The organism is Xanthobacter oligotrophicus (assembly GCF_008364685.1).
Classification (GTDB): Bacteria; Pseudomonadota; Alphaproteobacteria; order Rhizobiales; family Xanthobacteraceae; genus Xanthobacter; species Xanthobacter oligotrophicus.
Window position 1 is genome coordinate 286,331 of sequence record NZ_VTTL01000003.1, and the last position, 57,671, is coordinate 344,001.

41 protein-coding genes, 1 tRNA gene and 1 riboswitch (2 of these 43 running past the window's edge) are annotated in these 57,671 nt (G+C 69.7%); of the genes, 26 read left to right on the forward strand and 16 right to left on the reverse strand.

All coding sequences use genetic code 11. From position 1 onward, the window contains the following. The 6 genes from FZ033_RS06235 to FZ033_RS06260 form a co-directional block, all read right to left on the reverse strand. Positions 1 to 516 carry the start of a TonB-dependent receptor gene (locus tag FZ033_RS06235; RefSeq protein ID WP_149575279.1) on the reverse strand. The gene continues 1,713 nt to the left of window position 1, outside the view, so the window shows 516 of its 2,229 coding nt (coding positions 1–516); the start codon lies at positions 514 to 516; the stop codon falls past the left edge of the window. 133 nt (positions 517 to 649) lie between these two features. Next, positions 650 to 1,033, reverse strand: coding sequence for a DUF2946 domain-containing protein (locus FZ033_RS06240; protein ID WP_149575280.1), 384 nt, complete (start codon positions 1,031 to 1,033; stop codon positions 650 to 652). A gap of 352 nt (positions 1,034 to 1,385) precedes the next feature. Further along, a complete protein-coding gene (locus FZ033_RS06245) occupies positions 1,386 to 2,063 on the reverse strand; it encodes an energy-coupling factor ABC transporter permease (RefSeq protein ID WP_149575281.1) in 678 nt (225 codons plus the stop codon). Between the two features lie 36 nt (positions 2,064 to 2,099). Continuing rightward, positions 2,100 to 2,327: riboswitch (cobalamin riboswitch) on the reverse strand. Positions 2,328 to 2,408: 81 nt separating this feature from the next. Further along, entirely contained in the window at positions 2,409 to 4,088 is a 1,680-nt protein-coding gene (locus tag FZ033_RS06250; RefSeq protein WP_232847350.1) for a copper resistance CopC/CopD family protein, read from the reverse strand. A gap of 75 nt (positions 4,089 to 4,163) precedes the next feature. After that, a complete protein-coding gene (locus FZ033_RS06255) occupies positions 4,164 to 4,721 on the reverse strand; it encodes a copper chaperone PCu(A)C (protein WP_149575282.1) in 558 nt (185 codons plus the stop codon). Positions 4,722 to 4,811: 90 nt separating this feature from the next. Continuing rightward, the gene (locus tag FZ033_RS06260) at positions 4,812 to 5,207 is read right to left on the reverse strand and encodes a hypothetical protein (RefSeq protein ID WP_149575283.1); all 396 of its coding nucleotides are present in this window, start codon (positions 5,205 to 5,207) and stop codon (positions 4,812 to 4,814) included. A gap of 486 nt (positions 5,208 to 5,693) precedes the next feature. Here FZ033_RS06260 and FZ033_RS06265 point away from each other — a divergent pair, with 486 nt between their 5' ends. Further along, positions 5,694 to 6,203: a copper chaperone PCu(A)C gene (locus tag FZ033_RS06265; protein WP_149575284.1), complete on the forward strand. Its 510-nt coding sequence runs from the start codon at positions 5,694 to 5,696 to the stop codon at positions 6,201 to 6,203. A 163-nt stretch (positions 6,204 to 6,366) separates the two neighbouring features. Beyond that, positions 6,367 to 6,777, forward strand: a complete 411-nt coding sequence (locus FZ033_RS06270; RefSeq protein WP_188079339.1) for a DUF983 domain-containing protein — start codon at positions 6,367 to 6,369, stop codon at positions 6,775 to 6,777. Positions 6,778 to 6,896: 119 nt separating this feature from the next. Here FZ033_RS06270 and FZ033_RS06275 read toward each other — a convergent pair whose 3' ends face one another. The 4 genes from FZ033_RS06275 to dapF form a co-directional block, all read right to left on the reverse strand. Then, positions 6,897 to 8,279: an aminotransferase-like domain-containing protein gene (locus tag FZ033_RS06275; protein ID WP_149575286.1), complete on the reverse strand. Its 1,383-nt coding sequence runs from the start codon at positions 8,277 to 8,279 to the stop codon at positions 6,897 to 6,899. 111 nt (positions 8,280 to 8,390) lie between these two features. Next, positions 8,391 to 10,331: a signal recognition particle-docking protein FtsY gene (ftsY, locus tag FZ033_RS24255; RefSeq protein ID WP_232847351.1), complete on the reverse strand. Its 1,941-nt coding sequence runs from the start codon at positions 10,329 to 10,331 to the stop codon at positions 8,391 to 8,393. Between the two features lie 26 nt (positions 10,332 to 10,357). Further along, on the reverse strand, positions 10,358 to 11,671 hold the full coding sequence (gene mtaB / locus FZ033_RS06285) for a tRNA (N(6)-L-threonylcarbamoyladenosine(37)-C(2))-methylthiotransferase MtaB (protein WP_188079340.1): 1,314 nt from the start codon (positions 11,669 to 11,671) through the stop codon (positions 10,358 to 10,360). Next, entirely contained in the window at positions 11,671 to 12,528 is an 858-nt protein-coding gene (gene dapF / locus FZ033_RS06290) for a diaminopimelate epimerase (RefSeq protein ID WP_149575287.1), read from the reverse strand. The genes mtaB and dapF overlap by 1 nt, the downstream gene beginning before the upstream one ends. Positions 12,529 to 12,866: 338 nt before the next feature. On the opposite strand from dapF, the gene FZ033_RS06295 reads away from it, so the two are divergent. The 4 genes from FZ033_RS06295 to FZ033_RS06310 all read left to right on the forward strand — a co-directional run bounded on the left by FZ033_RS06295 (position 12,867) and on the right by FZ033_RS06310 (position 16,460). Then, the gene (locus tag FZ033_RS06295) at positions 12,867 to 13,478 is read left to right on the forward strand and encodes a GyrI-like domain-containing protein (RefSeq protein WP_188079341.1); all 612 of its coding nucleotides are present in this window, start codon (positions 12,867 to 12,869) and stop codon (positions 13,476 to 13,478) included. 180 nt (positions 13,479 to 13,658) lie between these two features. Continuing rightward, the gene (locus tag FZ033_RS06300; RefSeq protein ID WP_149575289.1) at positions 13,659 to 15,251 is read left to right on the forward strand and encodes a DUF3300 domain-containing protein; all 1,593 of its coding nucleotides are present in this window, start codon (positions 13,659 to 13,661) and stop codon (positions 15,249 to 15,251) included. 207 nt (positions 15,252 to 15,458) lie between these two features. Further along, positions 15,459 to 15,989, forward strand: a complete 531-nt coding sequence (gene thpR, locus FZ033_RS06305) for an RNA 2',3'-cyclic phosphodiesterase (RefSeq protein ID WP_149575290.1) — start codon at positions 15,459 to 15,461, stop codon at positions 15,987 to 15,989. Between the two features lie 45 nt (positions 15,990 to 16,034). Further along, positions 16,035 to 16,460: a YkvA family protein gene (locus FZ033_RS06310; protein ID WP_149575291.1), complete on the forward strand. Its 426-nt coding sequence runs from the start codon at positions 16,035 to 16,037 to the stop codon at positions 16,458 to 16,460. Positions 16,461 to 16,492: 32 nt separating this feature from the next. Here FZ033_RS06310 and FZ033_RS06315 read toward each other — a convergent pair whose 3' ends face one another. Then, complete coding sequence (locus FZ033_RS06315; protein ID WP_149575292.1) at positions 16,493 to 17,473, reverse strand: NADPH:quinone oxidoreductase family protein; 981 nt, start codon at positions 17,471 to 17,473, stop codon at positions 16,493 to 16,495. A 484-nt stretch (positions 17,474 to 17,957) separates the two neighbouring features. On the opposite strand from FZ033_RS06315, the gene FZ033_RS06320 reads away from it, so the two are divergent. From FZ033_RS06320 to FZ033_RS06335, 4 genes are all read left to right on the forward strand, one after another. Beyond that, complete coding sequence (locus FZ033_RS06320) at positions 17,958 to 18,494, forward strand: invasion associated locus B family protein (RefSeq protein WP_149575293.1); 537 nt, start codon at positions 17,958 to 17,960, stop codon at positions 18,492 to 18,494. 188 nt (positions 18,495 to 18,682) lie between these two features. Continuing rightward, complete coding sequence (gene mnmA, locus FZ033_RS06325) at positions 18,683 to 19,852, forward strand: tRNA 2-thiouridine(34) synthase MnmA (protein WP_149575294.1); 1,170 nt, start codon at positions 18,683 to 18,685, stop codon at positions 19,850 to 19,852. Between the two features lie 45 nt (positions 19,853 to 19,897). After that, positions 19,898 to 20,542 carry a class I SAM-dependent methyltransferase gene (locus FZ033_RS06330; protein WP_149575295.1) on the forward strand — a complete coding sequence of 215 codons (645 nt, stop codon included), beginning with the start codon at positions 19,898 to 19,900 and terminating at the stop codon, positions 20,540 to 20,542. A gap of 115 nt (positions 20,543 to 20,657) precedes the next feature. Continuing rightward, positions 20,658 to 20,734: transfer RNA gene (locus tag FZ033_RS06335), tRNA-Met, on the forward strand. Between the two features lie 185 nt (positions 20,735 to 20,919). On the opposite strand, the gene FZ033_RS06340 is transcribed toward FZ033_RS06335, so the two are convergent. Continuing rightward, positions 20,920 to 23,520, reverse strand: a complete 2,601-nt coding sequence (locus FZ033_RS06340) for a diguanylate cyclase (RefSeq protein WP_149575296.1) — start codon at positions 23,518 to 23,520, stop codon at positions 20,920 to 20,922. A 259-nt stretch (positions 23,521 to 23,779) separates the two neighbouring features. Between FZ033_RS06340 and FZ033_RS06345 the strand changes: the two genes are divergently transcribed. The 12 genes from FZ033_RS06345 (at position 23,780) to FZ033_RS06400 (ending at position 38,105) form a co-directional block, all read left to right on the forward strand. Next, positions 23,780 to 24,967 (forward strand): pyridoxal phosphate-dependent aminotransferase, encoded by a 1,188-nt coding sequence (locus tag FZ033_RS06345; protein ID WP_149575297.1) that lies wholly within the window; start codon positions 23,780 to 23,782, stop codon positions 24,965 to 24,967. 3 nt (positions 24,968 to 24,970) lie between these two features. Next, positions 24,971 to 25,699 carry a lysozyme inhibitor LprI family protein gene (locus FZ033_RS06350; protein WP_149575298.1) on the forward strand — a complete coding sequence of 243 codons (729 nt, stop codon included), beginning with the start codon at positions 24,971 to 24,973 and terminating at the stop codon, positions 25,697 to 25,699. A gap of 356 nt (positions 25,700 to 26,055) precedes the next feature. After that, positions 26,056 to 26,988 (forward strand): sugar kinase, encoded by a 933-nt coding sequence (locus FZ033_RS06355; protein ID WP_149575299.1) that lies wholly within the window; start codon positions 26,056 to 26,058, stop codon positions 26,986 to 26,988. Between the two features lie 118 nt (positions 26,989 to 27,106). Next, positions 27,107 to 28,348 carry a 23S rRNA (adenine(2503)-C(2))-methyltransferase RlmN gene (gene rlmN, locus FZ033_RS06360; RefSeq protein WP_408068468.1) on the forward strand — a complete coding sequence of 414 codons (1,242 nt, stop codon included), beginning with the start codon at positions 27,107 to 27,109 and terminating at the stop codon, positions 28,346 to 28,348. 77 nt (positions 28,349 to 28,425) lie between these two features. Then, positions 28,426 to 28,803 carry a VOC family protein gene (locus FZ033_RS06365; RefSeq protein WP_149575301.1) on the forward strand — a complete coding sequence of 126 codons (378 nt, stop codon included), beginning with the start codon at positions 28,426 to 28,428 and terminating at the stop codon, positions 28,801 to 28,803. Between the two features lie 10 nt (positions 28,804 to 28,813). Continuing rightward, positions 28,814 to 29,359 (forward strand): hypothetical protein, encoded by a 546-nt coding sequence (locus FZ033_RS06370; protein ID WP_149575302.1) that lies wholly within the window; start codon positions 28,814 to 28,816, stop codon positions 29,357 to 29,359. 151 nt (positions 29,360 to 29,510) lie between these two features. Beyond that, positions 29,511 to 30,356, forward strand: a complete 846-nt coding sequence (locus FZ033_RS06375; RefSeq protein ID WP_149575303.1) for a chorismate mutase — start codon at positions 29,511 to 29,513, stop codon at positions 30,354 to 30,356. A gap of 59 nt (positions 30,357 to 30,415) precedes the next feature. Beyond that, entirely contained in the window at positions 30,416 to 31,579 is a 1,164-nt protein-coding gene (gene hisC, locus FZ033_RS06380) for a histidinol-phosphate transaminase (RefSeq protein ID WP_149575304.1), read from the forward strand. Continuing rightward, positions 31,576 to 32,517 carry a prephenate/arogenate dehydrogenase family protein gene (locus FZ033_RS06385; protein WP_149575305.1) on the forward strand — a complete coding sequence of 314 codons (942 nt, stop codon included), beginning with the start codon at positions 31,576 to 31,578 and terminating at the stop codon, positions 32,515 to 32,517. Before hisC ends, FZ033_RS06385 begins: the two co-directional genes overlap by 4 nt. 211 nt (positions 32,518 to 32,728) lie before the next feature. Continuing rightward, a complete protein-coding gene (locus tag FZ033_RS06390) occupies positions 32,729 to 33,379 on the forward strand; it encodes a DUF1007 family protein (protein WP_149575306.1) in 651 nt (216 codons plus the stop codon). Between the two features lie 5 nt (positions 33,380 to 33,384). Next, positions 33,385 to 34,413 (forward strand): nickel/cobalt transporter, encoded by a 1,029-nt coding sequence (locus FZ033_RS06395; RefSeq protein WP_149575435.1) that lies wholly within the window; start codon positions 33,385 to 33,387, stop codon positions 34,411 to 34,413. A gap of 212 nt (positions 34,414 to 34,625) precedes the next feature. After that, positions 34,626 to 38,105 carry an indolepyruvate ferredoxin oxidoreductase family protein gene (locus FZ033_RS06400; RefSeq protein ID WP_149575307.1) on the forward strand — a complete coding sequence of 1,160 codons (3,480 nt, stop codon included), beginning with the start codon at positions 34,626 to 34,628 and terminating at the stop codon, positions 38,103 to 38,105. Between the two features lie 50 nt (positions 38,106 to 38,155). On the opposite strand, the gene FZ033_RS06405 is transcribed toward FZ033_RS06400, so the two are convergent. Next, a complete protein-coding gene (locus FZ033_RS06405; protein ID WP_149575308.1) occupies positions 38,156 to 39,055 on the reverse strand; it encodes a UTP--glucose-1-phosphate uridylyltransferase in 900 nt (299 codons plus the stop codon). Positions 39,056 to 39,570: 515 nt separating this feature from the next. Between FZ033_RS06405 and FZ033_RS06410 the strand changes: the two genes are divergently transcribed. Then, positions 39,571 to 40,914 carry a lytic murein transglycosylase gene (locus tag FZ033_RS06410; RefSeq protein ID WP_149575309.1) on the forward strand — a complete coding sequence of 448 codons (1,344 nt, stop codon included), beginning with the start codon at positions 39,571 to 39,573 and terminating at the stop codon, positions 40,912 to 40,914. Positions 40,915 to 40,996: 82 nt separating this feature from the next. Here FZ033_RS06410 and FZ033_RS06415 read toward each other — a convergent pair whose 3' ends face one another. The 3 genes from FZ033_RS06415 to FZ033_RS06425 form a co-directional block, all read right to left on the reverse strand. Then, on the reverse strand, positions 40,997 to 42,262 hold the full coding sequence (locus FZ033_RS06415) for a cytochrome P450 (RefSeq protein WP_149575310.1): 1,266 nt from the start codon (positions 42,260 to 42,262) through the stop codon (positions 40,997 to 40,999). Further along, entirely contained in the window at positions 42,246 to 43,988 is a 1,743-nt protein-coding gene (locus FZ033_RS06420) for a di-heme-cytochrome C peroxidase (protein ID WP_149575311.1), read from the reverse strand. The genes FZ033_RS06415 and FZ033_RS06420 overlap by 17 nt, the downstream gene beginning before the upstream one ends. Positions 43,989 to 44,244: 256 nt before the next feature. Further along, a complete protein-coding gene (locus FZ033_RS06425) occupies positions 44,245 to 45,435 on the reverse strand; it encodes a helix-turn-helix transcriptional regulator (protein WP_232847352.1) in 1,191 nt (396 codons plus the stop codon). A 362-nt stretch (positions 45,436 to 45,797) separates the two neighbouring features. On the opposite strand from FZ033_RS06425, the gene FZ033_RS06430 reads away from it, so the two are divergent. The 3 genes from FZ033_RS06430 to FZ033_RS06440 form a co-directional block, all read left to right on the forward strand. Beyond that, entirely contained in the window at positions 45,798 to 47,291 is a 1,494-nt protein-coding gene (locus tag FZ033_RS06430) for a peroxidase family protein (protein WP_149575312.1), read from the forward strand. Positions 47,292 to 47,811: 520 nt separating this feature from the next. After that, a complete protein-coding gene (locus FZ033_RS06435) occupies positions 47,812 to 57,054 on the forward strand; it encodes a type I polyketide synthase (protein ID WP_149575313.1) in 9,243 nt (3,080 codons plus the stop codon). 55 nt (positions 57,055 to 57,109) lie between these two features. Continuing rightward, a protein-coding gene (locus FZ033_RS06440; RefSeq protein ID WP_188079342.1) for an efflux RND transporter periplasmic adaptor subunit crosses the window boundary here: on the forward strand, positions 57,110 to 57,671 show its start. It continues 629 nt past the right edge of the window; the window shows 562 of its 1,191 coding nt (coding positions 1–562); the start codon lies at positions 57,110 to 57,112; its stop codon lies beyond the right edge, outside the window.

A 57,671-nucleotide genomic window follows, 5' to 3' on the forward strand; every position in this document is an offset into this window, starting at 1 on the left:
CGCGCCCGTGTAGTCGCCGCCGACGCTCACCGGCGCGGTCCCCATGTAGACCCGCGCGCCGGCGATCATCGCCGGGTTGACGAAGGACAGGGGCGGATTCATCTCGTTCGGGCAGGCGAGGCCGAACAGCATGCCGTTGATGGAGACCTGCACCCGGTCCGCCCCCATGCCGTTGACGGCCGGCAGGCTCGACACGCCGCCGGCGCCCCAGGCCGCGCCACCCGGAATCCGGCTGATGAGCGAACCCGAATCGCTGGTCGAGAGGGTCGCGCCCTGGGCCTGTGCGCCCGATATGGTCGCGGTGTCGGCCGGGGTGAACGGACCGTCGGATGCGCCTCCCGCCGTGGTGGACGGGGTGTCGGAGCGGACCACCACGGTGGGCAGTTCCACCGCGCTCTGCGCACGCGCGCCGGAGGTCAGGAGCGGCGCCATGCACAGGATGGCAAGCGAGGGCCGCACCAGCGCGCTTGTCAGATGCAAGGCGCGACGCAGGGTGTTTCGGGATTGAATCGGCATGGGACGGTCCAGGCTGCCGACGGCAGGACGTGCGCTGCGCCGGCTGCGACGAGCCGCACGCGCGCAAACGTCTTCCGACGTCTCGGCGATAAAGGAGGGTGTTGGTGGTACGCGCGGCGGGCGCGCGGCGGTCCTAGGCCTGGGCCGGCGGCGCGCGGGGCTGGAACGGGAGGGCGACGGACTGGCCCTGAAGCGAACTGCGCAGGATCGCCTGGAAGTGCAGTTCGATGGCAACGCGATCGATCACCGCCGTCATCACCGGCGGCGGCAGAACCGCCACATCGGTGCGGGACAGGCAGAGCGGGCAGTGGACGATGGATTTCGCGGCGCCGCCGTCATCCGATTGCGCGTCCGACGACGCGTCGGAGTGGCAGAACGCCGTGATGGCATCAGCGCCGGCAAGCGAGACCGAGGCCATCAGGGCGCTGGTCAGGACGATCTGGAAGACAAGGGCATAGGCCGCCGCGAACGCAGCGATCCAGCCGATCCCCCATGCCTGTCTGCGCCGCCTGATCATCAGATCCCTTCCCCCACGGGAAGGTCTAACATGCCACCTGCCAAAAGGAAACGCCGCGAACCGCGACCGATGGGCCGCCGGCGGCGAAGATCTCGAGGATGGCACCAGACGTTCGGGAGGCCGGACGGTTCAACAGCGCCCGGCTGTTCTGGCGAAGGTCGGCCGGTCGAGCGCGGCGACGGCTGGAGCATCTTCAATACACGCAAGTTTACGGGAAATGATCTTCCCGCTTCGAGCATGGCGCTTCTCCACGCGATCTGCGCGGCCGAGCAGCATTCGGGCGGCGGTCCGTGCCAAAAAAGGAACGGCGGCACCCTAGGGGATGCCGCCGCCTCATGGGATGGAAAGCCGATCAGGCGGCGTTGAAGAGCCGGCGCTCGAACAGCGGGCTGCCCTTCAGGCCACTAAGCGCCTTGGCCGCCGCGAGCACGGCGAGATCCACCAGCGGCTCGACGATGATGACCAGCAGGTAGGCGCCGCCGAAGGAGCCGATGGAGGCGGCATTCTCGGCAGTGAAGCCCTGGCCGTAGAAGGCCCAGAACGCCACCCAGGCGACGATGCCGGCCTGGTAGGTGGTGGAGAGCGCGAGAGCCTGGCGATACTTCAGGTCCACATAGGGCGTGTTCGGCGCGATGACCTTGGGCGCCAGCGCCGTCAGCGCGAACAGCGGAACCAGCAGGGTGGTCACGTTCATGCCGAACTGCGGCAGGTCGAAGGGCGCGAAGAACAGGCCCTGGACCAGCAGGCCGAGGGCAAGGCCGAAGGCGGCGGGCGCAGCCCCCAGAATGAGGAACAGGGTGGAGCCCAGGATGAGGTGCACTTCGGAGACACCCACCGGATAATGCGGCAGCACCTCGAAGAAGGAGAAGACGAGGGCGGTGGCCACGGCGCTGCGCGTCAGCAGGGACACGGCGCCGCGCTCGCGCACGGCCTCGAAGGCGAGCTTCAGCGTGTAGCCGCCGGCACCGGCGGCCGTCACATAGCTCAGCCAGATCTTTCCGCTGTCCACAAGGCCAGGTTCGATATGCATTGAAAGCTCCATTGCCGTCTCACCCGACGGCGTGAGGGTGAACACATGCCCATGGTCGGTCTCCTGACTTGCGGGTCGTCGCAACCATCCGCCTTCCCAGACCCGCCTCGAAAGGCATGGGTCCAGTGGCATCGTGGAAGGCCACTCGCCGCTCACAGTCGCGGGGGCGGTCGGGGCTTCGGGCGGTCAGGCCCTTCCCCATTCCCAGATCCATCGGAGCGCGTCGCCGTACGCCGATGGAAAACCATGTGCAGGTGCAGCAGCGGATAATCGGCGGTTCCTGTCAAGCCTGATCGCCGAGAAACGCCCACTACGCAGGCGTTCCAAAGGCCTGCCCTTGAGGGTTCAGGGGCGGATCTCGATCTCGCCGCTCAGCGCGCTGGGCGCGCCATCCGGGCCGAGGATCTCGATGCCGACGGACCAGCGGCCGCCTTGGGGAAGGGTGATGTCATCGACGCGCCAGGTGCCGTCTCCCGGCTTCGTCGCCGGGCGCCGGATCGGCCCGATGCCGGCCGCGGGATTGGACAGGATGAGCGTCACCCCCTTGGCGTCGAGCGGGCCGAACTCCCCCGTCAGGACGACGATGGAGGCGCTGACCGGACCGGCACGGCCCGGCGCGATGGACAGGTCCGCCATGGCCGCGCCCGTGTGGATATGCACCGAGGCCGGCTCCGCCGCGATCACCGCCAGCACGCGGGGCGGCGGCGTGAAGCGCCACACCGCCGCCACCGCGAAGATCGCGAAAATGAGGACGATCTCGGCGCGGATGGACCGGCGCAGGCGCGCGATCGCCGTCGCCTCTCCCCGCTCGGCAGGGGCCGTCAGCCTGACCCGGTTGACGACCGCCAGGGCGAACAGCGGAACGAGCAAACCCGCCTTCACCAGCAGCACCGCGCCATAAGCTGTGGTCCAGAGCGCATCGAGGCTGCCCAGTTGGATGACCGCCAGCATCAGGCCCGCCGCGACCAGGGGCAGCACCGCGAACGGCGCAAGGACCGAGAAGCAACGCAGGGCCGCTGCCGCATCGGGCGATCGCGACGCGAACGCGGCGCCCAGGGGAATGAGCGCCCCGGCCCAGACCGCGATCCCCACGGCGTGCAGGAACACGGCCGGCCGGGTCAACCCTTGCGGGTGCGCTGCGCTGGCATGGCCGCTGGCGGCGAGCGCGCATCCCGCCAGGAGCAGCGCGGCGAGAGACAGGAGCTTGCCCGCGATACCCTTCAGCCCGAAGGCGCCCAGCCCCAAGGCGAGAGCCAGCAGCGCCAGTTGCGCGGTCACACCGTAGCTGGTCGAGAAGCCCGCCCGCCATACCACCGGCTCGGGCAGGTTTCGCAGTGTCGCGCCGAGGGCATCGAGCCCCTGGACCCCGACCGAGAGCGGCACGGCCACAAGGCCGGCGACGATCACCCCTGCGCCGAGGCGCGTCGCCAATCGCGACGGGGCGCCGATCCAGTTGGCGAAGAAGGCCCCGCCAACACCCACGAACAGCCCGGCATAGAGGGTGAACCTCGCGAGCCAGATGGCCATGCGCACCGGCCAGTCGATGACATCCACGGCGGCGGCGGAGACGCCGGGGCTGGGCGCTCCGATGGAGAAGACCACCGCGCCGCCCACCGGATGGCCATCGTCCGAGACCACGCGCCACGCCAGCACATGGGTGCCGTTCGGCAGGCCTGCGGGCGCCTCCACATCGAGCGTCGCGCCCCACTGCACGAAGCGGTCGAGGGTGACGGCCGCGCCATCCGGCCCGACGAGACGCAGCACCAGCGGGGATATGGGCTCGCTGAAGGTGAGCACGAAAGCCCGGGGTTCGCGCGCCACCATGGCGCCGTCGGCGGGCTCGGAGTGGACCAGCGAGGCATGGGCCAGCGCGTCGCCGGCGAAAGCCAGTGCGCCGACCATAATCAGCAAGGCTTGCAGGAGGCGCCGCACGCCCGCCGCGACAGCGGCCTTCCCGCCGGCAGCAGGGCGCGCGACGGAATGAACGGTGAACTGCCGCGGCAGGCAGCGGATGGTTGCCACCATGGCGGCAACCACACCCGTCAGCACCGCTCGCTTGCTGCGAGAGGGGCGCATGTGCATCGACTGATGCACCTTTTCTTACTTGGCCGAATGGGAATGATCGTGGCCGCTGCCCTCGGCGGCGATGGCGTCCACATTGTATTTCACCGCGACTTTGCCGGCCTTCTCGAAGGTCAGGGTCCCGTCGATCACCGCCCCCTGCTTCAGCGGCTGCTTCAAGCCGAAGAACATGATGTGGTACGAGCCGGGCTTCAGCGCCACGCTGCCGCCGGCGGGGATGACGAGGCCGTCCGACAGGGGACGCATGGTCATGACACCATCCTTCACGGCCATCTCGTGGATCTCCACGCGCTCGGCCACATCGGAGGCCGCCGACACCAGGCGATCCGGCGCGGAGCCGGTGTTCTTCAAGGTCAGATAGCCGGCACCCACCGTGGCGCCGCCCGGCGTCGCCCGGGACCACGGGTGGTCGATCTCGATGGCTCCGGCCTTGAATTCGTGCGCCAGCAGCGTCTGCACCGACAGCACCAGGACGAAGGCGGCGAAGACCAAGGCCGCAAGGATTTCTTCCGCAAAGGGACGATAGGGCGCGCGGGTATTGGCGCTGCCCTTGAGAAGGCGCGTGAGGCTGGACATGGCAAAGCTCCATTGACGAAGCCGCATCCCGGGACCGGGAGCGGAAACACGGACGGGAAACGGATCGAAGACCCTGCCGGGGCAGGACGTTCAGACCGTGCCGGGAGGAGCCCTGGGAAGACCGGGTGAAGCGCCGTGCGCCGATCGCCGGACCGCGCGGGGCGAGGCGGAGGCCGTGTCGGCCACCACCAGCACCGGGTGCCGGACAAGGTTCCAGGCGGCCGGCGGCGGGGCAGCGCCGGGCCCGAACATGGAGCAGCCGAGCACGCAGCAAGACAGGCTCTGGTGGGGCGGGAGCGCGCCATTGTCCGGTGGCACCATTGCCCCATGGGCGGACGGACCGCACATGGCCGTGGCGATCGGATCGAGGCCGAACGATGCCGCATGGGCGCCGCCGGCGATCCCCGTGACCAGCACCTGCAGGACGAGCAGATAGGCCGCAGCGACTGCGGTCCAGGCTCTCCAGGCGGGATGGGGGATGGTCACGAAGCCATGGCCTTTATCGAGAAACGCGGCACGTCACCCTGCCGCCCATGCTGCACCTTGTAGAGGCCGCGCGTCGCATCTTGCGATGCGTCCCGCGGCCACACAAGGTGTCCACCGACGCGAGGCGATCGGCGCCATTAAACACAAAAATGTACAGTTAATTCAATCAATAACACATGATCACAGTTTTATAAATTGAATCACTATATTATATCGACTAAATCGCAAGAGCGCTGCATGCGCGCCCAAGCGGACCATCCCGTCGCAGCTCTGCTGCGGGGCAGCGGAAACTGCGCGCGTGCTCCGTGCGCGCCATGGGTTGCCGATCTCCGTCAGTTCGGGCTGCTTGGGAAGACGGATCCCGGCGCGTCATGGGGCGATCCGAGGGGTGGCTCCGGCCGCCCACCCAATTCTCGCCCAAACGCGCGTGCCAGCTTGAACCTGCCCCGCCGGGAAGCCTGCGGCGGCCAATCTCAGGAGTTTTCCATGTCCACGAGCTTTCCGTCCCGGCGTGGCGTCCTGGCTGCGGCGGCCTTGGCTGCCGGCGCGCTGATCCTGACCGCCCAGGCGCCCATGGCGCATGAGTTCAAGGCAGGCTCCATCGAGGTCGACCATCCCTGGTCCCGCGCCACGCCCGGCGGCGCATCCGTCGCGGCCGGCTACCTGACGCTCAAGAACACGGGCACGGCGCCGGACCGGCTGGTCTCAGTCACCGCCCCCTTCGCCGGCAAGGTGGAACTCCACGAGATGGCGGTGAAGGATGGGGTGATGACCATGCGGCCCCTGCCGGACGGCGTCGCCATCCCCGCCGGCGGCACCGTGGCCCTGAAGCCCGGCTCGTACCACATCATGTTCCTCAACCTGAAGGAGCCCCTGAAGGAAGGCGCCAAGGTGGACGGCACGCTGACCTTCGAGAAGGCCGGCACCGTCGCGGTCCAGTTCCAGGTGGAGAGTGTCGGCGCGTCCGAAAGCGGGCATTCCCACAAGAGCCATTGAGCTTGAAGGCGAATCCCGGACCACTACGCTGGTCCGGGGCCCGCCGTCGTGAGCGAGCAAGGGCGCAGCCAAACGCATTCCAGATATGCACGCATACAATATTGTTATTGTATGCGTGACGCAGTATCGTCCATCCAACCTCATGGACGAAACGAGCCCTGTCATGTCCGCCGAGCACTGGCCCCCGCTCTCCCCGCTTCAGACCGGCCTTCATGGCCGCTGCCCCCGCTGCGGCCAGGGGCATCTGTTCAACGGCTTCCTCACCCTGCGCCCCTCCTGCGAGGCGTGCGGCCTGGATTATGGCTTTGCCGACCCCGCGGACGGCCCGGCGTTTTTCGTGATGATGTTCGTCTGCATCCCGGCGGTGATCTTCGGCCTGTGGCTGGAAATGGCCTATGAGCCGCCCATGTGGGTGCATTTCGTCACCACCCTGCCGCTCATTCTTTTGAGCTGCATCCCGCCCCTGCGGCCGCTGAAGGGATGGCTCGTGGCCTCCCAGTTCTTCTACAAGGCAGAGGAAGGCCAACGCGTGACGACGCAGGACGAAGCCGCCACGCCCCGGCCGCTGCCCTGAGCCCCTAGAGCAATTTTCGCTCGCCCTGGCTCGCGCTAATCGCTCTAGAGCCTTGTATCAACGCGCTTTCTTCACGCGAACCGGTATCCACTTCGCTCGAAAACGCTCTAGGCAGAGCCTCAGACCACCCCGTCCTGATAGCGTTCGTGCAGGGTGCTCATGATGGCGGCAAGTTTCTCCAGCGCCGCCTTGAGCCTTGCCCGGTCCGGAACGCCACCGATGGAGATGCGCACCGCGTCCGGCGCGCGGGCCTCGACGCTGAAGGCGTCCGATGCCGTGACCCCCAGCCCCTCGCGCCGCGCCGCCTCCACCAGGCGATAGCGGTCCCAATGCGCCGGCAGGGGTTGCCACAGGTGCAATCCGTTGCGGTGCGACCGGGCCGAGGGAAACAGGTGCCGGGCCATCTCCTGCCGGGCGGCGGCCTCCTCGCGCACGCCCTTGAGCAGATGGGCCGCCTCGCCGCTGCGGATCCAGTCCGTCGCCAGAGCCGTCATCAGAGGGGCCGGCATCAGCACATGGGCCCTCAGGGCGCCGACCAATGCATCCGGTGCGGTGCCGTCCGGCACCACCACGAAGGCCGTGCGCAGGCCGGGCGTGAGCACCTTCGACAGGGTGGAGACGTAATAAATGCGCTCCGGCGCCAGCGTGGCGATGGGCGGCGGCGCCTCCGGCGCCAGCAGGGCGTAGGGGTCGTCCTCGATGATCGTGAGATCGAGCGCCGACGCCACGCGGGCGAGCGCGATCCGCCGCGCCGGGGAAAGGGTCACCGCGGTGGGGTTCTGGATGGTGGGGGTGAGGCAGAACACCCGCGCCCCATGGCTCCGCGCCGCCTGTTCGAGACCATCCGGCAGCGGCCCGTCCGCGTCCGCGGGCACGGCAACGGGGCGCACCTGCCAATGTCGCGCCGCCGCCAGCAGGCCGGGATAGGCGAGCGGCTCCGTGAGGATAACGCCCTCGCGGCCGACCAGGCTTCCGATCAGGGCCGACAGCGCCGACTGCGCGCCGGGGGCCACCACCAGCCGCTGCGGATCCACCGGGCCCAGCAGCGGTTCGAGCCACGCGGCGGCGGCCATCCGGTCCGCCAGGGAGCCGGCGCCCACATGATAGCTCATGAGCAGGTTGGAATCGGCGCGCGCCAGCACTGAGCTGATGCCCCGCTGCATGAGGTCCGCCAGCCGTATCCCCTTGGGGGCCGGCGGAATGTTCATGCTGAGGTCGAGCAACGGCCCGCCCGGCTCCCTTCGGACCGCGATGAAAGAGCCGCGCCCCGTCACCGCATCGATCAGGTTGCGCCGCCGTGCCTCGGCATAGGCGCGGGTGACGGTGGTCAGGTCCACGCCCAATTGGTCGGCCAGCTTGCGCTGCGGCGGCAGGCGGTCGCCGGGACGCAGCCGGCCGGCGGCGACGGCCTCGGCGACCAGATCCACGATCTGCAGGTAGCGCAGCCCGCCTGCCGGATCGAGCGGGCGGATCCACGGCGCCGTCCTGTCTCCCCCCGCCATGGCAGCCCCCGCGAGCCATACAATCTCAGATATTGTACGCAAACATTAGCCGCTGCGCCCCAGGTAGGGCAATGCCGTTCCGGGCGAGGTCAACGCCCGGAACGGCCGCCCTCAGTTCAGCCCGGCGATGGCGCGGGCGAAGTCCCGGGCGGCGAAGGGCTGGAGGTCCTCGGCCGCCTCGCCCACGCCGATCAGGTGCACCGGCAGCTTGTGCTTGGCGGCGATGGCCACCAGGATGCCGCCCCGCGCGGTGCCGTCGAGCTTGGTCATGACCAGCCCGGTCACCCCGGCGATGCGGGTGAAGGCCTCCACCTGCGACAGCGCGTTCTGGCCCACCGTGGCGTCGAGCACCAGCAGCACCGCGTGGGGCGCCGAGGGCTCCAGCTTCTTGATGACGCGCACCACCTTCTCCAGTTCCGCCATCAGCTCGGTGCGGTTCTGGAGGCGACCGGCGGTGTCCACCATGAGGATGTCGGCCCCGGTCGCGCGCGCCTCCACCACCGCCTCATGGGCCACGCCGGCGGCATCCGAGCCCTGCTCGCGGGCGATGACGGTGGCCCCGGAGCGGGCACCCCACACCTTGAGCTGCTCGATGGCGGCGGCACGGAAGGTGTCGCCGGCGGCGAGCACCACCTTTTTGCCCTCGGTGCGCCACTGGGCGGCGAGCTTGCCGATGGTGGTGGTCTTGCCGGAACCGTTCACCCCCACCATCAGCACCACGAAGGGCTTGTGCGCCGTGTCCACCACCAGCGGCTGCGCCACGGGAATGAGGATGCGCTCCACCTCCTCCGCGATGAGGCGCTTCACCTCCTCGGGCGAGATCATCTTGTCGTGCCGGCCCTTGCCCACGGTTTCCACGATGCGCATGGAGGTCTCCACGCCGAGGTCCGCGCGGATGAGCACGTCCTCCAACTCTTCCAGCGTATCGGCATCGAGCTTGCGCTTGGAGACAAGGTCGGTGATGCCCTGACCGAGATTGGATGCGGTACGGGCGAGGCCCTCGGCGAGACGGCTCCAAAAGCCCTTCTTCGCCGGCTGCGGCTCGCTCCCCACCGGAGCCGGCGCGACGGCGAAAGACTCGGCGGCCGGGAGGACGGCTTCCGTCGCCTCCACGGGGGGCAGATCGACAGGCAGGGGTCCGGCAACCGGCGGAGTCTCCAGAAGGGCTTGCGCATCCGGCGTGGGCGGCAGCGGCTCGGCTTCGAGTACAACCGCAGGCGCTTCAGACTGAGCCACGAAGGCGGGAGCGCCTGCGATCGCCGCGGCCTCGGCCGGAAGCTGCTGCGGCACATCGGCCGGCGCAGGCTCGACGGTGGCAGGCGGGGCCTCGGGCGTGGACTCGGGCTCGGCCGCAAAAATGGGGGCTTCGAGAACAGGCGCTTGTTCGGGCGGCGCTGCAAAGGCAGGCGTGCCGGTTTCCACGCTCTCGGATGCGATGGCCTGCGAAGCTTCAGCGTCCGGCGCCTTGGGCTCCGGCTCGACCACAGGAACCGGAACCGGTTCGGGCGTCGATTCAGCCACGACTGGAGTGGCAAGCACTTCGACGGGCGGGACCGGGAAGGCGGGCGCACCGCCGGCCTCGATGCCATCCGCCGGAACCGGCGGAGCGACTTCGACGGCAATCCGCGCCTCCACCAGGGGCTCCAAGGTGGGGACCGTCGGCTGTTCGATCGGCGCGCCGAAGGCGGGGCCGGCTGTGGGAGCCACGGCTTCCGCCGGGACCTCCTCCACCAGGACCTTGGGCAGCACCTCGGCCACCGGCGCGGGCACCGCTTCGGGGACGGCTTCGGCCGCAGGGGCAGGCGGCACATCGGCGGGGGCAAACGGGGCGGAGGCGGGCGTCGGGGAAGCAGGCTCGCCGGCCGCTGCGGGAGCATCGCCCGACGGTACGGGAGCGGCCTCGCGTGCCTCTTCAGCCGGCGCGCCAGCCTCCTGCGGGGTGTCGTGGGTGAAGCGCGGGACGGGGTCCTCGAAGCCGGACTTCAGCCAGCCCCACAAGCCGCGCTTCTTCTTCTGCGCGTCGGCGGGGGAATTCCGGTCGTTGTCGCTCATGGCTCAGGCCGTTCCTTGAAGAGGGGTCACGCCGCGATGAGGCGCGCGCCGTCATGTCCGGCGATGCGCAGCGCCGTGAGGCTGCCGCGCTCGGCCGGCCATGTCAGCCGCACCGGGGTAAAATGTTCCGTATGGCCGCGTCCGCCGGCCTCCACCAGCACCTGCCGGCGCCGGCCCACCTCGCCCGAGAGATGGCGGCGCAGCAGCTCGGCGGCGGTCTCGCGCAGCCGGCGCGCGCGCTCCGCCACCACGCCGGCGGGAAGCTGCGGCATGCGGGCGGCGGCGGTGCCGGGCCGCGCCGAGAACGGGAAGACGTGGACGAAGGCAAGGCCAGCCTCGTCGAGGAAGGCGCGGGTGGCGCGGGCCTGTTCCTCGGTCTCGGTGGGAAAACCGGCGATGATGTCGGCGCCCAGCACCACGTCCGGCCGTGCCCGGCGCAAGGCGGCGATGAAATCCAGCGCCTGCGCGCGGGAATGCCGCCGCTTCATGCGCTTCAGGATGAGGTCGTCGCCGGCCTGCAGGGAGAGGTGGAGATGCGGCATCAGCCGCTCTTCCTCAGCCAGCGCCCGCATCAGTTCGTCGTCGGCCTCCACCGCGTCGATGGAGGAGAGGCGCAGGCGGGCAAGATCCGGCACGCCGTGAAGCACCGCGCGCACCAGCCGGCCCAGGGTGGGCGCGCTAGGCAGGTCGGCGCCATAGGCGGTGAGGTCCACGCCGGTGAGCACCACCTCGCGGTGGCCGTTCGCCACCAGCCGCCGCACCTGATCCACCACTGCGCCCATGGCCACGCTGCGCGAAGGGCCACGGCCGAAGGGGATGATGCAGAAGGTGCAGCGGTGGTCGCAGCCGTTCTGCACCTCCACGAAAGCGCGGGTGTGCCCCTCGAACCGGTCGGCGAGGTGGGGGGTGGCCGCGCGCACCGCCGAAATGTCCTGCACCCGCACCTTTTCCTCGGCCGCGATGCCGAAATCGAGGGCGGCGCGGGTCGTGGCCCAGGTGGCGGGATGGGTCTTTTCGCCATTGCCCAGCACGAGGTCCACCTCGTCCATGCGGGCGAAGGCGTGCGGGTCGGTCTGCGCGGCGCAGCCGGTGACGATGACGCGCAGGTCCGGGTCCTCCCGCCGCGCCCGGCGGATGGCCTGCCGCGCCTGCCGCACCGCCTCCGCCGTCACGGCGCAGGTGTTGACCACGAGGGTGCGCTCCAGCCCCTCGGCTGTGGCGGCGCGGGCGATGCCGTCACCTTCCAGCGCATTGAGCCGGCAGCCGAAGGAGAGGACGCGCACGGCCGTGCCCGGCGCTGCAGGTTCCATGGAAGATGCCGCCACCGATGAAGCCGCCATCAGGCGGCCTCCTCCAGCATGGCGGGGGAGAGGGTGCCGGAAAACTCGTGCTCCACCGGGCCGGTCATCAGCACGTGGCCGTCGGTCTCGCGCCAGGAAATCTCAAGGTCTCCGCCAGGCAGCGTCACGGTCACGGCGCGCCCGGTACGGCCGGTACGGGCGGCGGCAACGCCGGTGGCGCAGGCGGCGGTGCCGCAGGCGCGGGTGCGCCCGGCGCCGCGCTCCCACACATGCAGCAGGATGCGGTCGGGCGCGGTGAGGCTGGCAAAGGAGATATTGGCGCGCTCGGGAAACAGCGGATGATGCTCCAGCGCGGCGCCAAGCTTCTCGACATCCACCGCATCCGCGTCGGGCACGAAGAAAACGGCGTGGGGATTGCCCATGCTCACGAGGCTGGCCGGCCCCAGCGCCTCGAAGCCGGGGATGATCACCTGCGCCGTATCCCCTACGTCACGGGACAGCGGGATCTCGCGCCAGTTCAAGCGCGGCGCCCCCATGTCCACCTCCACCTGCCCATCCGGGCGCACAAGGCAGTCCAGAAGGCCGGCTTCGCTCTCGAACAGGGCGTGGGGGGCGCCGGTGCGCTCGGCCTCCAGCGCGGCGATGCAGCGGGTGCCGTTGCCGCAGGCGGCGGAGATTGAGCCGTCGGAATTCAGGATGCGCACGAAGGCCGCCGTGCCCTCCCGCCGGGGCGGATAGAGCACCATCGCCTGGTCGAACGGCAGCACGGAGGGACGTGCCAGCGCGCGCGCCGCAGCGGCGGGCACCTCCACGGGATCGGCGCGCAGGTCCAGCACGAGGATCTCGTTGCCGAGGCCGTTCATCTTGACGAAGGGGCGGTTTGCGAGCGGGTTCACGGCGGGTCGAGCCACAAAGCATGGATCGAGCGGGTCACTCGATACAGAAGGTTAGCCAATCCTATCGGGGGACCCACTCGGGTTGAAACTGCCGTCCTATATGGCCCCGATCCGCCGGCGACACCACCCCTCGCGCGCCACGGCCGCAGGAGGGTCGGCTGCAGGCCCCAGCGTCGCCGCAAAGCCGCCGAAGTGCGGCCTCGCCGCCGCCCGAGAACATGCTAGAAACGGTGCTCCACTGCTTCGGCGGGGCGGGAGAAAGATCAATGGCCGGATTGCGTTGGGTCAGCCTCGACAGGATGAGGAGGGCCGCGGCAGGCGCCCTCCTGAGCGCCGTTTTGAGCGCCCTCCCGGCGCTGGCGACCCTGCCCGCCGCGGCGCAGAGCCCGGCCCCCGCCGCCCAGCCCGGCGCCGGCGGAGCATTGACGCCGCCGCCCGTGGTGGACCCCAAGAAGGTGGAGACCACCCCCGTCGCCCCCGCCGGGCGCACCTTCGCGCCGCAGGAGATCACCCTTTCCCCGGTGCCGGTGCTGACGCTCGCGGGCTCGGCCACGTGGGAAGAGGCGTTCGAGAAGCTGGTGGCAAGCGTGAAGCAGGCGGATGCCGAGCTTAAGCGCCTCGGGCTTTCGCGCGCGGGCGACACCTTCATCGTCTACACCTCGAGCGACGACCTGAGCTTTGAATATGAGATCCAGGTGCCCTTCTCCGGCACCACCACGCAAAAGCCGGGCGACGGCATGAAGCTCGGCGGCTCCCATGCGGGCAAGGTACTGAAATTCACCCATACCGGCTCCTTCGCCGACATGGACAACACCTACGAGCAGATCGCCAACTATCTCGACGAGAAGAACGTCGAGCAGAACGACATGTATATCGAGCAGTACCGGACCGACATCGTCACCGGCTCCCCCGAAGCCCTGGAAATCGACATCCTGGTACCGGTTCCGTAACGTTTCTTTGATTGGGGCAATCGCAATTTCGCGCGCCACATCCCCTATGACCGCATAGGTAGCGAAGTGTGCGGCGGTATTCGTCGCAGGCGCTCCGGAACGCATCAAGGGCAAGAACGCCGGGGGCGAGAACCCCCATGGCAGGAGAATTGAATGCCAGCATTATCCGTCAGAACGTGTGTGAAAGGCCGTGCCGGCAACTGGTCCCGTGTCGCCGTGGCGGCGGTGTTCGGCTGGTCGACGGCGGTCTATCCCGTCCTGGCCCAGACCCCGCCAGCTGACCCGCAGGTCCAGCCCGTGCCGCAGGCCCAGCCGGTGCCCCCGGTTCCGCCGGCCCCCGAGGTGCAGCCCGCCCCGGCGGTCGCGCCCGTCCCGCCCCCGCCCGCAGCGGCCCAAGCACCACTTCAAGCACCGCTGCCGGTCGCGCCGACCCAGCCGGCGAACGCCGCACCGATCTATTCGCTCTCGGATCTCGAATATCTCCTCGGCCCGCTGGCGCTCTATCCCGACCCGCTGCTGGCGATCCTGTTCCCGGCCACCCTGTTCCCCGAGCAGATCGTGGACGCGTACAACTGGATCGAGGCCAATCCGCGCCGGGTGCAGGCCCGCAATTTTGCGGCGATCGATGCCAAGAACTGGGACAGCTCGGTCAAGGCGCTGATCCGCTTCCCCGATGTGATCCGCCAGCTCCACGACCATATGGAATGGACCGAATCCCTCGGCCTTGCCTTCTCCACCCAGCCCCAGGACGTGTCCAACACCATCCAGATGCTGCGGGCCAAGGCGCAGAGCGTCGGCAACCTGAAGACCACGCCCCAGCAGGTGGTCACCACCCGCGAGGAGGGCGGCCAGCGCACCATCTACATCCAGCCGGCCAACCCCGAGCGGGTCTATGTGCCGGTCTATGACAGCTCCGACGTGTTCACCACCTTCGCCACCGGTGCCCTGCTGTTCGGCGGTGGCGTGCTGGTGGGCTCGGCGTGGAACAATCGCTGGGGCTGGAACAACCGCGGCTGGAACACCGTGTGGGTGACCCCGCCCGGCTGGCACCAGCCGCCGCACTGGGGTCCGGGATGGGGTGGCGGCGGACGTCCGCCGGCCTGGGGTCCGGGACCGTGGCGTCCCGGCCGCCCGCCGGGCTGGCAGCCCGGCCAGCCCGACCGGCCGGTGGTGGGTCCGGATCGTCCCGGCGGCCCCAACCGCCCCGGTTTCCCGGATCGGCCCGGCTCGGGTCCCAATCGCCCTGGGTTCCCGGATCGGCCCGGTTCAGGTCCCAACCGGCCGGGTGTTCCGGATCGCCCTGGCACGGGTCCCAATCGGCCCGGCCTGCCGGATCGGCCCGGTGCAGGCCCGAACCGGCCCGGTCTTCCGGATCGCCCTGGTGCGGGTCCGAACCGGCCTGATCGTCCCGACCGCCCCGGCGCAGGCCCGAACCGACCTGATCGTCCCGGTGCAGGCACCGATCGCCCGAACCGGCCCGGCGCGGGAACGAACCGCCCCGAGCGGCCCGGTGCGGGGCAGCACCGCCCGAACCAGCGGCCGAATGCGCAGCGGCCCAGCCAGCGGCCGAACGCGGGGCAGAACCGTCCGCAGCAGCGGCCGAACGCCCAGCGGCCGAGCCAGCGGCCGAATGCCGGGCAAAACCGCAGCCGGCCGCAGCAGAGCCGGCCGCAGCAAAATGCCCGGCCGCAGCAGCGCGCACGGCCCCAGCAGAACGCTCGGCCGCAGCAGCAGCGGGCTCGCCCGCAGGGCGGCGGGGAACGGGGGCGCTGATAGGCGCAGCCGTCCCGACGACGAAAAAAGGGTACGCAACGCACCCGATACACAGCGAGAGGCGGCCTCATGGGGCCGCCTCTCTTTTCTTTCCGATGCGAATCTTCTTCACTTGGGGCACCGTCGCTCCACCGGGCGGTCCCGCCCCGGCGCCGGCGCTGTCAGAGCCGACCCGTCGCCACGGGTCGACCGATCGCGGAGGGTTCCATGCCGCGACTGTTCACCGCCATCGAGATCCCCCCCGAGGTCGGGCTCGGCCTGTCGCTGCTGCGCGGCGGGCTTTCGGGGGCGCGCTGGATCGATCCCGAGAACTACCACGTCACCCTGCGCTTCGTGGGCGACGTGGACGACGCCACCGCCCGCGACATCATGCTGATGCTCGGCCAGGTGCGCCGGCCCGCCTTCGACCTGACACTGGACGGCATCGACCAGTTCGGCGGCCACAAGCCGCGCGCGGTGTTCGCGGCAGTGAAGGCCAGCGCGGCCCTCATGGAGCTGCAGGCCGAGCAGGAGCGCATCATGCAGCGCCTCGGCCTCGGCGCGGAACGCAACTTCAAGCCCCACGTCACCCTGGCCCGGCTGCGGGACGCCTCCTCGCGGCAGGTGGCCGATTATCTCGCCATGCGCGGCCCCTATCGCAGCCCCTCGTTCCACGTGCCGCGCTTCGTGCTGTTCTCCTCGCGCGATTCGGTGGGCGGCGGCCCCTATCTGGTGGAAGCGGCCTATCCGCTGCTGTGACGAGGGGGGGCGCGGAGGACTTGCGGGCGGGCGAAGCCTTCCCAAATGTTGGTCATGACCAGCACCATTCTGGGTGACGACGCGTTGGGCACCGACGGCCTTTCCCCCGACGAGCGGGAGAAGCGCGAGCAAGACAAAGGTGCGCGCGACGAAGAACGCGTGCGCCACGGTTTCTGGGCAAAGATCAAGTCCACGGCCGCGCGCATCCCCTTCGCCGAGGATGCCATCGCCAGCTATTATGCGGCCTTCGACCAGCGCACGCCGCTGCGGGTGCGCGCCATGCTGCTGGCGGCGCTCGCCTATTTCGTCCTACCGCTGGATGTGATCCCGGACATTTTCCCCGTCATCGGCTTCACCGACGATGCGGCGGTGCTGATGGCGGTGCTGAAGCTGCTGTCCGGCCATGTGACACCGGAGCATTACGCCGCCGCCCGCGACGCCCTGGCCCGCGTGAAGAACAGGCCGGACTGAGCGGGCGAGACGGCCCCGGCGTTATCGTGGCGTCACCGGCCGGTGGTGAGCACCACCTTGCCCTTGACGCGCCGTCCGGCGATCTCCCCCAGCGCATCGACGCAGCGCTCCAGCGGGAAGGTCTTGTCCACATGGGCGGAGATGCGACCTGTGCGCGCATGCTCCATCAGCTCGGCCACCACGCCGGCGAGCCACGCCGGGTCGCTGCGCGCCACCGTGCCGAAGGCCACGCCACGCGCGTCGCAATTCTTCAACAGCAGCAGGTTGAGCGGAATCTTCGGGATCTCGCCGGCGGCGAATCCCACCACCAGGAAGCGGCCGAGGGAGCCCAGCGCCCGCAGCGCCTGCTCGGCCATGTCGCCGCCCACCGGATCATAGACCACGTCGAGACCCTTCGGCCCTCCGAACGCCTTGAGCGCGCCCTTGAGGTCACCCTGGGCATAGTCGAAGCCCTCGTCGGCGCCATGGGCCTTGGCGAAGGCCACCTTCTCGGCGGACGAGGCGCAGGCGAGGATGCGCGCGCCCATGATGCGCCCGATCTCCACCGCCGCGAGCCCGACCCCGCCCGAGGCGCCGAGCACGGCGAGGCTCTCGCCGGCCTTCAGGTTACCGCGCTCGCGCAGGGCATAGAGCGAGGTGCCATAGGTGACGATGAGGCCGGCGGCCTTCACCAGGTCGAGGTCGTCCGGCACCCGCGCCAGGAACCGGGCCTCAACCACCACCTTTTCCCGCGCGGCGCCGTGGGTGACATAGCCGCACACCCGCTCGCCCACGGCGAAGCCGGTGACGCCCTCGCCCAGCGCGGCCACATGGCCGGCGAACTCGGCACCGGGCGAGAACGGCAGGGTCGGCTTGACCTGGTAGAGATCGCGGATGATCAGCGTGTCGAAGAAATTGAGCCCGATGGCCGAGACCTCGACCACCACCTCCCCCAGCCCCGGCACCGGATCTGGCAGATCCTGGATTTCGAGGGCGTCGGGGGGACCATGGCGCACGCAGATGACCGCTTTCATGGGCTCACCTTCTGTCACGGTGGATCGCGAGACGGGTTACCAAAATTTAACCCCGTGCCGCAAAAGCTCCGGATACACATTCATTCCCCAACGGCAGACAGACGCCATCACCCTTGGCCCGCGCCGCGGGATTGCCGGCCCATCTTGCCGCTCAAAGCCGCATGCCGCTTCGAATCATTGCGCGGCAGAGCGGTCGCCTCAGGCGGAGCGGAGCCTCTGGTTTATGAAAACGCAAGACGTAGCTGCCATTTTTCGACCGCCACGTTTTTGACCGCCTGCGCCGCTACCCGATGGCGGCCACGCTTCGAGAGCCGGACGTGTCTGGACGGAAACGCCTTGCGCTTTCGCCTGAACACTCCATCCGTCTCTCTTCACAGAGTTAGAAGGCGATTTGCCGATGAGATGGAACCGGAACCGTTTCGACCTCCCCGGATCGCACTCTCGTCCGGCTCGCCTGAAGGGCCTTGGTGAAATAGGAGAAGCCATGACGCTTCCTCGTGTCCATCCGACTCGTGTCTATCCGACTCTTCTGGGCGTGTTCCTCGCCTGCGCGCTCGTGGTCCCCGCCGCTGCGCAGGGGCAGCCCCAGTCCAAGTCCGTGGCGCAGTTCGGGGATTGGAGCGTCTACGTCTCCACCGTCAGCCCGAAGGTGTGCTACGCCATCTCCCAGCCGAAGACCCGCGCGCCGGAAGGCCTGAAGCGCGATCCGGCGTTCTTCTTCGTGTCCACCCGCCCGAGCGAGAACGTGAAGAACGAGGTGACCGTCACCATGGGCTTCCCGCTGAAGGAAGGCTCCGACGCGACCCTGACCATCGGCGCCATGAAGCTCCAGCTCTACACGAAGAACGAGGGCGCCTGGGTGCGCAACGTGGCGGACGAGGCCAAGCTCGTGGACGCCATGCGCCGCGGCAAGGACCTGACCGTCGTGTCCATCTCCCTGCGCGGCAACCCCACCACGGACAAATATTCCATGACCGGCCTCGGCCAGGCCCTCGACCGGGCGGCACAGGAGTGCAAGTGACGCCGGGTTGAGAACAACGCCGGTGCAAAGGTGACACGGCAGCACATATGACGGGGCCGGGCGCGTTCGAACCGCGCCCGGCCCCGTTTTCGCCTTGCTCTTCTGGCCTGAAGGATGCGAGCCATTTGCACCTTCATCCCGCGCAGCCTAACCTGCGGCAGCCGCAGCCGGGCGAGCATCACACGATCATGACCGACCTTCCCCTTCTCGACACCGACGGCGACCCCGCCTCCACCCGCGTGGTGGTGGCCATGTCGGGCGGGGTGGATTCGTCCGTGGTCGCTGGGCTCTATGCCCGCGCCGGCTATGACGTGGTGGGCGTCACCCTCCAGCTCTACGACCATGGCGAGGCCGCCCACCGCCGCGGCGCCTGCTGCGCGGGGCAGGACATCTACGACGCCAGCGAGGTCGCCCGCACCCTGGGCATCCCCCACTACGTGCTCGACTATGAAAGCCGCTTCAAGGAAGAGGTGATCGACCGCTTCGCCGCCAGCTATGCCTCGGGGGTCACCCCCATTCCCTGCGTGGATTGCAACCGCACGGTGAAGTTCCGCGACCTGCTTGCCACCGCAGAGGAGCTGGGCGCGCGCTATCTCGCCACCGGCCATTATGTGGCCAGCCGCGCGCTGCCGGACGGCCGGCGCGGCCTCTACCGCGCGGCGGAAGAGGCGCGCGACCAGTCCTATTTCCTCTATGCCACCACCGCCGCCCAGCTGGAGCGCCTGCGCTTCCCCCTCGGCGAGATGCAGAAGGCGGACGTGCGGGCGCTGGCGGCCGAGTTCGGCCTGCCGGTGGCGGACAAGCCCGACAGCCAGGACATCTGCTTCGTGCCCGGCGGCGACTATGCCCAGGTGGTGCAGCGCCTGCGGCCCGAAGCCGCCGAGCCGGGCGACATCGTCCATCTGGATGGCCGTGTGCTCGGCCGCCATCGCGGCGTCATGCATTACACCATCGGCCAGCGGAAGGGCCTCGGCATCGCCACGCCGGAGCCGCTCTATGTCATCGCCATCGATGCTGGACGGCAGGAAGTGCGGGTCGGCCCGCGCGCGGCACTCACGGTGAGCGCCATCACCATCGACGACGTGAACTGGCTGGGCGACATCCCCTTCACTGATGCGCTGGCGCGGCAGGCGGACGTCTACGTGAAGGTGCGCTCCACCCGCCCGCCGGTGCCGGCGCATCTTGCACGCGCGGCGGATGGCACGCCGGCAGTGCATCTGGCGGTAGGCGAAGAGGGCGTTGCGCCGGGGCAGGCCTGCGTGCTCTACGATGACGCCGGCGCCGCCGCGCGCCTTCTGGGCGGCGGCACCATCATGCGGGCGGAACGGGTGGCGAAGAGCGTCGCCGAAGTGGCCTGAGGTTAAGCGCCGCAAGGCGGGCCTTGGGGCCGGGAGAGACTGAGAATGGCGGTCCAGTACGATCTTGAGGGACAGAAGCGCGCCTACGCCAAGTGGGCGCCCATCTATGACAAGGTCTATGTGAAGCTGCTGGCGGACGCCCAGCGCAAGGCCGCCTCTGCCGCCGCCGCCTGCGGCCCGCGCATCCTGGAAGTGGGCGTGGGCACCGGGCTGGTGCTGCCCTATTACCCCAAGGGCACTCAGGTTACCGGCATCGACCTGTCGTTCCACATGCTGCAGAAGGCGGTGGACAAGAAGGTGGAGCGCGCCCTGTCTCAGGTGGGCCTGCTCGCCGCCATGGACGCCTGCAACCTGGGCTTTGCCGACGAGAGCTTCAACGCCGTCACCGTGCCCTTCGTCATCACCCTGGTGCCGGACCCGGAAGGCGCGCTCGACGAGATGTACCGGGTGCTGAAGCCCGGCGGGGAGATCGTGATCGCCTCCAAGCTCGGGGCGGACGAGGGCGCCACCATGCATATCGAGGCGGCGCTCGCCCCGCTGGTGAAGAAGGTAGGCTGGAGCATTGCCTTCAAGGCCAGCCGCCTGCGCAACTGGGCGGCGCGCTATCCCGACATGGAAGTCATCGAGATTTCACCGGTGTTCCCGGTGGGCTTCTTCAAGCTGGTGCGCATCAAGAAGCGGGCGCGCTGACCCAGCCCCGGCGCGAACGGGCGCGCGGTGGAAATCGGGTGCGGAGCATCGTTCCGCGCCCTCCGCTTTCTTGACACCCGCGCCGCGCCGCCCCTATATGCGCGTCTCTCCGCGTGGCAGCGTAGCTCAGTTGGTGAGAGCGCCGGATTCATAACCCGGAGGTCGGCGGTTCAAATCCGCCCGCTGCTACCACATACCTCCGCCTTCTCCCTCCACAATCCGCACACTCCTCCGCACGCCCCGCGCTCATACGAGCCCGCCGGCCGGTGCCGGAAAGCTGCATGCGCGATGGCAGCGAGGGCGGCGGACGCTTCAACGGCGGATCGGACCGGCTTGCGACGTGCGTGGAGCGAACCCTTCACCCGTAAGGGGATTCGTCACTCCACGGCGTGCAGTGTGGGCAGGTCCGACCGTCCCGCCGCATCGGGCGCGGCGGCGCTCACCACCACCTGGTCGCGCCCCAGCGCCTTGGCGCGATAGAGGGCGGCGTCGGCGGCGACGATCAGGTCGTCCGGCCGGCTGACGTGGTCGGGGAAAGTCGCGACGCCGATGGAGGCGGTCACGCCGTCCAGCACCCCGCCCGACCAGAGCACGCGCAGGCTGCGCACCGCCTCGAGCAGGTGGTTCGCCACCGCCAGCGCCCCGTCCTGCGTGGTGTTGGGTAGCAGCAGCAGGAATTCCTCGCCGCCGTAGCGGGCGATGATGTCGCTCTGGCGGGTGTTGGCGCGCAATACGTCGCCGATGGCGCGCAGCACCGCGTCCCCCGCCTCATGGCTGTAGGTATCGTTGATCCGCTTGAAATGATCGAGGTCGATGAGCGCCACCGACAGCGCCCGCCCGTCCCCCGCGACGCCGGCGATCTGGAGCGCCAGCGCATCCTCCACGAAGCGGCGGTTGCCGAGGCCGGTGAGGGGATCGCGCAGGGCCTGGCCGCGCAATTGCTCGCGCAGGTCGATATTGGCGAGGGCGAGGGACACCTGCTCGGCCAGCATGGTGGCAAGCTGGAGCGCCGAGGCGCTGGCCGCCTCCGCCGCCGGCTCGCGATAGAACAGGCCCAGCAGACGGTTGCGCGCGATCAGCGGCTGGCACACGTGGTCCGGCGCACCGGCATCGCCGACGGCACCCGCCACATGGTCGCAGACGAGGCCCCGGCTGGCCTCGGAAACCGGGAAGGCCTGCCCCCGGCGCAGCGCCCAGCAGGCGCCCGGGGCAAAGGCCGCCACATCGGCCTTCGGCGCGCCCCAGCGGCCGCCGCGCACCACCTGGTCCCGCGTGCGATTGAGCACGTAGAGGGCGCCGGCCTCGTCCGGAAACAGCCGCGCCGCATAGGCCTGGACCGAGGCGAAGACCTCGTCGGTGGACTGGCAGGATTGCAGGATGGAGCTCAGCTCGGCGAGAAGGGTGATCTCCCGGGTGCGGGCCTCGGCGGCATCGACCAGCCGGGTGAGATCGGCATTGGCCTCGTGCAGCGCGCGCTCGTGGCTGCGCCGCTCGGCCTCCACGGCGAGCGCATCGGTCTTGTCCTGCATCACCCACAGCACGTCGCCGTCGCCCCGGCGCCCCTGGAGGAACAGGGGACGCCCGAAGGCATCCACCACCACCGGCGGGCGATCGGGACAGTTGAGGTGCAGTTCGAGCGCGGCGGTTCCGCCCGCGGCGATGGCGGCCAGCGCCGCCTCGAACGCGGCGACATCCTCCGGCCGCGCCGCGAGATCGGCGAGGTCAAGGCCAGCGAGGGCCTCCGGCGCGCGGCCGCACAGTTCCCCCATGCGGTGATTGCCGCGCACCACCTCGCGCCCGTGGGTGAACAGGATGCCGGCCAGCGGATTTTCCACCAGCGCCCGCTGCTCCGCATCGAGCGCGCCGAGGCTGCGGGAGAGCCGGCCCGCCCGCATCAGCGACAGCGCCATGCCGGCCAGCAGCAGGCTGATGACCGAGCCGCTGGCCAGCACCACGGCGGGAATGGTCTGGTCGGCCTCGTAGCTCGATCCCGCCCGCGCGGCGAAATGGAGCAGCCAGAGCCGGTCGCCCACCACCAGGGCGCGTTCGGCGGCAATGCCGATGGGCACTTCCGCCACCGGCGTCACCACCTGGAGGTTCGGCTCGCGGCTGTCGAACAGCAGCACGGCGGCGGCGGCCAGGTCCGCCGGCTCCGCCGTGACCGCGCCCTCCGACGACACCCGGGCATAGCCGCGATCGAGCACTCGCACGTTCATCTGCTGCAGGGTGCGGGCATCGAGCACGCCGCGCATGAGGTCGTTGGCGCGATAGACGGCGGCGGCAAAGCCCAACAGGGCGTTGCGGCGCTGCTCCACGGTGGCGGTCAGCTCCCCGGCCTTGTAGAGCGGCGCGCGCAGGATGAAGCCGAGCCCGCCGCTCTCGTCCTGCAGCAGCTTGACCGGGGGCGTGGCGACGATGCGCCCGGTGTCCCCGCCGCGCACCAGGCTGTCGAGCTGCGCCGGGTTGGAGCCCACGTCGAAGCCCAGCACCCGCTCGTTGCCGCGCATGGGCTCCACGAACTGGATGACATTGTAGACCGGGCGCGGCCCGACCGGATGGACGGTGTAATTCGGCTGGCCGCGCGGATCGACGCTGGTGTCGGCGCGCGTCTCGGCGACGAAGGCGGCGAGGCCGTCCGGCGCCACATGGCGCAGCACCTGAAGCGCCTCGAAACCGGGATAGCGGCGCACCAGGTCGAGCACGTCCACATAGCGCTGGAACTGGGCGCGATCGATCCGCCCCACCGAGGCATAGAGCCCCTGCATGCTCACCAGCACCTCGGCATGGGCGCGCACGCGCGCGCCAACCGCCGCGGCCATCTCGGCGGTATCGGCCGAAAACCGGGCCTGGGTATTGGAGAAGATGACGTGCCGCGCCAGCGACCCGGCCGCCCACGTCGCCGCAAGGCCCGCGGCGAAGATCGCCGCCGCCACTGCGCCCGCGCGCCAGTTCAGCAGCTTCTGGTCCTGAAGTCCCATGGCGCGCGCTTTATCCCCCGGAGTGGTGCGGCTGACGCGCAAACAGATGGGTGCATATAAACCAGAAGGCGGCACCGGGCACAATTACCACTATCGCACCGCAGCATGGGGCCGGAAGGCCCACCGGCCCGAAGCGGGCGCGCCGGGGACGGCCAGTCATGCCACTCCCCTCCCCCTGCCATCTTTGCTATCCAGTGCCTCCCCGCCGAGCGGCGCCCCAGACGCCGGGGGTGGGGCCGTGATTCCCAGGGAGCCCGCCATGCTGACCACCACCGCCCCCTTCGACCGCATCGGCGAGGAGAACGCCTTCGCCGTGCTGGCGCGCGCCACGGCGCTGGCCGGGCAAGGGCGGTCCATTCTCAACCTGGGCATCGGCCAGCCGGATTTCCGCACCCCGGACCATATCGTCGAGGCCGCCGTGAAGGCGCTGCGCGACGGCCAGCATGGCTACACCCCCTCGGTGGGCATCCTGCCCCTACGCGAGGCGGTGGCCGCCGACCTCAACCGCCGCTACGGCGTGGAGGTGAACCCGGACCTGGTGATGATCATGCCCGGCGGCAAGGTCACCATGTATGCGGCCATCCGCCTGTTCGGCGAGCCGGGGGCGGAGATCCTCTATCCGGATCCCGGCTTCCCCATCTACCGCTCCATGATCGAGCACACCGGCGCCACCCCCATCCCGGTGCCGATCCGCGAGGAAAACGGCTTCGCCTTCTCGGCCGAGGAGACCCTGGCGCTGATCACACCGCGCACGCGCCTTCTCATCATCAACTCGCCGGCCAATCCCACCGGCGGCGTCACGCCGACGGCCGAGATCGACAAGCTGGTGAAGGGCCTTGCCGCCCACCCCCATGTGGCGGTGATGTCGGATGAGATCTACGACCGCTTCCTGTTCGACGGCGAGGAACACCGCACCTTGCTGGCCTACCCCGAGATCCGCGACCGGCTGATCCTGCTCAACGGCTGGTCCAAGACCTATGCCATGACCGGCTGGCGCCTGGGCTATTCCATCTGGCCGAAGGACCTCTACGACAAGGTGCGCAAGCTGGCGGTGAACTGCTGGAGCTGCGTGAACGCCGCCACCCAATATGCCGGCATCGCCGCACTGGAAGGCCCGCAGGACGCGGTGGAGGCCATGACCGCCGAGTTCGACGCCCGCCGCCGCATCGTCGTGGAGGGGCTGAACGCCCTGCCCGGCGTGCGCTGCGCCACCCCGAAGGGCGCCTTCTACGCCTTCCCCAACGTCTCCGGCACCGGCTGGGCCGAGGCCAAGAAGCTTGCCTCCGCCTTGCTGGAGGAGGCGGGCGTGGCGGTCATCGGCGGCCCGGATTTCGGCGTCCATGGCGAAGGTTACATCCGGCTGTCCTACGCCACCTCGCGGGAGAATATCGCGGCGGCGCTGGCGCGCATGGGCGATTTCCTCGCCGCAAACCGCAAGGTGGCCTGAGGCGTGGCGGCGCGGCACGCGCGGGGGCGATGGCTTGGCCTGGCCGTCCTCGCGCTCGCGCTGAGCCCGCTCGTCATGCTGGCCATCGCCCCGCCGCCGGATCCCCCCGTCCCGCCCGGACTGTCGCAGCCGGCGCGCTCTGATACGCCGGCCGAGGCCTCGCTCTCGGCGCCCGCGTCAGGGCCGGAGGCAGACGAAGCTGCGCCCGAAGTCCCGGTAGCGCCCAAGGCGGCAGCGGATCCGGTGCGCGCCGCTGCCCCCGTCCGGCGCGGGACGCCGACCGGGCCCGAGCGCTGGGCCGGTACGCCGGCCTGTCCCAAGGACAGGATTTCGGGCGGGCAATACAATCGCTGCCTGTTCGAGGCCACCCGCACCTCCGAGCAGGCGCTTGAGGTGGAGTTGTCCAACGCCTTCGCGGTCATCGAGGCGCGGGCCGATTTGCAGGGTGTCCAGCGGGTACGCTGGAAGACCATGCTGGACGAGGCCCAGTCCCGCTTCCTGCTCTATCGCAACTTCGACTGCCAGAGCGTCGCCCCGTTCGAGGGACCGCGCGGCATCGGCAATTTCGAGCAGCGTGCCCTGTGCCTCATCGAGGCCAACATGCGCCGCGCCGGCGAGCTGCGCGCCCGCTATGTGGCAACCGTGGCGACCACCACCGAGCGCACCCGCCCCAACGGCCCCGAGGACCGCCCCGGAACCTGGACCCACCCCGTTCCCCCGGCCGCAGACTGAGGCGCGCCAGCGATTTAGAGCCCGTTTGAAAATGCTTTTCAGATGGGCTCTTGTAGCCCTCGCAGGTGCTTTCTCACCGTCATGGCCGGGCTTGACCCGGCCATCCACGCGGGGAGGCTGGGAATGTTTTTCGTAAGTTTTCCCATGCGGATCGGCGTGGATGCCCGGGTCAAGCCCGGCCATGACGGGGTGATAGCGGCTATGCTTTTTTGAATTTCGAAACGCGCTCTTAAGAGCACCGTGCGGGTGCGCCGAACCGCGGCCATCCGGTCTGAAAATGCAATAAAAACCGATTGATCGCCGCTCAGGTGTTGCTACGGTCGCCCCGGCAGGCGGGAGAGGAAGCGGAGGCGCTCGTGTCCAAGGTGGTTTGCGTGGGTGAGGTCATGGTGGAACTGGCCCGCGGTTCGGACGGCCGGTTCGGCCTCGCCTATGGCGGCGACACGTTCAACACGGCGGTCTATCTCGCCCGGGCCGGCATCGACGTGGCCTATGCCACCGCGCTCGGCGACGACGCCTTCTCCGACGACATCCTCGCCCTCGGCACGGCGGAAGGGGTGGACATGAGCCTCGTGCCGCGCCTCAAAGGCCGCGCGCCGGGCCTTTATCTCATCAGCACCGATGCGAGCGGCGAGCGCAGCTTCAACTACTGGCGCGACACCTCCCCCGCCCGCACCCTGTTCGAGGCCGAAGGCTGGCAGGACGTTGCGGCGGCGCTGGTGGGCGCGCGCGCCGTCTATTTCTCCGGCATCACCCTGTCGCTCTATTCCAACCAGGGCCTCGGCCGCTTCCTCGCGGCGCTGGAGATGGCGGGAACGAGTGCGCAGAACCGGACCCTCACCGTGTTCGACGGCAATTTCCGCCCGCGCAACTGGGGCGGTGACCTCAACCGGGCGCGCACCGTGTTCGCCGAGGCACTGAAGCGCGCGTCCATGGCGCTGCCCACCTTCGAGGACGAGGTGGCCCTGTGGGGCGACGCCTCGCCCGCCGCCACCATCGAGCGCATGACCACCTATGGCCTGACCGAGGTGGTGGTGAAGAACGGCGCGGCCGGCGCCCTCGTCCATGCGGATGGGCGCACGGTGGAGGTGCCGGTGGAGCGCGCGGTCTCCCCCCTCGATACCACCGGCGCCGGCGACAGCTTCAATGCCGGCTATCTCGCCGCCCGCCTGCAAGGCGCCGGTCCCGAGGATGCCGCCCGCGCCGGCCACCGCCTCGCGGCGGAGGTGATCATGCACCGGGGCGCCATCATTCCCCGCGCCATCCATGAGGGTGTGCGGGCGCATTGAGGCCCCCGCCCGCCGCCGGACGGCGCGCGCCCCGCGCAGGTCCGGGACCAGCCCTGCATTCTGCAAGTGGAACTCCAAGTGGAAAGCGCGGGCCGAAGGCATTATGTGTGACGCCATGATGTCCACACCCGAAACCGCAACCGACGCCACTGCGCCCGAAGCAGCGCCTTTGCCGCCCATCGGCGCGGGCGCGCCCGCTCCCCTGCCGTCCCTCGTCGGCCTCGACCGGGACAAGCTGGGCGCGGCGCTCGACGCCATCGGCGTGCGCGGCTCCGACCGGCGCATGCGGGTGAACCAGCTCTGGCACTGGATCTACCTGCGCGGCGCCACCGACTTTGCGGAGATGACCAACGTCTCCAAGCACCTGCGCGCCGACCTTGCCGCCGCCTATTCGCTGGCGCGGCCGGAAATCGTGATGGAGCAGGTGTCGCAGGACGGCACCCGCAAGTGGCTGCTGCGCTTTCCGGCCGACCATCCCGGCGAGCGGCCCCACGACATCGAGACCGTCTATATCCCCGAGAGCGATCGCGGCACGCTCTGCGTCTCCAGCCAGGTGGGCTGCACGCTCAACTGCTCGTTCTGCCACACCGGCACCCAGCGTCTGGTCCGCAACCTCACCGCCGCCGAGATCGTGGCGCAGGTGATGGTGGCCCGCGACCGCCTCGGCGACTATCCCGGCCGTGACCGCGCCGTGGGTCCCGGCCTGCCCACCGAGGGCGACCGGCTGGTCACCAACATCGTCTTCATGGGCATGGGCGAGCCGCTCTATGCCTATGACAGCGTGAAGGAAGCCATCGAGACCCTCTCGGACGGCGACGGCCTGGGCCTCGGCCGGCGGCGCATCACCGTGTCCACCTCCGGCGTGGTGCCGGAGATCGAGCGGCTGGGCGCAGAAGTCGGCCCCATGCTCGCCATCTCGCTCCATGCGGTGCGGGACAAGCTGCGCGACGAGCTGGTGCCCATCAACAAGAAGTACCCCATCGCCGAGCTGATGGAGGCCTGCCGCACCTATCCTGCCGCCTCCAACGCCAAGCGCATCACCTTCGAATACGTGATGCTGAAGGGCGTCAACGACAGCCCCGCCGACGCCAAGGCGCTGGTGAAGCTCCTGGAAGGGGTGCCGGCCAAGATCAACCTGATCCCCTTCAACCCGTGGCCGGGCACACAGTACGAATGCTCCGACTGGGAGACCATCGAGCGCTTCTCGGACATCGTGTTCCGCGCCGGCTATGCGAGCCCGGTGCGCACGCCGCGCGGCCGCGACATCCTCGCCGCCTGCGGCCAGCTGAAGAGCGAGAGCGAGAAGCTTTCGGCCCGCGAGCGCCTCGCCCTGCGCGCCATGATGGCGCAAGACGAGTAGGCCGGCCCGTCGGCTCCGTGTCGCGTGAGGCCGACAGGTTCGCGCCCAGGCCGGGCAAACAGGCTGAGGAGGCCACCATGCTGGACCATATGGGCATCTCGGTGCGCGATCTGGAGCGCTCGCGCGCCTTCTACCTCGCCGCCTTGGCCCCCCTCGGCTACGGCATCGTCATGGAGGCGAACCCGCCCGGCGGGCATGCCTATGTGGGCTTCGGCGCCGGCAAGCCGGAATTCTGGATCGGTGATGCGCCCACTGCCACCGGGCATCTGCACGTGGCGTTTTCCGCCACCAGCCGGGCGGCGGTGGACACCTTTTATGCGGCGGCGCTTGCCGCCGGCGGGCGCGACAACGGTGCGCCGGGGCTGCGGCCCCATTATCACCCGCATTATTACGGCGCCTTCGTCTTCGATCCCGACGGCCTCAACGTGGAAGCCGTCTGCCACCTTCCGGAATGACACGACAGCCATGGACAACCTCACCCGCCTGCTCCTGCGCTTCGTTCTGGTTCCCCTCGGCTATCTCGCGGGGGTGATCGCGGGGGCGGCGGTGATGCTGGTCGGCGAATGGCGCATCGGCAGCCTGTTCGAGGCCCCGGAGGGATCCGAGGCGGCAGGCCTCGGCATCCTGGTCGCCATCGTGGTGGCGGGAACGGTCGTGACGCTCCTGCTCCTGTTCATGTGGATGGTCGCGACCATCGGCATCCTGTTCTCGGAGGCCTTCGCGGTGCGCTCGTGGATGTTCCACGCCGCGAACGGGGTGGTCTCCGCCCTCGTCGGAGCCCAGCTGGTCAACGGTGGGCCGGATGCGCCGCCGGTGACCGGGGATCCGTTCTACACCGTGGCCGCGGGCCTTGCCGCGGGCCTTGTCTACTGGCTGGTCGCGGGCTCGAGCGCCGGCTTCTTCAAGCCGATCCTGGGATCGCCGGCGGAGCGAGCGGCCCGCCTGCCGCCGCCGCCCGCCCCATCGCGGACCGATGTTCCGCCGCCCACCTCCCTGCCGCCACGCCAGTGACCATCGGCGTTCCAGCACATTCCCCCAGCGTCAATCCAGGCCACGGCATCCGAGAGCGGGAACGGGCGTGCGGGCACACCGCGCCAACAATCCTTTGATTCCGCGCCCCGTTCCGGCTAAGGCTCCCCCTCCCAGCCGCGCGAACGCCAAGATGCAAACCCAGACCCCGCTTTCGCTCGCCGACCTGCGCGCCGAGATCGACCGCATCGACGAGGCCATGCACCGCCTCCTCATGGAGCGCAGCGCGATCATCGACCGCCTGGTGCAGGTGAAGCGCACCGCAGGCGCGGAGAGCGGCTCCGCCTTCCGCCCGGCCCGCGAGGCCGACATGATGCGCCGGCTGGTGGAGCGCCACGACGGCCTCTTGCCCCTCGACACGGTGGAGAGCATCTGGCGCGTCATCATCGCCACCTTCACCTACGTGCAAGCGCCGTATTCGGTCCATGCCGACCTTGCCGTGGGCGAGCCGGCCATGCGCGACAGCGCCCGCTTCCATTTCGGCTTCACCGTGCCGTTCGTGCCCCACATGGGCGCGCGGGGGGTGATCGATGCGGTGAAAGGCTCCAAGGGCGACCTCGGCCTCATCGCCGCTGCCGCTCCTGGCGCCGGCGACCCGTGGTGGACCGCGCTGGAGGCCGAGGGCGCCCCCAAGATCATCGCCCGCCTGCCCTTCGTGGAGCGCGCGGACCATCCCGCCGGATTGCCGGTGTTCGTCGTCTCCCACCCTATCGACGATGCCGCGGTGCGCGAGGTCCGCGTCTATTCGCTGCGCGTCACGGGATGGAGCGCGGCGGCGGGGCGTGGCATACCCGCCCTCGCCGAGGTTGTGGTGGCGCCCGATGACGCTCTCGACGGCGCGGCGCTCCTCGTCTCCCTGCCCCCCGGCCATGGGGTGGACGAGGTGATCGCGGCCCTCACCGAGGCCGGCGCCGGCGTCCGCGCCGTGGCCGAGGTGGGCAGCCATGCCGCCATCCACAAGGTGGGGGCGGAAACGTAAGGGTAGACTGCCAAGGGCCGCCGGGCGGCCCGATCCGTCAGGTTCTGGAGTATGTTGAGATGTCCGCCGTGCTGAAAGACCCGATCCCCGCTCCCGGCCGTCCGCAGCCGCGGCCCGGCGTGCTCGCTATCCAGGCCTATGTGCCCGGCAAGAGCCACGCCCCCGGGGTGGAGAAGGTCTTCAAGCTCTCCTCCAACGAGACCCCGCTCGGCCCGAGCGAGAAGGCGCTCGCCGCCTTCGCCGAAGCCGGCCGCAAGCTGGAGGATTATCCGGACGGCTCCGCCACCGTGCTGCGGCAGGCCATCGCCACGGCCTATGGGCTCGATCCCGCGCGCATCATCTGCGGCGCCGGCTCGGACGAGATCCTGAACCTCGTGGCCCACGCCTATGTGGGGCCGGGCGACGAGGTGATCTTCAGCGAGCACGGCTTCCTCGTCTACAAGATCGCGACGCTGGCCGCCGGCGGCACCCCGGTGGTGGCCAAGGAACGCGACCTCACCGCCGACGTGGACGCCATCCTCGCGCTGGTGACGCCCCGGACGCGCCTCGTCTTCCTCGCCAATCCCAACAATCCCACCGGCACCTACCTACCGTTCGACGAGGTGCGCCGCCTGCACGCCGGCCTGCCCGGCAACGTGCTGCTGGTACTGGACGCGGCCTATGCTGAATATGTCCGCCGCAACGACTACGAGGCGGGCCTCGAACTGGCGCTCACCGCCGACAACGTGCTGATGAGCCGGACCTTCTCCAAGATCCACGGCCTCGCCGCCCTGCGCATCGGCTGGGCGGTGGGCCCGGCCCATGTGATCGACGCCATGAACCGGGTGCGCGGCCCGTTCAACATGAACACCCCGGCCCTGCTCGCCGGCGCCGCCGCCATTGCCGATGCGGCGCACGTGGAGAAGGCGGTGGCGCACAACGCGCGCTGGCTGCCGTGGCTGACGGAGCAGTTCGAGGCGCTGGGCCTGAAGGTCACGCCCTCGGTCGCCAACTTCCTGCTCATCCACTTCCCCGACACCCCCGGCCGCACGGCAAAGGAGGCGGATGCCTTCCTCACCAGGCGCGGACTGGTGCTGCGGCAGGTGGCGTCCTACGGCCTGCCTGACGCCCTGCGCATGACGGTGGGGACCGAGGAGGCCAACCACCTGGTGGTGGCGGCCCTCGCCGACTTCATGTCGGGCCAGGATTCGGCCGGCAAGGATTCCGAGGGGACCGGCGCGTGATCCGCCCCCTCGTCCCCCGCCTCGCCATCATCGGGGCGGGGCTCATCGGCTCGTCGCTGGCCCGCGCGGCGCGTGAGAAGCATCTCGCCGGCACCATCGTGGTGGCCGATCGGGACGCCGCCGTCTGCGCCCGCGTGCGCGAGCTGGGCTTTGCCGACGCGGTGACCCAGAGCGCCGCCGAGGCCGCAAGCGACGCCGACATCGTCATCGCCTGCGTGCCCGTGGGCGCCTCCGGCGCGGTGGCGGCCGAGGTGGGGCCGCACCTGAAGCCCGGCGCCATCCTCTCGGACGTGGGCTCGGTGAAGGCCTCGGTGGTGGAGGCCATGGCACCGTTCGTACCGGCCCACGCCCATCTGGTGCCGGCCCATCCCGTTGCGGGCACGGAATTTTCCGGCCCGGATGCCGGCTTTGCCGCCCTGTTCGAGAACCGCTGGTGCATCGTCACCCCGCCGGAGGGGGCCGATCCCGCCGCGGTAGACCGCATCGTCGCCATGTGGCGCGCCGCGGGGGCGAACGTGGAGACCATGAGCGCCCAGCACCATGACCTGGTGCTCGCCATCACCAGCCATGTGCCGCATCTCATTGCCTACAACATCGTGGGCACGGCGGCGGAGCTGGAGGAGACGCTGACCTCCGAGGTGATCAAGTTCTCGGCCGGCGGCTTCCGCGACTTCACCCGCATCGCCTCGTCCGACCCCACCATGTGGCGCGACGTGTTCCTCTCCAACCGCGAGGCGGTGCTGGAGATGCTCGGCCGCTTTACGGAGGACCTCACCGCCCTCCAGCGCGCCATCCGCTACGGCGACGGCGACGCCCTGTTCGAGCATTTCACCCGCACGAGGGCCATCCGCCGCTCCATCATCGAGCAGGGCCAGGAGACCGCCGCCCCCGATTTCGGCCGCCGCGCTGCGGAAAAGCCCAAGCACGAGCAGAGCTGACACAGCTGAGACCGGGCAGGGGGATAAACGCGGCGCCGCCGCTGCGGCAGGCGCTCCTGTCACGCCATCGGCAAGAAACTGTGCCACTGGGGCATGCCACGCTTCCGCCGAAGTCCGGGGCAAGGTGAGACCCGGCCCGGATTCGGGGATGCCTCCCACAGGCCGCATCGACGGGCCGCATCCACGGGCCGGTGAACGAGGACGATTGCCGATGACGCCGCGCACCGTGACGGTCGCCCTGAGCCTTGTGACCGCGCTCCTGTTCGCCGTCTTGGCGCCGCGCCCGGCGCAGGCGCACCCCCATGTGTGGGTCACCATGAAGAGCGAGCTGGTCTATGATTCCAGCGGCCGCCTCACCGGGGTGAAGCAGATCTGGACCTTCGACGATGCCTTCTCCGCCTTCGCCCTGCAGGGCATGGAGAAGCAGAAGGACGGCAGCTATGGCGACGATGTGCTCAAGCCCCTCGCCGAGGTGAACGTCACGTCCCTGAAGGAATACAATTATTTCGTCGTGGGCAAGACGGCGACGGCCAAGCTCGCCTTCAAGGACCCCATCGACTATTTCCTCACCTACGAGAACGAGCTGCTCACCCTTCACTTCACCCTGCCGCTGGAAAAGCCGGTGGCGGCGAAGGGGACCACCTCCCTTGAGATCTACGATCCCACCGCCTTCGTCTCCTTCTCCTTCAACGAGAAGGACCCGGTGAAGCTGGTGTCGCCTCCGGCCGGCTGCACCCAGGAGGTGATCTCGCCGGAGCCGCCGGCGAGCGGGACCCTGAACGAGGCGTTCTTCTCCAATCTCACCTCGGCCAGCACCTACGGCGCCCAGTTCGCCGACAAGATCACGGTGAAGTGCCCGTGAGCCAGATGATCGTGAAAGAGCGGGCCGGGGCGGCGCGGCCCCTGCGCTGGCTCGCCGTGCTGCTGCTGGGCTTGGTCGCCACCCTCGCCTTCGCCCTGCTGGCGGCGCTGGTGCTTTATCCCGATCTTGCCTTCGCGCAGGGCTTCGGGCCGGCGCCCAAGGCGACGCCTTTCGGCCTCGGCGGCGGCGCCCAGCCCACCGGCATTGCCGGCTTCATCCTCGCCAAGCAGGCGGAATTCTATCGCGCCCTGGTGCAGGCGGTGCGCGCCAGCAAGCAGGACGGCAACGCCACCTTCCTCCTTGCCGGCCTGTCCTTCGCCTATGGCGTGTTCCATGCCGCCGGCCCCGGTCATGGCAAGGCGGTCATCTCCTCCTATCTGCTGGCCGACGGCGGCACGCTCAAGCGCGGCGCGGTGCTGGCGCTGGCCTCGGGCATGGTGCAGGCCATCGTCGCCATCGCCTTCGTCGGCGTGCTGGCGCTGGCGCTGAATGCCACCGCCGTGTCCATGGCGCAGGCCATGAACTGGGTGGAGATCGTGGCCTATGGCGGCATCGGCGTGTTCGGCCTCTATCTCGCGATCGTGAAGGGCCGGGCGCTGGTTGCTGCGGCGCGGGGCGAGGCCGCCCACGCCCACGGCGCCGATTGCGACTGCGGCGATATCCATGCCCCCGATCCCGCCCTGCTGGAGGGCAAGGGCGGCTGGAAGCGGGCGGCGGTGGCGGTGGTTTCCGCTGGCGCGCGGCCGTGCTCGGGCGCCATCCTGGTGCTCACCTTCGCCCTGTCGCAGGGCGTGTTCATGAGCGGGGTCGCCTCGGCCTTCGCCATGGGCCTCGGCACCGCGCTGATGGTGACCGCCATCGCCGCCATCGCGGTCTATGGCAAGCGCCTTGCGGTGCGGCTCGCCGGCCGCGACGACCGGCGGGCGGTGCTGCTGCGCCTCGGCGTGGAGCTGGGGGCAGCGCTGCTGGTGATGGCGTTCGGCTTCGCCCTGCTCACCGGCTATCTCCAGAGCGAGCGCCTGCTGCCGGGCTGAGCCAAGCTCATGGGCATAGGTCAAAACATGCTGCACCGCCGCTGGGCAGATGCCGCAGTGCGCCAAAATTCGCCACGCCCGCCTTTTGGGCAATTTCGTTGCGCCTTGAGTTAGAACAACGAAATTGCGGGGTGCGACACTCCGTGCCAGCCTAAGGTCGAACGGCTGCGACGGCTGGACCCCGTCCGCGCCGCGCCCGCCTGGAGGCGCCCATGGCCCTGACGCCCGTCTCGCTCGACGACAAATACGACCTCACCCAGGACCGCGTCTTCGTCTCGGGGACGCAGGCGCTGGTGCGCCTCGCCCTGATGCAGAAGGAGCGCGACCGCCGCGCCGGCCTCAATACCGCAGGCTATGTCACCGGCTATCGCGGCTCGCCGCTGGGCGGGCTCGACCAGCAGTTCCTGCGCGCAGAAAAGATCCTGAAGGCCAACGACATCAAGTTCCAGTCCGGCCTCAACGAGGATCTGGCCGCCACCGCGCTCTGGGGCTCCCAGCAGGCCGAGCTGCGCGGCGAGGGTAAGTTCGATGGCGTGTTCGGCCTCTGGTACGGCAAGGGCCCGGGGGTCGACCGCTCCGGCGACGTGTTCCGCCATGCCAACAATGCAGGCACCTCCCGCCATGGCGGCGTGTTGGCCCTCATGGGCGACGACCACACCTGCGAAAGCTCCACCACCGCCCACCAGAGCGAATTCCATTTCGTCGACGTGATGATCCCCGTCCTCAACCCGGCCGGGGTGCAGGAGATCATCGACTACGGCCTCTACGGCTGGGCCCTGTCGCGCTTCTCCGGCACCTGGGTGGGCCTGAAGGCGGTGAAGGACACGATTGAATCCACCGGCATCGTCGACGGGCGGCTGGAGCGGGTGCGCATCGAGCCGGCGCTGGGCTTCCAGATGCCGCCGGGCGGCCTCAACATCCGCCTCGGCGACACCCCGCTGGCGCAGGAGGAGCGGGTCCAGGAATACAAGCGCGACGCGGTGCTGCACTTCCTGCGCGCCAATCGCCTTAATCGGTTCATCACCTCGGGCGGATCGCGGCCGCGCATCGGCATCGCCACCGTGGGCAAGTCCTACCTGGACGTGCGCCTCGCCCTGGACGAGCTGGGCATCGACGAGGTGCGCGCCAACGATCTCGGCCTGCGCATCTGGAAGGTGGCCTGCCCGTGGCCACTGGAGACGGAAGGGCTCAGGGAATTCGCCCGCGGCCTCGACCTCATCATGGTGGTGGAGGAAAAGCGCTCCCTCATCGAGGTGCAGGTGCGCGAGGAGCTGTACGGCACCGCCAACCAGCCCGTCTGCATCGGCAAGAAAGATGAAGAGGGCCGCTGGCTGTTCCCCGTGAAGGGAGCCCTCGACCCCAACGATATCGCTATCCAGCTCGGCCGCCGCCTGCTCGCCTATGGCGACATCCCGGACATCGCGGCCCGCGTCGCCGAGCTGGAGGAGGCCCAGCGGGTGCTCGCCGCCACCTCGGACGTGGCCACCCGCATCCCCTATTTCTGCTCCGGCTGCCCGCACAACACCTCGACGAAGGTGCCCGAGGGCATGCGCGCCTATGCCGGCATCGGCTGCCACTACATGGTGCAGTGGATGGACCGGGAGACCACCGGATTCACCCAGATGGGCGGCGAGGGCGCCAACTGGATCGGGGAATCCTCCTTCTCCAAGCGCCCCCACGTGTTCCAGAACCTGGGCGACGGCACCTACAACCATTCAGGCTATCTCGCCCTGCGCGCCGCCTGCGCCGCCAAGGTAAACGTCACCTACAAGATCCTGTTCAACGACGCGGTGGCCATGACCGGCGGCCAGAAGCACGACGGCGACCTCACCGTGCCGGTCATCGCCCGGCAGGTGGCGGCGGAGGGCGTCGAGCGGGTGGTGGTCGTCACCGACGAGCCGGACAAATATGCGCCGAACACCCACTGGCCCACCGGCCTCACCATCCACCACCGGGACGAGCTGGAGGCGGTGCAGCGCGAGCTGGCGGAAATCCCCGGCGTCACCGTGCTGATCTACGACCAGACCTGCGCCTCCGAGAAGCGCCGCCGCAGGAAGCGCGGCCAGTATCCGGACCCGGACAAGCGCGTTCTCATCAATGAGCGGGTGTGCGAGGGCTGCGGCGATTGCGGCGTGAAGTCCAACTGCGTCTCGGTGCAGCCGCTGGAGACCGAGTGGGGCCGCAAACGGGAGATCGACCAGTCGTCCTGCAACAAGGACTTCTCCTGCGTGAACGGCTTCTGCCCCTCCTTCGTCACCGTGAAGGGCGCCAAGCCCAAGAAGGTGGCGGGCGCCGCCGGGGCGGAGGGCGACTGGCCGGCGTTGCCGGAGCCGGCGCATCCTGAGATCCATGGCACCTACGGCATCATCGCCACGGGCGTGGGCGGCACCGGGGTGGTCACCATCGGCGCCATCCTCGGCATGGCGGCGCATCTGGAAGGCAAGGCCTGCGGCATGATCGACATGGCCGGCCTCGCCCAGAAGGGTGGCGCGGTCTACAGCCACATCCGCCTCGCCAACGACCCGGCCGACATCACCGCCATCCGCGTGCCGGCGCGCGGGGCGGACGTGGTGCTGGGCGGCGACCTGGTGGTGGCGGGCACCAAGAAGGTGCTGGCGGCGGTGAAGCCCGGCAAGACCATCGTGGTGGTGAATACCCACGAGGTGCTACCGGGCGATTTCACCCGCAATGCCGACTTTTCCCTGCCCACCGAGCGCATCAAGCGCACCATCCGCGATCTCGCGGGCAGCGAGATGACCCATTTCATCGAGGCCAGCCGCCTGGCCCAGGCCCTGTTCGGCAACGCCTTGGCGCAGAACATCTTCATGGTGGGCTACGCCTACCAGTTCGGCGCCCTGCCCCTGTCGGCGGAGGCCATCGAACGGGCCATCGAGCTGAACGGCGAGGCGGTGGCCATGAACAAGACCGCCTTCCTGTGGGGCCGCCGCGCCGCCCATGATCCCGCGGCGGTGGAGGCGGTGGCGACGCCCAAGGGCGAGATCGCCAGCGACGCCCGCCGCCTCTCGGCGAGCCTCGACGAGGTGATCGCGCGCCGCGTCGCCGAGCTGACCGCCTATCAGGATGCCGCCTATGGGCAGCGCTATGCCCGGATGGTGGAGAAGGTGCGTGCAGCCGAGGCGCAGAAGGCCCCAGGGCGGGGCGGACTGACCGAGGCGGTGGCGAAGAGCCTGTTCAAGCTCATGGCCTACAAGGACGAATACGAGGTCTCCCGACTCTATGCGGACGGCGCATTCCGCGCCCAGGCCGCCGCCGCCTTCGACGGGGATCTCACATTCGAGTTCCACCTCGCGCCGCCGCTGCTGGCCCGGCACGATCCCATCACCGGCGAGCCGCGCAAGATCACGCTGGGCCCCTGGATGATGCGGGCGTTCGGCCTGCTGGCGAAGCTGAAGGGGCTGCGCGGCACGCCGTTCGACCCGTTCGGCTACACCGCGGAGCGGCGCACCGAGCGGGCGCTGGTCGGTACCTATGAGAAGACGGTGGAGGAATTGATCGCCGGCCTCGACGGCGCGAGCCATGCCATTGCGGTCGCCATCGCGGCGCTGCCGGAGAAGATCCGCGGCTTCGGCCATGTGAAGGCGCGGCATCTGGCGGCGGTGCAGGCGGAGGAAACGGAGCTTCTCGCCCGCTTCCGCGCCCCGCCGCAGGCCCCCGCCGTGGCGGCGGAATAGGGGAAGAAGTTTCAGGGGCCGGACGCCGCCGGCCCCTGAAATGTCGGGACTCAGTTGCCGGCGAGGATCGCGTTCAGCTCGGCGCGGAACTCGCCCTCGATGTCCGGGCGGGACAGGGCATAGGCGACGTTGGCCATGAGGAAGCCGATCTTCGAGCCGCAATCGTAGATGCTGCCGTCGAAGCGCACCGCAAAGAAGGGGTCCGTCTCCTTCAGCTTCAGCATGGAATCGGTGAGCTGGATCTCGTTGCCCGCGCCTCGCTCCTGCTTGGCCAGAAGGTCGAAGATGGCCGGCTGCAGGATGTAGCGGCCGGAGATGGCGAGGTTGCTCGGCGCGGTGCCGGCCTTGGGCTTCTCCACCATTTCGGTGATGGCCCGGGCGCCCTTGCCCTTCTCCTCGCCCACGCCGACGATGCCATACTGGTGGGTCTGGTCGTCCGGCACCTCGTAGACCGCGACCAAATTGCCGCCGGTCTCGTTGTAGGCCTCCACCATGGAGCCGAGGCAGCCCTGGCCGTTGCCATTGCCTGCCTTGGGCATGTGCAGCATGTCGGGCAAAAGCAACGCGAACGGCTCGTCGCCGATGATCTCGCGGGCGCACCACACCGCATGGCCAAGGCCCAGCGGCAGCTGCTGGCGGGTGAAGGAGGTGGTGCCGGGCTTGGGCGTGTCGCGATCGAGCTGCGCCAGTTCCTTGGTCTTGCCGCGCTCCTCGAGGGTGCGCTCCAGCTCGAACTGCCGGTCGAAATGATCCTCGATCACCGCTTTGTTGCGGCCGGTGACGAACACGATGTGCTCGATGCCGGCGGCGCGCGCCTCGTCCACCACGTGCTGGACCACCGGGCGGTCCACGACGGTGAGCATTTCCTTCGGCACCGCCTTGGTGGCCGGTAGGAAGCGGGTGCCGAGACCCGCGACAGGAAGGATCGCCTTACGAATGGGTTGACGCATCAATTCTGCCCCTTCTTTCCCAAGCCGTCGGGTCTTGCAGAGCCGGCTCCGATCAGGTGGGCCCCACCGACCGGATCGGAGCCGCCTCTCCCCAGAATAGAGAACGCGGATGAGCCGGATTGCGATGCAGGCCGGCCAGCGTTTGCTCTAGCACACCGTCACAGGCCGCGCTGCATTGCAACTCGACCACGCTGCGCTGCACCAAATAAATCTGGGCATGGTAACCCGGCCGCAACAATCCCGGGGCACCAGCCGAATCCCCCGGCGCCACGGGCGGCTGGGATAAGACCGTCTCCTGCCGGCGATTTGGTGGCGGGGACGCCGATGGGGATACGCCGCGCCAGTCGGCTCCGGCACCTGCAGCGCGGTCGCGGGTAGCCCCGTCCCGTCCGGGGGCATCCACGGGAAACTTGCCATCCATTAACCGCGACGCAACCATATTGCCGCCCAGTAGAGGCCTATCGGTGAGGCGAGGCGGCGGCAGAAGGACGCGCGCCGGGGAGGAAAGCTTGGCAATGGCTCAAACGACCTGCATGCGTGCCCTGAAGGGTGCCCTCAAGGGCGCCTGCATCGCCGGGCTCGCGCTCGCGGCGGCGTCGCTGATCACGCCGGCACGGGCGCAGGCCCAGACCACGGGCTCCATCTTCGGCTTCCCGCCGCTGGGCCAGCCCCAGGCGGCCCCGGCGAACGGCGGCCATCCGCTGATGACGCCCCAGGCGCTGGCGGACGCCCAGGCCAACTTCCCCGCCTGCATCGCCAATTTGTGGCCGCTGGCCCAGTCCAAGGGCGTCTCGCAGCGGACCTTCCAGCGCTACACGGCCAACCTCGAACCCCAGATGAAAATCATGGAGTTCATGGACAGCCAGCCGGAATTCTCCAAGCCCATCGGCGCCTATGTGAACATGCTCGTCACCGAGACGCGTGTGAAGAAGGGCCGGGAGATCCTGGAGCGCTACAAGCCCATCTTCGACAGGATGGAAAAGGCCTATGGCGTGGACCGCTATGCGGTGACGGCCATCTGGGGCATCGAATCCACCTATGGCGACCCCGACGGCATCGGCCGGCGCAACGTGCTGGAATCCACCGCGACGCTCGCCTGCATCGGCCGGCGGCAGGACTATTTCCGCGACGAATTCATCGCCACCCTCCAGATCCTGGAAAAGGGCGACGTGCCCTATGACCACCTGAAGGGCTCGTGGGCCGGCGCGTTCGGCCCCACCCAGTTCATGCCCACCTCGTTCCAGCGCTTCGCCGTGGACTTCGACGGCGACGGCAAGCGCAACGTGGTGGATTCCATCCCCGACATCATCGCCTCCACCGCCAACAACCTGAAGCTGGACGGCTGGGAGTTCGGCAAGGCCTGGGGCTATGAGGTGGTGCTGCCGCAGGGCTTCGACTACCGCAACGCCAACCGCACCATCAAGCGCACGCTGGGCGAGTGGAACACCATGGGCCTGCGCCGGCCCACCGGCGTCGCCTTCCCCCGCGCCTCCGAGAGCGCCTACCTGCTGCTGCCCGCGGGTGCCAACGGGCCGGCGTTCCTGATGATGAAGAATTTCGACGCCATCCTGAAATACAACCCGGCCGACGCCTACGCCCTCGCCATCGGGCACCTGGCGGACCGGCTGCGCGGCGGCAACGCCTTCGCCCAGTCCTGGCCGAAGGAGGAGCGCGGCCTCTCCAAGGCCGAGCGGCAGGAGATCCAGTCCCGCCTCGCCCAGCGCGGCTACGACATCGGCAACGTGGACGGCATCCTCGGCCAGAAGACCCGCGTCGCCATCCAGGATTTCCAGTCTCGCGCCGGCATGGTGCCGGACGGCTATCCCGACCTCGACGTGCTGTCCCAGCTGCGGCGCTGAGGGGCGAGCCCCCTCCACCCGAAACGAAAAACCCGCCGGCGCAACCCGGCGGGTTTTTCTTTGGGTCACGTGCAGACCGCTCTCACCCCAGCCCGATGCGGTAGCTCTGGGGGAACGGGGTGCCGGCCATGTCCACCGGCGCCAGCGGCCGGGCGGCGGGGCGCTTCAGCACTCGCTTCACGATCTCCGGGATCATCACTCCGCCCACATAGCGGCCGAGGCACTCGTGGTGGCCGTAGCCGAAATGCAGGTAGGTGTGGAACGGCCGGTCGGGCCGGAACGCCTCCGGGTCCGGCACGAAGTCCGGGTCGAACATGGCGGAGAGGCTCAGCGGCAGCACCACCGTGCCCTTGCCGATCACCTTCTCCCGGTCGGTGCCCTGGGCGATGGTGATGGTGGAGGCCGCCTCGCGGAACATGAAGGCGACGATGGGCGAGAAGCGCAGCGCCTCCCACACATAGCCATCGAAGGCGGCGTCATCGCCCGCCTCCGCCGCTGCCCGCGCGCCGGCCAGCGCCTCGGGCCGGGCGAACAGCTCGGCCAGCGCGTTGATGACCGCTTCCGCCGTGGTCTCGATGGCGCCGATGAGCAGGCCGCCCACATTGATCACCACCCGGTCCATGCCGAAATGGTCGGCCGCCGGCAGGTTCAGGCTCAGGATGCGGGTCAGGCTGTCGTCGGGGGCGGTGCCGGCCTTGATTTCGGCGATGCGCGCCGGGATCAGCTGGGCGAACAGATTACGCAGCTTCACCCGCGAGTCTTCCGCCGCCTGGTGGATGGCGTCGGCGTCGGGGCGGTCGTCGTAGGGCAGGTTGTTGAACTGGTCCATCTGGTTGGCATAGGACCAGTCGAGCAGGTCCTGGTCCGGCCCATGGATACCGAAGCAGCGCTGCACGATGCGCATGGGCACGTGGCGGGCGAGCTGCTGCACCGCCTCGATCTCGCCGCCGGCCGCATCCAGCGCCGTGTCCGCCACCTCGGCCGCGACGGCGCGGATCTTGGGCAGGTCGTCGAAGGCGAGGATGGCGCGCATCACCGACTTGTCGCGGTAATTCACGATGGTCTCGTCCATGGCCAGCATGAAGTCGCCCATCTTGGGCTTGTAGAGATCCACCGTGAACACCTTCGGGATCGAGAGCACCTCGATCACGTCGGCGCGCCTGGCGACCAGCGTCACCTCGCTGGTCTCGTAGATGGGCGCGTGGGCGCGCAGCTCGGCGAAGAAGGCGCGCGCCTCGTTGGCGATGAAGTCGCGGGCGAGCGGCCAGCGCTCGACGGGGCGCAGGGCCGCGAGGCGGTCGAGCAAGGGCGTCGGCGCGGCCCCGTTGCCGTCAATGGCGGCGGACATCCGGCCCCTCCAGGATCTTGAGGTATTCGATGATGGCGTAGCGGTCGTCCGGCGAAAGCTTAGCCACCGAGGGGTCGGGGAAGCTGTGGCCCCGGTTGGAATTGCCCGCGAGGTTGGTGTCGAACAGGAACAGCCCCTCGCGCTCCTTCTCCGGCAGGGAATCGGGCGAGGAGACGAAGCCCAGCTTCTCGGTATCGAGCTGCCGCGAGCCCACATAGAAGCGGGCGGGCCGCTCCTCCTCGGGCGAGAGCAGGTCGTAGACGGTGGGCACCGAGCCGTTGTGCAGGAACGGCCCCGTCGCCCACACGCCGGCGAGCGGGCCGGCCTTGTAGCTCGCGGGCGTCAGCCAGCCGGACTGGGGCGTGGTGCTGCCGGGGGCGAAGCGCCAGCCGTACCATTGCTTGCGCGCATCGCCGGTGATGCCCTGGGCGCGCAGGTTGTTCTCGGTGATGACGCTCACCGCCGCCAGCAGCACGGCGCCGGCCGGTACCTGCCCGTCGGAGAGGTGCGGCGCGTTGGCCACCAGCGGGCCCAGAACGCCGGGCTTGGCGAAGCGGCCGGTGAAGTTGGTGAGCATCTTGGGGTCGGTCTTCACCTTGGCGATGTCCACCATGGAGACCGCCAGCCACTGCCGCCCGCCCTCGTTGTCCGCGGCGGGGGTGAGGCGATACTCGGGACCGCCATGGCAGCCGGAGCAATGGGCCTTGAACAGCTCGGCGCCGCGCTTCGCCTTGGCCGCGTCCACCTTGCCCAGCTCCTTTTCCGGCCACGGCGGCGGCTTCAGGTCCGCCACCCAGGCCTCCAGCGCCACCAGATTGTCGGGCAGCGCGGTGGAGGCGAAGGCGGCGGGATTGCCGTTGGCGAAGCTGGTGTGGCCGAACACGCCCAGCACCTCGCCCAGGTTGCGCCCGAGCGGATTGCCGGCAACGCCGTTCCACTGCACGTAGCGCTGGGCCGGGGTGGTCCACAGGAAGGGATAGCTCACCGGCGCGTCGGGCATGCGGAAGTTGGCGGGCTCGCCCAGCGCGTCGGCGGCCACCGCGTTGAGGATGTGGCCGAAAGCGTCGAGCCGGCCGCGCCCGTAGGGCACCGGGGTCCAGGACGCGGCCTCCAGCCGGCGGATCTCGGCGGCGGTGGCCTCCAGCGCCGGGCGGATCTGCTTGGGATCGGCGGCCACGAGGCGCGCGGCGAAGCGCTGGTACTTGGCGGGATCGGCCAGAGTATTGTCCAGGGCGCGGCTCAGCCGCTTCATGAACAGCTGGTAGTCGGCAAGGGCGGCGCCGCCGTCGATGCGGATACGCACGCCGTTCGCCTCGACGTCGGAGGTATGGCAGGCGGCGCAGGTCATGCCCACGCTGGGGCCCATGGTCCCGCCGCCGGGCCGCGGGTCCTTCACGAAGCCGATGGGTAGGCTGTCCGGATTGAGCTGCGAGGGACCGTCCGCCGGCAGGAAGCCCATCTCGGCAATGTGCGTCGGATCGAGGAAGGGCTTGTCGGACAGCGGCTGTTCCAGCGCCCGAAGGAACACGTAGGGCAGCAGCTGCGAACCTTGCGAGGTATAATAAAACTGCTCGCGCAGGCTGTCCGACCAGCCCTGGTCGAGCACCTTCGGCGGCCCAGCCTGCTCCACGGCCTGCCGCCGCGACATGATCGCGTCGGTGGCCGCCGCAAGGCCCAGAAAGCCCGCGACACCCGCGAGCACGAAGAGACCCTTTCGCCCCAGCATTTTCTCCCCCAAAGCTTGTTGCGGGTCTTCAAGCGCCCGCACATGCGCCGGTCCGAAGCGGATGCTTCACCCCCGTGAAGCCTCGGCTCGGCCGGCGCAGGATGTCCGCAATCGAGACCGGCGTCAGCTGCCGATCGCCCTCTCACGTCAAGAAACGAGAACGCTTTCTCCGACCAACTCGCGGCGCAAGGTGACCGGCGCGTTCTCCAAGCCTTGCTCCAAAACTCGCGCGCTCGCATGTCAGGCGAGCGACAGCTCACGCGTCCTTCCGCCGGAAGTCTTCCGGCAGAAGGCTTGCTCCGCCCTCGCTCACACCAGCGACAGGTCGAGGCTCTCGCGCAGGCGGGCCACCAGCTCGCCCTGGCGGTTGGTGTCGGTCTTCTCGTACAGCGCCTTCAGTTGGCTGCGCACCGTGGACATGGCCACACTGCGCTTGTTGGGCGAAATCGGCGAGCGAGGCCCCCACCGCCAGCGCCGCGCCCAGCGCCGCCTCCGACGGGGTGAGGCGGAAGGTGGTTTGCAGCCGGCGCGCCACGTCAGTGCCGCTGCGGCCCGGCGCCCGCACCACCACCGCGATCTGCGAACGGGTGGCGAGCTTCACGTTGCCCGTGCCCGCGGGCAGCGGATGCAGCGACACCCGGTAGGGACCGCTGTCGGAATTGGGGCGCGACACTTCCATGTGCTCGGCATGGGGCAGGCTGGCCTCGCCCCGGGCCGCGGCCAGCGCCAGCGCCACCGCCGCCGCCACCTGCCGCGAGGCGCGGTCGTCGCGGAAGGCGAGCTTGCCGCCGCGCAGGGCGATGTCGCCCTCCTTCACCATGGCGTCGCCCGCCACGTTGACGTGGGCGACGCGCATGTCCCCATCCACCAGGAAGATGCCGGCATCGACGATATCGAGGGCGGCGGCGATGTCGCCCACCTTGGCCTTCGCCTCGTCGAGCAGCGCGTAGAGTTCGAACGCCCGGCGCAGGTGCGGCACCACCAGGCCCAGCTTCTGCTTCTCGGGTGCGCCGAACGCCCCCTGCCCCCGGCCGCGCATGGCGCACACGGTGGCCATCACGTCCGCCTCCTGGGCGAAGTAGGAGACCAGCGAATGTTCCAGGTCCATGGGCTCCACCACCTCGCGGAACATGGCGGAGGCGCGGAACTGGTCGGGGTCCACCCCGTCCTCGCCGCAGATGATGCGGCCGGGATTGGAGAGGATGTACGACAGGCGGGGGTCTTCCGTCGCGTGGCGGTAGAGGAAGGTCTTGTAGTCCTGCGGGTCATGGCCCCACACGCGCCAGGTGGGCTTGCGCTGCTGCTTGAGGCTGAACACCGCCAACTGGCCGACGCGGCCATCCACGAAGCGTGTCACGCCCTCCAGCAGGATGCCCCACTGCTGGGGATCGCCGCTGAGTTCGTACACGTCGCCGATGAGGCGGGAATATTGATCGAGATCGCCCATGTCCGTCCCATTTCCGCGCATCGCCACGGCCGGCCGGGCCGGTGGGACGACACGCTCAGATCCGATGGACCGCCGTGGCTCATCCCCGCGAGAGCCGTGGCGCGCTGGCGCCCTCGATCCCGCCGACCGGCAGGGAAGAGGACGAACGGTGGCGCCCGAGACGCCACCCGATGCCGCAGTCGCCGGAGCGGTCACGCTCCTTGATCGCAGCATTGCACAACCGTCTCAGGCTGCAAGACGGCCGATGGGTGGGTCATCCCCCATTCGCGGGATGCTGCCCCTTGCGGCTTCATGCTGCCCTAAGCGGGAAGGGCAAGGGCGCCGGCAACAGCGTGAAGAACCGAATGACATTTGGAAGGTCCATGGAAATGTGTGCGGGGGGAGAGGATCCGCGCCCGTCGCTCCGCGAGGCGATCGGGGAGCGCGTGCGCGCCCTGGCGCTGGAATCGGGCGCCCGCCCCGCCGATCACGGCTTCGGCTTCATGTTTCCCGCCCTGTGCGGGCCGGCCCATCGCCTGGCGCCGGAGCCGCGCACCCTGAACAATCTCGCGCGCTTGGCCTCGGTCATGGCCGAGCCGCAGGACATGCTTCAGGACAGCCCGCCGCCGCCGCGCGTCCGGTCGGCCGGCGATGGCGATTTGCCCGCCGCCTATACCTATCTGGTCGAGTTCCTGCGCAACGATCTGGTCTGGGAACGCCGGACGCCGGACGAGGCGGGCCTCGGCCCGGACGCCTTCGCGCCGCTGCCGTCCCTCGCCGGCCTGCTGAACCGGCGCTCGGGTGGGCTCGACCTCGACAGCGTCTATGATGCGCCGCGCGACCCCCAAGCGGTGCGCCGCATGCTGGTCGGCACCGTGTCGCCCAAGCCGAACGGCTGCCCCCATGGTCGCCCGCCGCGTGCCGGCGTGGCCAACGACCTGCCGCGCCATCCGCGCAGCTCCGAGCCCGGCCGCGACCGCGCCCCGCGCATGAGCGATGCCCGCAACGACGATCACCTCATCCTCGGGCAGCTGCACGTGGCCTTTCTCAAGGCGCACAACGCCCTCATCGGCTCCGGCCTGTCGTTCGAGGCGGCGCGGCGCGCGCTGCGGCGCCGCTTCCAGTGGATGGTGCTGTTCGACCTGCTGCCGAAGCTCTGCGCGCCCGACGTTCTCGAAAACGTGATGGCGGAAGGCCCGCGCATGTGGCGGGTGGAGCGGCCCGCCGCCCTGTTCATGCCGGTGGAATTGTCCGCCGCCGCCTTGGTGCTGGCCCCGTCCATGCGGCGGGCGAGCTACGACTACAACGTCCATTTCCGCAACGTAGAGCGCGGCGCGCTGGCGACGCGGAGCGTGCTGGGCGGCGGCCGCGACCGGCCGGAGACCCTGCCCGAACACCATGTGATTTCCTGGGAGGGCTTCCTGCCGTTCGCCGCCGAGGCCCCGCAGCGGACGCGGCGGCTCGACACCGTCATCTCCGGCGCGCCGGAGAGTGCGCAGGCGCTCGCCACCCACCACCTGCTGCGCGGCTTCCGTCTCGGCCTGCCGACAGGACAGGCGCTGGCACGGCACCTGGGCCTCAAGCCCCTGAAGGACGACACCCTGCTCGCCGCCCTGCCGGACCACCAGCGCGTCGCCGCCCTGCCGTTCTGCGAGGCGACGCCCTTGTGGTTCTACATCCTGGCGGAGGCCGGAAATCCCGAGGGTCCCGCCGGCCGGCATCTCGGCCCGGTGGGCAGCCGGATCGTGGCCGAGGCCCTGTGGACCCTGGCGCTCCATTCGGACGCGTCCATCCTGTCGCCGGGCGGCCTGCCCGACTTCGCGCGCTTCTCCCTGAGCGACCTGATCCTGCTCGCCGCAGAAGAAGACGGGCGCTAGAGCGTTTTCGCGCGAAGCGGATACAGGTTCGCGCGAAGAAACCGCATCAAAACAAAACTCTAGAGCGATTGCCGTGACCCAATGCAAACGGGAAACGCTCTAGAAGTCGATTCACCGATCAGATCGAACCACCCTGATCAGCGAATCACCCTCACATTTGAATAAAGAGCGCGCACCCCGGGGATAGGCCCCGGAGCCGCCCCCGCGCCGAGGGCGCGAAGGGGCCGGGGGGAGCCGGCAGCCGAGCTGCCGGCCGACCTCTTGGTCGGGGCGCGCGCAACCGGTCTACCTCAAGTTGCAGCGCATCATGGGAGAAGCCCGAACCGGGCTTGCGGCCCTAACCGAGTGTGGCGGGAATTCTGAAAAAGCCCAAGCAAAACCCGGTAGGATGGTGCCTCAACCTGCTTAACTTACGGGCATCTACTTGGAATTTGCGTGAACTTAAAAGAAATGACGTGACAGCTCCGCGTCGGTACGCATAGGTTGCGTTGCGGCAATTCTGCGGAAGAGGGCGCTTCCCATGGATAGCTTAGATCTTCTCGATGGTCAGGCGCGGGTGGTCGGAAACGGCCTTGGTCAAGAACCCGAAGCTGTTGCGGTCATCGGAATCGGCTGTCGTTTCCCAGGTGGTATCACGAGCGCGGAAGGGTATTGGTCCTTCCTGCTGGGCAAACGATGCGGTATCCGCGAAATACCGGCGGATCGCTGGAACCTTCGCAACTATTATGATCCGGACCCCGAGAGCGCCGGGCGCTCCTATTCCAAGTGGGGCGGATTTCTTTCAGGCGACGTCTTCAATTTCGATCCGGCCTTCTTCGACATGGCCCCGCGCGAGGTCATGTCCATGGATCCCCAGCAGCGCCTGCTGCTGCAGGTGGCCTATGAATCCATCGAGGATTCGGGCGTGCCGCTGCGCACCCTGCAGCGCCAGCGCGCCGGCGTCTTCGTCGGCATCTCCACCTCGGACTTCAGCTACAGCCAACGCTATCGGCGGGTCGCCACCGACATCTTCGCCGGCACCGGCTCGGCCTATTCCATCGCCGCGAACCGCATCTCCCACCGGCTCGACCTGAAGGGGCCGAGCATCGCGCTCGACACCGCCTGCTCGTCGGCCCTGGTGGCGGTGGACGAGGCCATGCGCCACCTGACCATGGGCACCTGCGACGTGGCCCTGGCCGGCGGCGTCAACATGATGCTGGACCCCGGCCCGTTCGTGGCCTTCGCCAGCGCCAACATGCTGTCGGCCACCGGCAGGATCTATACGTTCGACGCCCGCGCCGACGGCTTCGTGCGCGGCGAGGGTTGCGGCATCGTCGTGCTGAAGCCGCTGGCCCGCGCCGTGGCGGATGGCGACCGCATCTATTCGGTGATCCGCGGCTCGGCAGTGAACCAGGACGGCCGCACCCCCACCCTCACCGCCCCCAGCGACGTGGCCCAGACCGCCATGCTGGAAAGCCTGGTGGCCCTTGCCAACCTCGACCCCGAGGACGTGGGCTACGTGGAGGCGCACGGCACCGGCACGCCGGTGGGCGACCCCATCGAGGCGAGCGCCATCGGTCGCGTGTTCGGCGCCGGCCGCGTGGACCGCCCGCTGCTGGTGGGCTCGTTCAAACCCAATCTCGGCCATCTGGAATCCGCCTCCGGCGTGGCCGGCCTCATCAAGATCGTGCTGTCCACCCATCACGGCATCGTGCCGCCCAACCTCAATTTCGAGACCCCCAACCCGACCATCCCGTTCGACGCGCTGGGCCTTTCGGTACCGGTGGAGCCCACCCCCTATTCGAGCGAGCACGACGTGCGGCTCGCGGTGGTGAATTCCTTCGGCTTCGGCGGCACCAACGCCTCGGTGGTGGTGGAAAGCTTCCATGGCGGCAAGCGGCCCCGCGCCGACATGCGCGCCGACTTGCGCGCCCGGCCGGTGCCGGCCGAAGGCCCGGTGTTCATCCCGGTCTCGGCCAACGGCAAGGCGGGCCTCAGCCTGTGGGCGGAAGAACTGGCCGACGCGGTGGACGAGGGCGGCGCGCTCGGCGCGGTCCCCTACGAGACCCTGGCCAGCGCCCTCAAGACCAGCCGCGACCACCTCACCGAACGGGCGGCGATCCTCGCCGACCCGCAGGCACAGGATCTGCCGCTGAAGCTGCGCACCCTCGCGCTGGGCGCCGACGCACCGGCCAACGAGGCCATCGCGCCCTATATCATCACCGGCCGCGCCAAGCCGCGGCGCCTCGCCTTCACCTTCTCGGGCCAGGGCGGCCAGTGGTGGGCCATGGCCCGCAAGCTGCTCACCGAGGACAAGACCTACCGCGCCTTCGTCGAGACCTTCGACGAGGTACTGAAGCCCCATACCGGCTGGTCGGTGATCGAGGAGATCACCCGCGACGAGGCCACCACCCGCATCAACGACGCGGACGTGACCCAGGCCGCCATCTTCTCCAACCAGGTGGGCCTCTACCGCATGTGGCGGGAGCGCGGGCTCACCCCGGAACTGCTGGTAGGCCACAGCTTCGGCGAGGTGGCGGCAACCCATATCGCCGGCTGCATCGACCTCGATACCTGCGCCCGGATCATCTATCACCGCGGCCTCATCCCCCACGGCAGCACGCGGCGCGGCGCCATGGCGACGCTCGGCGTCACCTACGACCAGATCGCCCCCCTGCTGCCGGACGACGGCAGCGTGGTGGTTGCCGCCTTCAACGGCCCCACCGCCCAGACCATCTCCGGCATGGAAGCGCCGGTGGTGGCGCTGCTGGAGGAGGTGAAGCGGCTCTATCCGGATGTCACCGCCCGCCGCCTCACCATGGATTTCGGCTGGCATTCGCCCCACCTCGACGATTGCGAGGCGAAGTTCCGCGAAGGCCTCGGCGAGATTTCCTGGAAGCCGCCGTCCTTCCCCATCGTCTCCACCGTCACCGGCATGCTGGAGACCTGCTTCGGCAGCGAATACTGGTGGCAGAACCTGCGCCAGGCCGTGAGCTACAAGAAGGCCATCGACTTCTGCCTGGATCTGGGCATCGACGCCTTCCTGGAACTGGGGCCGCACCGCACCGTCACCCCGCTGATCCACGGCATTGCCCAGGAGCGCAACGCCTCCGTGGTGGCCGTGTCCTCGCTGGAACGGCAGGGCGACGACCGCCTCGTGATGGCCCGCTCCATGGCGAGCCTCTATGTAAACGGCGTGTCCTTCGACTGGAGCGAGAGCGACGCTGGTGCCGAAGAGCACCTGCCCCTGCCGCGCCGGCCCTGGGTCAACGAGCGCCTGGTGCAGCTGCCGCTGGAAGCCCGGCAATTCCTGTTCGACGGCGACCGCCATCCGCTGCTGGGCTGGCGCGAGATCGGGCCGGATCCGGCCTGGACCAACGAGATCACCCTCAAGAGCGCCAAATATCTCGCCGACCACCGGCCCGGCGGGGACTGCCTGTTCCCCACCGTCGGCTATGTGGAGATGATGGCGGGCGCCCTGCGCGCGCTGTTCGGCGAGGCTCCGGTGGAGCTGCGCGACTTCCGCATCTACGAGGCCCTGTCCATCGGCGGCGACGACGTGGTGCTGTTGCGCACCACTTATGATCACACCACCAGCCGTCTGCGCATCTCCTCCATGAAGCGCGATACCGATGAGGACTGGCGGCTGCGCGTGGAGGCCTACGGCTGGCAACATGCCTTCGCCGTGCCCCCCGCCAGCTTCGACCCGGCCATCCTTGCGACCCGTCCGGCCATCGAGCGCGAGGATTTCTACCGCCTCACCGCCCGCCACGGTCTCGACTACGGCCCGACCTTCCAGGCGGTGGAGGCCCTGTGGCTCGCCGGGCCGCGCCACGCGGTGGCGCGCATCTCCAGCGCCGACGCGGCCAAGCGCGACGGCTTCATCGCCTTCCCCGGCCTGTTCGACAGCGTGCTCCAGGCCGGCCTGGTGGTGGAGGACGTGGACCTGGGCCTGTGGATCCCCGGCGAACCGCTCCCCGACGAGGAGAGCGTCGCCGGCAAGTACAAGCTCATGCTGCCGGTGGGCATCCGCAAGGTGATGGTGGCGGGCCCCCTGCCGCCGGAGGTCATCTGCGAATTCTTCACCGATCCCGCCGACGACACCGGCATCTACCGTGTCTATGCGCTGGACGGCACGCCGCTGCTCTCGGTGGAGAACCTCAAGGTCAAGACCCTCGGCGCCCTGAAGGCGAACGCCAATGACGGCGGCACCGTGGTGATCGAGGAGACCTTCGAGACCGTGGTGCCCAAGGCCGACACCCCGGTGCGGCTCGGCCGCTGGCTGGTACTGTCGGGCGATCCGGCGACCACCGAGCCGCTCGCCTCCGCCCTCGTGGCATCGGGCGCTGTGGTCGAAACCCTGGCGCCGGATATCTTCACCGCCATGAAGGCGGAAGACGCCACCCGATTGATCGAGCAGCGCCTTGCCGCGCCCGAGGGCCTCACCGGCATCGTCTATGCGGCGACGGCGGGGGTCGAGCTGGGACCTGAGGCGGAGCTGTCCACCGAGCGCCTGGTGGCGGCGGTGGAAGCGGCCTCCTTCGGCCTCGTCACGGTGGGCCAGGTGCTGGACCGCCTGCGCACCGCGCCCAGCCGGCCGGCCCTCGTGGTGGTCGGCCGCGCCAGCCGCCTGATCCCCGGCGACGGACCCATGGCGACGGAAGGCCTCGCCGATTCCGCCCTGCTCGGCCTGTCGCGGACGCTCGCCAACGAGTGCCCGGAATTCGCCATCCGCCATGTGGACGCGGACGCCGCCGCCTTCAGCGAGGGCATGGCCCTCGCCCAGGCAGTGCTGGAAGAGAGCGACGAGGCGGAAATCATCCTGCGCGGTACCGAACGGACCGTGCCGCGCCTGCGGCAAGGCCCGCTCAACGGCCTCGCGCCGCGCCGGCGCACCATCGCCAAGGGCTCCGACCCCGCCAACTTCACCGTGACGATGACCAACCCCGGCCTCATCGACAACGTGGTGGTGCGCGAGTGCCCCAACCCCACCCCCAAGGCGGGCGAGGTGGTGGTGGAAGTGGCGGCCGTGGGCCTCAACTTCCGCGACATCATGGCGGCAACCGGCATCCTGCCGGACGAGGCGGAGGGCGAAGGCGCCTGGTGGCGCAATCTCGGCCTGGAATTTGCCGGCACCGTGCGCTCGACGGGTGAAGGCATCGCCGGCTTCAAGCCCGGCGACCGGGTGATGGGCATGGGCAAGGGCTTCCTGCGCCGGTTCGCCGCCGCCGACGCCCGCTTCCTCATGCATGTGCCCGACGACGTGGCGCTGGAAGACGCGGCCACCCTACCGGCCGCCTTCATGACCGCCCATTATTCGCTGGTGGACATCGGCCGCCTCGAACCCGACGAGAAGGTGCTGGTGCATCTCGCCACCGGCGGCGTGGGCCTTGCCGCCATCCAGGTGGCGCGGGACATCGGCGCCGAGATCCTGGCCTCCGCCGGCTCCGACACCAAGCGCAATTTCCTGCGCGACCTCGGCATCACCCATGTGATGAACTCGCGCAGCCTCGAATTCTCCGAGGGCGTGCGGGCCGCCACCGGCGGGCGGGGCGTGGACGTGGTGCTGAACGCCCTGTCGGGCGCCGGCATCGACAAGGGGCTGGAGTGCCTTGCGCCCTTCGGCCGCTTCGTGGAGATCGGCAAGCGCGATCTCGCCCAGGACAAGCCCATCGGGCTGAAGTCGCTCTATTACAACAACTCCTATTCGGTCATCGACCTCTCCACCATCGCCGACGAGCGCCCCGCGCGCCTGTCGTCTTTGCTGCGGGCTGTGGAGGCCAAGGTGGCGCAGGGCCTGTACCGGCCGCTGGTGGCCACCCGCTTCCCGGTGTCCCGGGCGGCGGAGGCCATGCGCCTGTTCTCCAAGGCGCAGCATCTGGGCAAGGTGGTGCTCACCTTCGACGAGCCCGCCATCGAAGTGGAAGTCGACCTGAACCAGCCCATGCGCTTCTCGGGGGAGGCAAGCTACCTCGTCACCGGCGGCCTGCGCGGCTTCGGCGTGGCGGTGGCGGACTTCCTCAGCCGGCAGGGCGCCGGGCGGTTGCTGCTGTGCGGCCGCAACGGCACCCCCGACGCGGACTCCGAGCCCGTCCTCGCCGCCATCGCGGCGCGCGGTACTGAAGTGGTGCCCATCGCCCTCGACGTGACGGACGCTGACGCCGTGGATGCGCTGATCGCCGCCCACGCCAAATCCGACAAGCCGCTCAAGGGCATCGTCCACGGCGCGGCGGTGATCCAGGACGGCTTCGTCAGCCAGCTCGACGAGGGCCAGATCTCCCGCGTCATCCGTCCCAAGGCTGGCGGCGCCTGGAGCCTCCACCGCGCGGTGACCCGGCACGGGGCGGACCTCGACTTCTTCGTCAGCTTCTCGTCGCTGGCGCAGGTCATCGGCAGCCCCGGCCAGGCCAATTACACGGCGGCCAATTCCGTGCTCAACGGCATGGGCTCGTTCCGCAAGAGCCGGGGCCTTGCCGGCTCGGCGGCGGCCTGGGGCTCCATCGCCGGCTCGGGCTTCGTCGCCCGTTCGGAGGCGCTGGGCAATTATCTCGAGAGCATCGGCATGAAGCCGGTGCCGGACACGGAGGCCGCGGCCTCCCTCGGCACGCTGCTGCGCGCCGAGGACGAGAACCTCGGCTTCGCCCGTGCGGACTGGGCGGCCATCTCCCGGGCCCTGGCGCGCACCGCCGGAACCGCCCGCGTGAAGCCGCTGCTCGCCCAGCGCACCGGCGGTCGCTCGCGCATCCAGGCTGAGCTGCTCGCCGCCCCGCGCGAGGCATGGGACGGCCTTTTGGCCGACCTCATCCGTGGCGAGGTGGCGAAGGTGCTGAAGGTGTCGCCCAACGACATCCCCTCCGACCGCCGCCTGTCGGAACTCGGCCTCGACTCCTTGTCCTCGTTCGAGCTGAAGAACCGCATCGAGGCCCATGTGGATGTGAACATCCCGGTGGCCAAGTTCCTCCAGACCCCAACCGTCACCGGCCTCTCCGGCGTGGTGGCCGCCACCTTCGAGGCGACACAGAAGGCCCGGGCCGCCACGGCCGCGGCGCTGGCCGACGGCGGCAGCGATGCCGGCGGCACGGGCGGCGGCGCGGTGTTCCGTCCGCTGGTGCGGCAGGAGGCGGTCATCGCCCTCTCCGGCCGGCCCATGACCTCCCCGGTCACCCGGGCGGCGCTGGAGGTCTCAGCCTCCCGCGCCGTCGATGCCGGGCTCGATTTCGAGACGCTGGCGCAGGCGCTCGCCGCCCTCGCCTTGGCCGAGGACGCCCTCAAGCTCACCGGCACGGCCGCAGGCGAGATCGTTGCGGGCGAGGCCCCCGACCTTGAGTGGATCACCGACGCCTCCGGCCTTGCCCCGGTCACCCAGCCGGGTCCGCTGTGGCGGTTCGGCATCTCCAAGGCGGCGGACGGCGCCCTCACGCTCCATGCGCGGGCCCACCGCGCGGCGGCGGATTCCCTGTCCCCCCATCTCGCGCTCGCCGCCCTCGTGGCGGCGGCAGATACGACGCCCGCGCCGGGCACGCCGTTTGCCGCCTTCGCTGCGACCGAGCGGCCGGCGGATGGCTCCATGGCCCTGGCCGGGCACATGGCCTTCTGGAAGGAAATGCTGCGCACGCCGCCCAAAGCCCTGCCGAGCCTTGGCCGCACCCTGGCGTCGGCGCCCACGGGCTTCGGCCTCAATCGCGGCGCGGTGGGCCATTTCGACGCCACCCTGGCCGTCCCAGGCTTCGACGTGCTCGCCGCGCCGGACCAGGAAGCGCTCCTCGCCGCCGCGCTGGGCCGTGCGCTGGCTGCCGGCTTCGGCATCGAGCGGGCGCTGGTGGAATGCCATGACCCGGCCCGGCGGGCGGTCCCCGCCGCCCTGATCGGACCCGTGGGTTCAGGCGTGCCGCTGCTGCTGGACCGCCTGGACGCCCCCGCCGACTGGCTGATCCGGCGGGCGCGCCAGCGCCTTGCCGCCGCGCGCAGCCACCGGGCGCTGGACACGGCGGCCGTGGAAGCCCTTTTGGCGGACCGCCTCAACACCTCCGGCGCAGCGCTCCGGCAGGTGGGCTTATCCTTCATCGACGCCGACGGCGCGGCCCGGGCCAAGGCCCTCGGCATCGCCGAGCCCCTGGCGGCCCTCACCGATCCGTTCAACGAGCTTCGGCTCGACGCGGTGGCGGACGGCGCCGGCCTCAGGCTGCGGCTCGCCCTCGACACCGCCGCCTTCCCCGCCGAGGCCGGGCGCGCCCTCCTCGATGCCATCGCCACCGCCGTATCGGAACTGTCCGGCACCCCGGCGGCGGTCATCGAGGCCGCCTGGCACGCACCGCACATCACGGCGCGTCCCGTCGTCGTACCCGCCGCACCGCCGGTGGCGGCTCCCACCCCCCCGCCCGCGCCGGTGCAAAGCAACGGCGAGCGCGAGGTTCCGGTCTCCCTCAAGCAGGGCATGCTGCTGCGCGCCCTCATGAAGAGCGAGACCAACCACGCCTATCGGGTGTCCTGGACCATCGGCCGCGCCTTCCGCATCTCCCCGCGCGCCGACATCGATCGCATGCGCCGCGCGCTCATGCTGGTGGAGCAGCGCCAGGAGGCCCTGCGCACCCGCTTCGTGGTGGGGGACGACGGCGTTCCGCGCGCCTTCATCGTCCCGCCCGGCGAGCCGTCCATGGCGGTGGAGGACATGCCCGGCGCGGATGCCGCCGAGGTGGATGCGCGCATCGCCGCCCTGCTGGAGGACGAGTTCGACCCGTTCACCAACCCGCCCTATCGCATCACCGTGCTGCGCGGCGCGGCCGATGGCGATGTGGTCATGGCGCACGGCTACCATACGGTGTTCGACGGCTGGTCACTGGGCGTGTTCGTGGAAGAGCTGTTCCAGGCCTTCCTGGGCATTCCCCTGCCGCCCGCCGAAATGGGCGTCGAGGAGTATGTGCGCGAGTTCGAACGGGCGCTGGACCCGGCCTTCATGGCCGAGCGCGATGCCTATCTGCGCACTCTCTACGGGGACAACCCGCCCCAGCTGCCGAACTTCGGCCGCAAGGCGAAGGGCCTGGCCCCCAACCTCGACCTGACCAACGGCGGACCGGGGGCGGAGATGTTCGCCTTCCTCAGCCCCGCCGGCCAGGACCGGGTGCAGACCCGGGCCCGCGCCGCCGGCGTCACCGAGACTGCCCTCTTGATCGCCGCCTACACCCAGACCCTCGCCGCCCAGGGCGGTGTGGACGACGTGATCGCCGGCGTGGCGGCGGCCATGCGCACCGACCGGCGGCTCACCAGCCTCATCAGCTGGGTGGCCGGCACCACCCTGCTGCGGGCGCCGACGCGCGCCATGCCGAAGCTGGAGACGCTGGCGGCCCATCTGTCCGAACAGCTCAACCAGTCCCTGCCCTACGTGCCGTTCGAATACGCCTGCGCGGACGGGCCGGTGCATGACGAGCTGGTGGCCAAGGGCTCCTACTTCTCGCTCTACTACACCGGCATGCAGACGCCGGACCGCTTCGCCCGGGGGGCTACCACCTCCGCGCTGCAGCGGCAGGGCAAGGCGGAGGAGCTGGATCTCGGCCTCATCAAGGTGGCGCCGCTCTCGGCGAAGCTGTCGCGCTATGCCATCAACGAGATCGACCTGCGGTCCTTCCAGAGCGCGGACGGCCTCGCCTACCGCATCGGCTTCGACCTGACCGCCTTGACGCGGTCCGAGGGCCGGGGCTTCCTTGAGGAGGTGATAGACCGCATGGGCGTCGGCCCCGATGGGGTGGCCTCCATCGTGGATACCGACGCGGAGGAGGAGACCGCGTGAGCAAGGCAGCCATCGCCCGCAGGGGCGGACGCCTTCCGCCTGCGGAGGGGATGCGGTGAAGCCGCAGCCCCTTCCCCCCGCCCTGGTCGAGGCGGACTATTCCGCCGGCTGGCGCCGCCTCACCATCGCGCTTGCCCTCGCCGTGGTGGCGGGGGTCCTCATCGGCTACTGGTACGTGGTGCCGCGCACCGCCGCCTGGCACCAGGTGCAGCCCCGCCCCATGAGCCTGGAGATCAACGGGCCGGGCCTGCTCGACGCCATCAACCGCGTGGTGGTGACGAGCCGCATCCAGGGCTTCCTGAAGTCCATCGAGGTGGACCGCAACGACGCCGTCACCCGCGGCCAGGTGCTGGCGCGGCTGGAATCCGTCGACCTCCAGAACCAGCTCGCCGCCGCCCAGGCGCAGGCGAGCGCCGCCGCCCTCGGCATCACCGGGAGCGAAAGCGAACGCGCCCGCGCCAAGGCCGGGTTCGACCGGGCCAAGATCGAGTTCGAGCGGCGCACCACCCTTGCCCGCACCAATGTCATCTCGCCCGCCGAGCTGACCACCGCCGAATCCAATTTCCTGCAGGCCCAGGCGGACATGGCCCGCGCCGACGCCGCCATCGAGCGCTCGA

Bases quoted from the DNA above. Each gene is read 5' to 3' on its own strand.
- FZ033_RS06240 (WP_149575280.1), bottom strand. From the start codon at position 1,033: ATGATCAGGCGGCGCAGACAGGCATGGGGGATCGGCTGGATCGCTGCG.
- FZ033_RS06245 (WP_149575281.1), bottom strand. From the start codon at position 2,063: ATGCATATCGAACCTGGCCTTGTGGACAGCGGAAAGATCTGGCTGAGC.
- FZ033_RS06250 (WP_232847350.1), bottom strand. From the start codon at position 4,088: ATGGTGGCAACCATCCGCTGCCTGCCGCGGCAGTTCACCGTTCATTCC.
- FZ033_RS06255 (WP_149575282.1), bottom strand. From the start codon at position 4,721: ATGTCCAGCCTCACGCGCCTTCTCAAGGGCAGCGCCAATACCCGCGCG.
- FZ033_RS06265 (WP_149575284.1), top strand. From the start codon at position 5,694: ATGTCCACGAGCTTTCCGTCCCGGCGTGGCGTCCTGGCTGCGGCGGCC.
- FZ033_RS06270 (WP_188079339.1), top strand. From the start codon at position 6,367: ATGTCCGCCGAGCACTGGCCCCCGCTCTCCCCGCTTCAGACCGGCCTT.
- FZ033_RS06275 (WP_149575286.1), bottom strand. From the start codon at position 8,279: ATGGCGGGGGGAGACAGGACGGCGCCGTGGATCCGCCCGCTCGATCCG.
- ftsY (WP_232847351.1), bottom strand. From the start codon at position 10,331: ATGAGCGACAACGACCGGAATTCCCCCGCCGACGCGCAGAAGAAGAAG.
- mtaB (WP_188079340.1), bottom strand. From the start codon at position 11,671: ATGGCGGCTTCATCGGTGGCGGCATCTTCCATGGAACCTGCAGCGCCG.
- thpR (WP_149575290.1), top strand. From the start codon at position 15,459: ATGCCGCGACTGTTCACCGCCATCGAGATCCCCCCCGAGGTCGGGCTC.
- FZ033_RS06310 (WP_149575291.1), top strand. From the start codon at position 16,035: ATGTTGGTCATGACCAGCACCATTCTGGGTGACGACGCGTTGGGCACC.
- FZ033_RS06315 (WP_149575292.1), bottom strand. From the start codon at position 17,473: ATGAAAGCGGTCATCTGCGTGCGCCATGGTCCCCCCGACGCCCTCGAA.
- FZ033_RS06320 (WP_149575293.1), top strand. From the start codon at position 17,958: ATGACGCTTCCTCGTGTCCATCCGACTCGTGTCTATCCGACTCTTCTG.
- mnmA (WP_149575294.1), top strand. From the start codon at position 18,683: ATGACCGACCTTCCCCTTCTCGACACCGACGGCGACCCCGCCTCCACC.
- FZ033_RS06330 (WP_149575295.1), top strand. From the start codon at position 19,898: ATGGCGGTCCAGTACGATCTTGAGGGACAGAAGCGCGCCTACGCCAAG.
- FZ033_RS06340 (WP_149575296.1), bottom strand. From the start codon at position 23,520: ATGGGACTTCAGGACCAGAAGCTGCTGAACTGGCGCGCGGGCGCAGTG.
- FZ033_RS06345 (WP_149575297.1), top strand. From the start codon at position 23,780: ATGCTGACCACCACCGCCCCCTTCGACCGCATCGGCGAGGAGAACGCC.
- rlmN (WP_408068468.1), top strand. From the start codon at position 27,107: ATGTCCACACCCGAAACCGCAACCGACGCCACTGCGCCCGAAGCAGCG.
- FZ033_RS06365 (WP_149575301.1), top strand. From the start codon at position 28,426: ATGCTGGACCATATGGGCATCTCGGTGCGCGATCTGGAGCGCTCGCGC.
- FZ033_RS06370 (WP_149575302.1), top strand. From the start codon at position 28,814: ATGGACAACCTCACCCGCCTGCTCCTGCGCTTCGTTCTGGTTCCCCTC.
- FZ033_RS06375 (WP_149575303.1), top strand. From the start codon at position 29,511: ATGCAAACCCAGACCCCGCTTTCGCTCGCCGACCTGCGCGCCGAGATC.
- hisC (WP_149575304.1), top strand. From the start codon at position 30,416: ATGTCCGCCGTGCTGAAAGACCCGATCCCCGCTCCCGGCCGTCCGCAG.
- FZ033_RS06390 (WP_149575306.1), top strand. From the start codon at position 32,729: ATGACGCCGCGCACCGTGACGGTCGCCCTGAGCCTTGTGACCGCGCTC.
- FZ033_RS06395 (WP_149575435.1), top strand. From the start codon at position 33,385: ATGATCGTGAAAGAGCGGGCCGGGGCGGCGCGGCCCCTGCGCTGGCTC.
- FZ033_RS06400 (WP_149575307.1), top strand. From the start codon at position 34,626: ATGGCCCTGACGCCCGTCTCGCTCGACGACAAATACGACCTCACCCAG.
- FZ033_RS06405 (WP_149575308.1), bottom strand. From the start codon at position 39,055: ATGCGTCAACCCATTCGTAAGGCGATCCTTCCTGTCGCGGGTCTCGGC.
- FZ033_RS06410 (WP_149575309.1), top strand. From the start codon at position 39,571: ATGGCTCAAACGACCTGCATGCGTGCCCTGAAGGGTGCCCTCAAGGGC.
- FZ033_RS06415 (WP_149575310.1), bottom strand. From the start codon at position 42,262: ATGTCCGCCGCCATTGACGGCAACGGGGCCGCGCCGACGCCCTTGCTC.
- FZ033_RS06420 (WP_149575311.1), bottom strand. From the start codon at position 43,988: ATGCTGGGGCGAAAGGGTCTCTTCGTGCTCGCGGGTGTCGCGGGCTTT.
- FZ033_RS06425 (WP_232847352.1), bottom strand. From the start codon at position 45,435: ATGGGCGATCTCGATCAATATTCCCGCCTCATCGGCGACGTGTACGAA.
- FZ033_RS06430 (WP_149575312.1), top strand. From the start codon at position 45,798: ATGGAAATGTGTGCGGGGGGAGAGGATCCGCGCCCGTCGCTCCGCGAG.
- FZ033_RS06435 (WP_149575313.1), top strand. From the start codon at position 47,812: ATGGATAGCTTAGATCTTCTCGATGGTCAGGCGCGGGTGGTCGGAAAC.